This is a genomic window from Vibrio makurazakiensis, from assembly GCF_050337375.1.
Taxonomy (GTDB): domain Bacteria; phylum Pseudomonadota; class Gammaproteobacteria; order Enterobacterales; family Vibrionaceae; genus Vibrio; species Vibrio makurazakiensis.
This window is the reverse complement of the sequence record NZ_JAKJSW010000025.1, coordinates 1-50223: the sequence shown is the minus strand read 5'-3', so window position 1 is coordinate 50223 and position 50223 is coordinate 1. Positions and strand designations below refer to the sequence as shown.

At 43.6% G+C, this 50223-nt stretch carries 43 protein-coding genes; 25 read left to right on the top strand and 18 right to left on the bottom strand.

Annotated features, from left to right (window positions below; all coding sequences use genetic code 11):
• Positions 1–30 precede the first annotated feature (30 nt).
• The 4 genes from L4C33_RS04250 to L4C33_RS04235 all read right to left on the bottom strand — a co-directional run bounded on the left by L4C33_RS04250 (position 31) and on the right by L4C33_RS04235 (position 6390).
• Positions 31–1023, bottom strand: a complete 993-nt coding sequence (locus tag L4C33_RS04250; protein WP_428811209.1) for a FecCD family ABC transporter permease — start codon at positions 1021–1023, stop codon at positions 31–33.
• Positions 1024–1076: 53 nt separating this feature from the next.
• Positions 1077–2018 (bottom strand): Fe(3+) dicitrate ABC transporter substrate-binding protein, encoded by a 942-nt coding sequence (locus L4C33_RS04245; RefSeq protein WP_428811206.1) that lies wholly within the window; start codon positions 2016–2018, stop codon positions 1077–1079.
• An 87-nt stretch (positions 2019–2105) separates the two neighbouring features.
• On the bottom strand, positions 2106–4220 hold the full coding sequence (locus tag L4C33_RS04240; protein WP_428811205.1) for a TonB-dependent receptor family protein: 2115 nt from the start codon (positions 4218–4220) through the stop codon (positions 2106–2108).
• Positions 4221–4353: 133 nt separating this feature from the next.
• Positions 4354–6390 (bottom strand): TonB-dependent receptor, encoded by a 2037-nt coding sequence (locus L4C33_RS04235; RefSeq protein ID WP_428811204.1) that lies wholly within the window; start codon positions 6388–6390, stop codon positions 4354–4356.
• A 239-nt stretch (positions 6391–6629) separates the two neighbouring features.
• Between L4C33_RS04235 and L4C33_RS04230 the strand changes: the two genes are divergently transcribed.
• From L4C33_RS04230 to L4C33_RS04170, 13 genes are all read left to right on the top strand, one after another.
• Positions 6630–7841 carry an ATP-grasp domain-containing protein gene (locus L4C33_RS04230; protein WP_428811203.1) on the top strand — a complete coding sequence of 404 codons (1212 nt, stop codon included), beginning with the start codon at positions 6630–6632 and terminating at the stop codon, positions 7839–7841.
• A complete protein-coding gene (locus L4C33_RS04225) occupies positions 7838–9649 on the top strand; it encodes an IucA/IucC family protein (RefSeq protein WP_428811202.1) in 1812 nt (603 codons plus the stop codon). The genes L4C33_RS04230 and L4C33_RS04225 overlap by 4 nt, the downstream gene beginning before the upstream one ends.
• Positions 9650–9655: 6 nt before the next feature.
• On the top strand, positions 9656–10891 hold the full coding sequence (locus L4C33_RS04220) for an MFS transporter (RefSeq protein ID WP_428811201.1): 1236 nt from the start codon (positions 9656–9658) through the stop codon (positions 10889–10891).
• Positions 10863–12728 (top strand): IucA/IucC family protein, encoded by a 1866-nt coding sequence (locus tag L4C33_RS04215; protein WP_428811200.1) that lies wholly within the window; start codon positions 10863–10865, stop codon positions 12726–12728. The genes L4C33_RS04220 and L4C33_RS04215 overlap by 29 nt, the downstream gene beginning before the upstream one ends.
• The gene (locus L4C33_RS04210; protein WP_428811199.1) at positions 12721–13923 is read left to right on the top strand and encodes a type III PLP-dependent enzyme; all 1203 of its coding nucleotides are present in this window, start codon (positions 12721–12723) and stop codon (positions 13921–13923) included. The genes L4C33_RS04215 and L4C33_RS04210 overlap by 8 nt, the downstream gene beginning before the upstream one ends.
• Positions 13924–14195: 272 nt before the next feature.
• Positions 14196–15224: a helix-turn-helix domain-containing protein gene (locus tag L4C33_RS04205; protein ID WP_428811198.1), complete on the top strand. Its 1029-nt coding sequence runs from the start codon at positions 14196–14198 to the stop codon at positions 15222–15224.
• Between the two features lie 215 nt (positions 15225–15439).
• On the top strand, positions 15440–16768 hold the full coding sequence (locus L4C33_RS04200) for a metal-dependent hydrolase family protein (protein ID WP_428811197.1): 1329 nt from the start codon (positions 15440–15442) through the stop codon (positions 16766–16768).
• 88 nt (positions 16769–16856) lie between these two features.
• Positions 16857–17516, top strand: coding sequence for a DUF3299 domain-containing protein (locus L4C33_RS04195; protein ID WP_428811196.1), 660 nt, complete (start codon positions 16857–16859; stop codon positions 17514–17516).
• Positions 17517–17571: 55 nt separating this feature from the next.
• Complete coding sequence (locus tag L4C33_RS04190; RefSeq protein ID WP_428811195.1) at positions 17572–18786, top strand: carbohydrate porin; 1215 nt, start codon at positions 17572–17574, stop codon at positions 18784–18786.
• Positions 18787–18951: 165 nt separating this feature from the next.
• Positions 18952–19113 carry a hypothetical protein gene (locus L4C33_RS04185; protein WP_428811194.1) on the top strand — a complete coding sequence of 54 codons (162 nt, stop codon included), beginning with the start codon at positions 18952–18954 and terminating at the stop codon, positions 19111–19113.
• 55 nt (positions 19114–19168) lie between these two features.
• Complete coding sequence (locus L4C33_RS04180) at positions 19169–20023, top strand: transporter family protein (RefSeq protein WP_428811193.1); 855 nt, start codon at positions 19169–19171, stop codon at positions 20021–20023.
• A 155-nt stretch (positions 20024–20178) separates the two neighbouring features.
• Positions 20179–21099: a LysR family transcriptional regulator gene (locus tag L4C33_RS04175; protein ID WP_428811192.1), complete on the top strand. Its 921-nt coding sequence runs from the start codon at positions 20179–20181 to the stop codon at positions 21097–21099.
• Positions 21100–21270: 171 nt separating this feature from the next.
• Positions 21271–22587, top strand: a complete 1317-nt coding sequence (locus L4C33_RS04170; RefSeq protein WP_428811191.1) for an amidohydrolase — start codon at positions 21271–21273, stop codon at positions 22585–22587.
• Positions 22588–22689: 102 nt separating this feature from the next.
• On the opposite strand, the gene L4C33_RS04165 is transcribed toward L4C33_RS04170, so the two are convergent.
• The 3 genes from L4C33_RS04165 to L4C33_RS04155 form a co-directional block, all read right to left on the bottom strand.
• Positions 22690–23922: a carbohydrate porin gene (locus L4C33_RS04165; protein ID WP_428811208.1), complete on the bottom strand. Its 1233-nt coding sequence runs from the start codon at positions 23920–23922 to the stop codon at positions 22690–22692.
• Positions 23923–24231: 309 nt separating this feature from the next.
• On the bottom strand, positions 24232–25404 hold the full coding sequence (locus tag L4C33_RS04160; protein ID WP_428811190.1) for a dipeptidase: 1173 nt from the start codon (positions 25402–25404) through the stop codon (positions 24232–24234).
• 12 nt (positions 25405–25416) lie between these two features.
• Entirely contained in the window at positions 25417–26058 is a 642-nt protein-coding gene (locus L4C33_RS04155; protein ID WP_428811189.1) for a DUF3299 domain-containing protein, read from the bottom strand.
• Positions 26059–26289: 231 nt separating this feature from the next.
• Between L4C33_RS04155 and L4C33_RS04150 the strand changes: the two genes are divergently transcribed.
• A complete protein-coding gene (locus L4C33_RS04150; protein WP_428811188.1) occupies positions 26290–27255 on the top strand; it encodes a helix-turn-helix domain-containing protein in 966 nt (321 codons plus the stop codon).
• A 27-nt stretch (positions 27256–27282) separates the two neighbouring features.
• Here L4C33_RS04150 and L4C33_RS04145 read toward each other — a convergent pair whose 3' ends face one another.
• From L4C33_RS04145 to L4C33_RS04135, 3 genes are all read right to left on the bottom strand, one after another.
• Positions 27283–28269, bottom strand: coding sequence for an efflux RND transporter periplasmic adaptor subunit (locus tag L4C33_RS04145; RefSeq protein ID WP_428811187.1), 987 nt, complete (start codon positions 28267–28269; stop codon positions 27283–27285).
• Positions 28269–28706 (bottom strand): hypothetical protein, encoded by a 438-nt coding sequence (locus L4C33_RS04140; RefSeq protein ID WP_428811186.1) that lies wholly within the window; start codon positions 28704–28706, stop codon positions 28269–28271. Before L4C33_RS04140 ends, L4C33_RS04145 begins: the two co-directional genes overlap by 1 nt.
• A 171-nt stretch (positions 28707–28877) precedes the next feature.
• Positions 28878–30113: a dipeptidase gene (locus L4C33_RS04135; protein ID WP_428811185.1), complete on the bottom strand. Its 1236-nt coding sequence runs from the start codon at positions 30111–30113 to the stop codon at positions 28878–28880.
• A 394-nt stretch (positions 30114–30507) separates the two neighbouring features.
• On the opposite strand from L4C33_RS04135, the gene L4C33_RS04130 reads away from it, so the two are divergent.
• Positions 30508–31497 (top strand): zinc-dependent alcohol dehydrogenase family protein, encoded by a 990-nt coding sequence (locus tag L4C33_RS04130; RefSeq protein WP_428811184.1) that lies wholly within the window; start codon positions 30508–30510, stop codon positions 31495–31497.
• 48 nt (positions 31498–31545) lie between these two features.
• On the opposite strand, the gene L4C33_RS04125 is transcribed toward L4C33_RS04130, so the two are convergent.
• From L4C33_RS04125 to L4C33_RS04105, 5 genes are read right to left on the bottom strand one after another with little or no spacing between them, the layout of a single operon-like run.
• Positions 31546–32013: a hypothetical protein gene (locus tag L4C33_RS04125; protein ID WP_428811183.1), complete on the bottom strand. Its 468-nt coding sequence runs from the start codon at positions 32011–32013 to the stop codon at positions 31546–31548.
• Positions 32013–32426 carry a hypothetical protein gene (locus L4C33_RS04120; protein WP_428811182.1) on the bottom strand — a complete coding sequence of 138 codons (414 nt, stop codon included), beginning with the start codon at positions 32424–32426 and terminating at the stop codon, positions 32013–32015. The genes L4C33_RS04125 and L4C33_RS04120 overlap by 1 nt, the downstream gene beginning before the upstream one ends.
• A gap of 42 nt (positions 32427–32468) precedes the next feature.
• Complete coding sequence (locus tag L4C33_RS04115) at positions 32469–32966, bottom strand: hypothetical protein (protein ID WP_428811181.1); 498 nt, start codon at positions 32964–32966, stop codon at positions 32469–32471.
• A gap of 2 nt (positions 32967–32968) precedes the next feature.
• The gene (locus L4C33_RS04110) at positions 32969–33409 is read right to left on the bottom strand and encodes a hypothetical protein (RefSeq protein ID WP_428811180.1); all 441 of its coding nucleotides are present in this window, start codon (positions 33407–33409) and stop codon (positions 32969–32971) included.
• Between the two features lie 2 nt (positions 33410–33411).
• Positions 33412–33759, bottom strand: coding sequence for a hypothetical protein (locus L4C33_RS04105; RefSeq protein WP_428811179.1), 348 nt, complete (start codon positions 33757–33759; stop codon positions 33412–33414).
• 328 nt (positions 33760–34087) lie between these two features.
• On the opposite strand from L4C33_RS04105, the gene L4C33_RS04100 reads away from it, so the two are divergent.
• From L4C33_RS04100 to L4C33_RS04090, 3 genes are all read left to right on the top strand, one after another.
• Positions 34088–34876, top strand: a complete 789-nt coding sequence (locus L4C33_RS04100) for a phytanoyl-CoA dioxygenase family protein (protein ID WP_428811178.1) — start codon at positions 34088–34090, stop codon at positions 34874–34876.
• 492 nt (positions 34877–35368) lie between these two features.
• Positions 35369–36571 carry an ABC transporter substrate-binding protein gene (locus L4C33_RS04095; protein WP_428811177.1) on the top strand — a complete coding sequence of 401 codons (1203 nt, stop codon included), beginning with the start codon at positions 35369–35371 and terminating at the stop codon, positions 36569–36571.
• Positions 36572–36585: 14 nt separating this feature from the next.
• A complete protein-coding gene (locus L4C33_RS04090; RefSeq protein ID WP_428811176.1) occupies positions 36586–39042 on the top strand; it encodes a PAS domain-containing hybrid sensor histidine kinase/response regulator in 2457 nt (818 codons plus the stop codon).
• A gap of 132 nt (positions 39043–39174) precedes the next feature.
• Here the strand turns inward: L4C33_RS04090 and L4C33_RS04085 are convergent, their stop codons facing one another.
• A complete protein-coding gene (locus L4C33_RS04085; protein ID WP_428811175.1) occupies positions 39175–39912 on the bottom strand; it encodes an SDR family NAD(P)-dependent oxidoreductase in 738 nt (245 codons plus the stop codon).
• A 100-nt stretch (positions 39913–40012) separates the two neighbouring features.
• Positions 40013–40564 carry an NAD(P)H-dependent oxidoreductase gene (locus L4C33_RS04080; protein WP_428811174.1) on the bottom strand — a complete coding sequence of 184 codons (552 nt, stop codon included), beginning with the start codon at positions 40562–40564 and terminating at the stop codon, positions 40013–40015.
• Between the two features lie 115 nt (positions 40565–40679).
• Between L4C33_RS04080 and L4C33_RS04075 the strand changes: the two genes are divergently transcribed.
• The 7 genes from L4C33_RS04075 (at position 40680) to L4C33_RS04045 (ending at position 49849) form a co-directional block, all read left to right on the top strand.
• Positions 40680–41582, top strand: coding sequence for a LysR family transcriptional regulator (locus L4C33_RS04075; protein WP_428811173.1), 903 nt, complete (start codon positions 40680–40682; stop codon positions 41580–41582).
• Positions 41583–41757: 175 nt separating this feature from the next.
• Positions 41758–43713 (top strand): alkyl/aryl-sulfatase, encoded by a 1956-nt coding sequence (locus L4C33_RS04070; RefSeq protein ID WP_428811172.1) that lies wholly within the window; start codon positions 41758–41760, stop codon positions 43711–43713.
• A gap of 39 nt (positions 43714–43752) precedes the next feature.
• Positions 43753–44223 (top strand): hypothetical protein, encoded by a 471-nt coding sequence (locus L4C33_RS04065; RefSeq protein WP_428811171.1) that lies wholly within the window; start codon positions 43753–43755, stop codon positions 44221–44223.
• Between the two features lie 279 nt (positions 44224–44502).
• Positions 44503–45942, top strand: coding sequence for an ATP-binding protein (locus L4C33_RS04060; RefSeq protein ID WP_428811170.1), 1440 nt, complete (start codon positions 44503–44505; stop codon positions 45940–45942).
• Positions 45939–46589: a response regulator transcription factor gene (locus L4C33_RS04055; RefSeq protein WP_428811169.1), complete on the top strand. Its 651-nt coding sequence runs from the start codon at positions 45939–45941 to the stop codon at positions 46587–46589. Before L4C33_RS04060 ends, L4C33_RS04055 begins: the two co-directional genes overlap by 4 nt.
• On the top strand, positions 46586–47455 hold the full coding sequence (locus L4C33_RS04050; RefSeq protein ID WP_428811168.1) for a DUF2861 family protein: 870 nt from the start codon (positions 46586–46588) through the stop codon (positions 47453–47455). The genes L4C33_RS04055 and L4C33_RS04050 overlap by 4 nt, the downstream gene beginning before the upstream one ends.
• A 138-nt stretch (positions 47456–47593) precedes the next feature.
• The gene (locus tag L4C33_RS04045; protein ID WP_428811207.1) at positions 47594–49849 is read left to right on the top strand and encodes a glycoside hydrolase; all 2256 of its coding nucleotides are present in this window, start codon (positions 47594–47596) and stop codon (positions 49847–49849) included.
• Between the two features lie 115 nt (positions 49850–49964).
• Here the strand turns inward: L4C33_RS04045 and L4C33_RS04040 are convergent.
• Positions 49965–50223: LysR substrate-binding domain-containing protein (locus L4C33_RS04040; protein ID WP_428811167.1), on the bottom strand; the 259-nt coding region annotated here is incomplete at its 5' end.

Below are 50223 nucleotides of genomic sequence, written 5' to 3'. Positions count from 1 at the left end.
GTAGTAAGAACATCTTAGTATGATGGTGCATCATGACCTCCTCGCGGCAATCAAAATAAAACAAGGCGTCCCAAGCAAAGCTGTAATTACACCGACTGGCGTTTCAGTTGGGAAAGCAATAGCTCGTGATAATGCATCTGACCATGCTACCAAAGCCGCGCCAGCCAATGCTGAAATTGGAATAAGTAAATGGTAGTTGTGACCAACCATAGGCCTAACTAAATGCGGAACCAGCAATCCAACAAAGCCAATAGGTCCAGCGACGGCAACACTTGCTCCTGCAAGTAGCACAATGGTCAATCCACTAACAACACGAGTAAGCCAAATATTCCCCCCTAGCCCAACAGCGACCTCTTCTCCCAGCGCTAACAAATTGAGATTACGAGCAAGGCTGATTGCCAAGATCAAGCCGATCAATACTGGCGGCCACAGCTGTTGCCATTGCTCATGATCCACACTAGACAAAGACCCCGTCAACCAATGCAACACGCTATAGGCCATATCATCGGCTAGGATCAACGCAGCTCGAGTTAAACCAACAAGTAATGCGCTAATCGCAATACCAGCCAGAATCAAACGTAACGGATGAGCACGAACCGAGAAAAAACCACCAAGAAGCATCACTGCTAGGCCGCTTAACAGCGCGCCACAAACAGCATTTAGGATCGGATTAACTTCACTCACCAAAGGCACGCCTATCGCGGCTAACGCCATAAAACAAGCAGCGCCAGCATTGATACCGAGAATCGAAGGTGACGCGAGCGGATTACGTGTTAACCCCTGCATCAGTACGCCAGAAACAGCCAAACCCGCGCCAATCAATAATCCAGCGTAAGCTCTTGGTGCTCTTAATGTGGCCAATATTTGATGAGTCATATTAGTCTCGTCAAACGTCAGCCAATAATTAATCAAGTCACTAAACGTGAGCGAGAAGTTAGACCATCCCAGCATGGAAGCCATATAACCAGAGACAGCCAAACTCGACACTAACAGCGTAAACAACGTTACTCGCCACGGAAACATCAACAAACGTTGCTTCTTAATATCGAGCTTGTTATCAGCGAACGACCCAACACTCATGACGGGTTCAAGATCTTCTCAAGATTTCGAGCCATCTGCTCAGCGGCTAACATGCCTCTATTCAGCGACCAAAGTTCAGGTGACACATCAACAATCTGCTCATTTTTCGCCGACGTTAGGATCTTAAACAACGAATTTTTCTGCCAATTATCAACAACATTCGGGGTAGAGTACGCGCCAAGAAGCAGCCAGTCCGGATTCGTTTTCAATAACAATTCAAAACTGGTTGGTAAATACGCTTTCTCTGTTGATTCCGCGATTGGGCTAGCAATACCCAGTGTTGTGAGTACGCCTCCGGCATAAGAAGCTGGGCCGTGTAGCCACATGCCTTTGTCCGTCACAACAGCAAATTGGATGGTTTGTTTGGTAGAGAAATGACTTTTGAATTCCGTCATCGCCTGTTGATGTTGTTGAATTCGTTGTTCCATTTCTGATTGTTTATCAAGAGCAATACCAATCTTAAGTGCTGAACCTAAGTTTTCTTGATAAGTCTCACCACGGCTTTTTAGTAGCAAAGTTGGTGCTATTCGCTGCAGATCTTGATAAACAGTGCGATGACGCTCTGCATCAGCAATGATCAAATCCGGCTTTAATACCGCAATAGCCTCTAAGCTCGGCTGGGAACGCATACCAACCGACTCCCATGGTTGAACCAACTCTCGTACCGCAGGGATCACTCGCGACGAATCATTGTCATCGGCAACACCAACTGGAGAAACTCCCACAGCCGCTAGTGCATCCACAAATGAAAACTCTAACACCACAATGCGTTTCGGCGTTGTGGTGATTTCAAACTGACCCTGTTCATCTTGTATGATCCGCGCTGTTGCTGAACTCGAAAATGAGAGCAAGCCCAAAATCACGAAGGTAAAGGTAACGACCAATTTGTTTATTGACATCAATCCATTCAATGACAAAAGTCGAGAGTTGTTTTTCATATTTAATTATCCTTTAACGCAAAAATCATCAAAGTCGCCAAGAGTATTAGCGACTTTGATTCGTAATTAATTTCAACAAATTACGTATTAAAATTGGTAATTCAGATCCAAGGTGTAAGATCGACCGGGAGCAGGGTAACGACCCACTGGACTGGTATCAATACCACGGAAGTAATAATTCTCATTAAACAAATTATTCACCGCTATATTCATGCGTAACTTACTATTTTCATCCTTGTAAAAGTCCGAGCCAAGATTGAAGTTCCACACCATGTAAGCAGGAACTTTACCTTCTGCGCCCGTTGAATCTTCAGCACTAGTGTTGGCATTGTCAGAATAAGCATCACTGAAGTAATAACCAGATAACGTAGTATCTACCGCAGTGAAGGCATAAGTAGCATCCCAACTCAGTTGGTGCGCAGAAGTGTATGGAAGTTGATTCCCTTTATTTGCTCCCTCTTCTTCAATCGTTGCGTCCAAATAGTTATAGCCAGCACCTAAGCTCAGAGCTTGGAGCGACTGAGGAACATAACGACCAGAGAGTTCAATACCTTGGTGAAGTGTTTTTCCAATGTTATCGAAAGTTTGTGTCGCACTTTGCCACTGCAACTGGTCTTTAAAATCAATACGATAAAGTGCTGCGCTAAAGCTAGTGGAACCTTGGTTATAACGAGCACCTAGCTCGTAGTTCCATGCCAATTCACTACCTTCTTCACCTAAACCACGGATGTAAGCAATCTGTGGCGCGCGCAAAGATTTCTGAGCATTAGTATAACCAACCCACTGTTCAGTAAGGTGGTACGCCACTGTTAAGCCCGGTAACCATTCTGTCACCTTATTATCCGTGCTTTGCGTTTTACCCAGATCATCAAACGTCATATCAATTGATTCGTAACGAATGCCCGGCGTTACCTTTAACACATCATTAAATAATCCGATTTCGTTACTGACATAACCCGCGAATGCATCGGTATCAAGATGCCAATCACGAGCCACACTTGTCGTTCCACCAGCGACTGGAGTTTGAGTCAGTTTGTAATCAATATCTTCGTTAACGTAGCGCGCCCCCACAATCCAGTTTTGCGTCACTGATTTCCCTTCACCAAAGTACATCGCGATCTTAGGCTCTACGCCATAAACGGCGAACTCACGTGGCGAAGTCCGAATATCTGTGGATGACAATGCAGGGTCTGCCCAGTGACCATCTGCGCTGTTAAAGCCCCATTGGAAGAAACGCTCAGAGTTATGACCAAATGTCAGTACTTCTAATTCTGCGCCGTCCGCAATATCCAAATCTTGCAGATACTTCACGCTCCAACGCGTTGATGTACCTTGGTATTCGTCATATGGTCGTTTCGATTGAGTTCGATCTTTCTCGTAATCTTCTGGTGACAAAGCACCTGGCATTTCGGTGTCGGCATCATAGCGCTGAACGAATGCCTGCAGCTCTTGAGTATCACTCAATAACCACTGTGCCTTAGCTTGGAAGTTTTTCACGTCAGTGTCAGAGTGTTCGCGGAAGCTCTCACCTTTTAAGAAGTTACCTTCTAGTTGTAGGGCAAACGTATCGGTTAACCAGCCACCTGTACGCAAGTAAAAATCGTTAAGTGGTGCATTGCCATCTTCAAATACTGTGAGACGATTACTGATTTCCGTTTGCCAAGTGTTTGGTATCGGCTTAGTCACCAAGTTGATCACACCACCCACGTTGTTCGGCCCGTACTGTACGGCAGCACCACCACGTACAATGTCTATTCGGTCAAGCATCGACAGTGTCGCAGGGAAAATAGACTGTCCGGTATGTCCATAAGGAGCAAGCGTGAGGGGGACACCATCCATCAAGAATTGAGCGTGACCACTGCGACTTGCTTTCAAACCGCGCACCGAGATGTTAGGCAGTACACCAGTGCCCGTTTCATCTTGAACTTTAATTCCGGGTACGCTTTGAAAGGCCGAATCAATAGAAAGTGCAGCGGTCTTTTTAATCTGCTCGTTAGTGAGGACAGTACGAGCACCAGGGTACTCTTTCACATCTTCCACTTCTGAGTTGCCTATCAAACTGGCGGTCACAACAACCGTTTCCATGGTCGTCGTTTGAGGCTCAGATGTGGCGAATGCACTCATGGAAGTCACTGAAGCGATGGCTGTCGCAAGTACACTTAAGCGCAATTGGGGTTTACCATCCAAATTCTGGTAAAACATGAAAATCTCCTATGTAGGCAGGTTAGGGTCAAAGGCTGTTTTTGCAGTTATATCTGCGCTTTGACCCTATGGGCTAAACGTCCTCAAAATGAGGAAAATAGTTCGGCAATAACGACGAACAAATCAATAGTTCTTACAACTGGTATCCATAACTGATCATGAATTCTGCAGGTGCACCGTAACCAATTTGGTTCAGGCCAGACGTCCCGTTGGTTGCACCAAGAATGTATTCCTCGTTGAACACGTTGTAAGCGTTCGCTTGAATTTTGTGGCGACCAGTGGTGTATGCAGCCATCAGGTCTACAGTGGTGTAATCGCCTAGCGCTACCGCTTCATCATTGCCCGCATAACGGTCGCCTACGTATTTCACACCACCGCCCAAACGCCAGTTGTTATCTAGCTGATAAGTGCTCCAAAGTGAGAACAGATGATCAGACACATCATTCGGCTTTTTGCCTGTTTCTTTGTCTTCCGCATCTAGGTAGCTGTATCCCACAGAAATATCCCACTGCTCTGTAAACTGACCGCGCGCTTCCAGTTCAATACCTTGGTGGCGAGCTTCAATCTTGTCGATAACATCGCCGTCTGTATTGGTTTGTGGCTGCTCTTGATCAATTTGGAATATCGCTGCATTAAGCATTAATGCGTTGTCCAACAAGTACGCTTTTGCGCCGACTTCTTTTAAGTCTGTCTGGAAGAACTCTGCTAATTTCGGATTGATGTAAATCCCGGAGTAAGGTAACTGCCATGAACGAGCTAAATTTGCATACACAGACATATCGTTGTTAAGACGGTAAACCAAACCAGTTCGGTAACTCACTTTGTTGTCATCTAGATACTCTTTCTCTGCCCCTGCTTTCTGCTGTTCAAGATCCATTGAGTCGTAACGCACATTACCTATCAGAGAAAGGTCGCCGAAGGTATAAACATCCTGAATATAAACACCTGTGGTAGTGGTTGTGTTATCACGGAAGGGTTCGAAACCAGGGTCAGGTGTAGGCCCTGCAACAGGATCATAGATATTTTGCGGTGGTAAAGTTTTGTCGCTTGCAAGCGTTAGATCAATATTGATCTGGTTATAGTCGGCACCGATCATCATTTGGTTAGATTCGGTTTCCCAAACTAATTCAGATTGCAGTGTGGTCGTGGTACGAGGGTCGTAGCCGAAGTTATTCACGGTTTGAGATACTTCATCCCCCGTCACCGTACCTTGACGTGTACCCTTTTGCTCAAGCTCGATGTGGTTGTAAGCTGCACGGTTTGTCCATGCCCAAGCATCATTCAAACGCCACTCATAGTTAACGCCAACACGAATGCTATCTGACTCTTGATAATCGTTAGTGCCACCATAAAAAGTGCTCTCATCGACATCGACAGGTTTTCCATTTTTGGAAGGAACACCACGATACGGCACTAATTCTTGATGTGCGTATTCAGCATCAAAATCAATAGTATGGCCATCTGCTGGCATTACACGGATCGTCGGAGCGATGAAGAAGTCATTAGAATCGATATGATCAACATAAGAATCAGCTTGTCGATGTTCCACGTTGATACGGCCATTGACCTTGTCAGTAAACGCCATCGAGCTGTCAACCTGACCAACAAATTGACTGTTACTACCTACGCTGCCATTTACGTGAGTGAAATTATCGCCATTAGCACGCTTAGTGACTAGGTTAATAACCCCTCCCGCAGAACCTCGACCGTATAGTGCTCCCGCAGGGCCTTTTACCACTTCGACGCGCTCGATATTAGCCAAACTACGATAAGACTGCAGTGTCCCATCATCACGCATTCCATCACGATACATATCGTTAAGGGCATCAAAGCCACGGATAACAAATTGGTCTCGGCTTCCTTCACCTAAAGTGTTATTAACCCCAGCAACACCATCAAGTGCATCCACTAAACGCACGGCACCACGGTCTTGCATTTCCGTCTTCGTAACCACCGATACTGCTTGTGGTACGTCTAACCATTCCACGTCTGTTTTCGTACCTGACTGAGGCATATGCTCCGCATAACCTTCGTACTGATGACCAATAACTTGCAGCGTTTCATCCACGGCAACATCTTCTGCTGCCATTACATTTGACACAGCTGCCACTGCTGTCAATACGCCTCCAATAGCTAAAGCGAGAGGGGACAAAGTCAATCTCATATTCATTTTCTAATTCCAATTTAGTTTACAAACCCATGACTGACGCGAATGAAAACAAATATCATTTGTATTTGCAATATAAATTTTATGATCTATATTGGCGTGGCCTATGCAACAAAGCTAGTGACAAAATAATCAATAAAAACAAAGCTATAAGAAAAACTCTTCTTGAAAATGTAGAAAGAGAGCGCTTGGAAGTCATTTGTGAGCAGGCAATAACAACGTTAGAAAATTAGGAAAGCCCCATGAAATCTACGATTATTATCGTGAGTCATGTCGTGAATGACGCTGTCACTCACGGCTTCGTACCTACTGCAAAAGCGATGGGTCTTCATGTCATTTTGATCACGGACCATAAGCTCAATCACTTAAAGTTGGCCAGTGAAGACAGTCGCTTTAACCCAGATACGATTCTGGAATGCGATGTATTCAACCCTCTTGAACTCATTGAAACCATCACAGAGCAGGGTTTAAAACCCGACGCGGTTTTCAGTAACAGCGATCACCTGCAAACTTCCACCGCAATCTGTGCGCAATTCTTTGGTGTACCTGCGAAAGATTGGACTGTCACGTTAAAAGCAAAAAACAAACACTTAACTCGCCAAGTTCTTAGCGAAAAATCACTTCCCAATACCCAAAGCGTGCTGCTACATCGAGATGCCGCTCCCACATTCGATTTTCTGTTCCCAGTGGTAGCCAAACCTAAAGAAGGAGTCGCAAGCCTGGACGTTCAGCGTTGTAATACTGAAACTGAGCTTGATAGTTATTGCGATACGTTTTGGCAAAAACACCCAGCAACGCCAATTTTGGTTGAAGCGTTTTTGCAAGGTCCACTTATTACGGTTGAAACCCTTGGAGACGGGGAGAATTTAACTGCGCTTGGTGGGTTCGATGTTGAGCTCTCAGCCCCCCCTTACTTCATCGAAACAGCTGCCAGTTGGAATGGCACCAACAGCGTTCATTACCGTGACGAGTGCGTGCGTCAACTCCAAGCTTTTGGTGTGGGTTTTGGTGTTTGTCACAGTGAATTTATCATCACAGAGACTGGACCTGTATTAGTCGAAATCAACTATCGCAGCATTGGTGATGGCCGTGAGTTTTTGCTCGATAACCTCAGTGGAGGATGTTGGTTCACCACTATCTTAAGCCTGCATCTTGGTAGCAAGCTTGATGAAGCACTTCACATTGATGGCAGTGCCCATGTGCACTATGTAGTAGCGGAACAAAATGGAACAATTGAAGGGACATCCACCTCTTTCATTCACCAAGAGGGCGATATCGTCACTCAGCAGCAAGTGCTCAAACAAGCAGGTGATGTTTTTCAGAAGAGTTTCTCCAACAAGGATTACTTAGCAAGAATTTCTATCGTCTCCCCCTCTGGCCAGCCTTTAGAGCCAGCCATCCAACAAGCAATTACTCGCTTTAATCTCACAGCAGTCAACGAGGTGACAGCATGAACACCAACGCTTTATATCTCACTCAACGCTTAATCGACACTTGCTTGCGCGAAGACCTGTTTGGGTTAGTTTCTCGAAATCGATTTGAAACTGAGCTTCCAAGTAAACTCAACACCTCTTCTTATCCTCGTGAACAAATGTGGCTTAACGTTTCCGGCGCAGACTTTACGCTCTATTTACCTGTCACACCGAGTTATTACATGCAACGTTGGGTATACAGACAGCCTAACGGTTCTGAATGTCATGGTTGGCTGATCGAAGAAAATGGCCAAGTTAAACCTCAACATCACTATCGTGATTGGATTGCATTACTGAAAGCGAATGCTCACGAAAGCTCTCACTCGTTGCTAGATAATTACTTACAGGAACTTGAATGTGCAGAGAAACACAAAGGCCTATGTGACGATGCCTTCAGTCAACAATCCGAATCACTCATGGAGCCGATCTCCCAGTTAGAACGTTGGGAACAAAAACTCTTACGTGCGGACCAAATCGCATCCTACCTCGACCACCCGTACTACCCAACAGCCCGAGCTAAGTTCGGTTTAAGCGACCAAGACCTCGCGCAATATGCGCCAGAATTTGCACAAAGCTTTACGCTTCGTTGGCTTGCGATTGAAAAGTCACTCGTTACCTTGACGAGTAAGCAGCCTGAATGCTGGCCGACAATGAAACAAGTGGGCATGCCAGAAGATTTTGCGCTAAGCCATGATTTATTCCCTGCGCATCCATTAACGTTTCAAAGCCTGGAGTCTCTGCCTGATGGCGTGATTGAAACACCTTTAGCCTACCTAGATGTTACTCCAACTCTATCTGTGCGAACCGTAGTCGTGAATAAAGCACCGCATATTCACATAAAAGTACCGCTGATCATGCGCTCGTTGGGTACTAAAAACATTCGCTTAATCAAGCCATCAACGCTCTATGATGGGCACTGGTTTGAGCGTTTATTAGCGCACTTAGAGCAAACGGATAAAGACCTTAACGGCACGTTTTTCCATTGCAATGAAAAGCATGGCGGCCATGTTGGAGAGGACAAAACCTTCGCTTACATTGTGCGTGAATATCCACAGAGCCAATTCCAAGACAAAGCGCTGGTACCCGTTGCCGCCCTTGCCAGTCCAATGCCTGATGGTCGCTTGTTCTTAGATCACCTTGCTGAGCAGTACTATAAGCACGACACCTTGGCTTGGTTTAAGAATTACGTTGATCTGTTGTGTAAGGTACACCTCACGTTATGGATTCGTTACGGTATCGCTCTGGAATCGAATCAACAAAACGCCATCATCGCCTTTAATGAACAAGGCAAAATGACCCTAGCCATGAAAGATAATGACGCCGCACGTATATGGCCAGATCGTTTCCAAGAGTTTGAAGCGTCTTCGCCAGTTAAATGCGAACAACTGCTAGACCAGCGTATCAAAGTAGCCGACGAACTCGCTCTTGGTCAGATGTTTACCACGATTACTTTGCAGTTAGATATTGCGGCGATTGTGGAGGCGATGGCTACAAGCGGGATTGCGACTTCGCCTTCTTTATACACTACGGTCGCAAACAGCCTGTCACAACAGCTTAGTCAGTTAAGCCAAGAAGGACACGACACCGAGCTCGCTCACGACATGTTGTTTGATTCACCCAACCTATACGCCAAGTATTTATTGAGCTCCGGTAGCTTGTTATCAAAAGAAGCGTCTGGCGCAAGCGATATCAACAAGTTCTATGGGCTGTCCGCTCCGAACTTCTTATTGCTTACCACTGAAGAGGCACAACGAACTTACCTCGAAACCATCAAGAAAAGCGTGAGTTAATCCATCATGACCAAACTCATCTATTGCGTGCTGCTGTGCCACTTTATCGCGGCATTTGCAGCATTAGGAATGCCTCTATTTTTACCTTTGGTATTGCCAACACTGGACGCGCAAATTGATACCGATTGGGCGGGGATATTATTTATTCTGCCCACCTTTTGCACCGCGGTGGCGGCACGGTTTTGGGGGCAATTTGCCGATAAATATGGCAGACGACGCTCATTGTTGCGTGCCCAACTCGGGCTTGCAGCAGGCTTCGCGCTGTGTGGTTTGGCAGATAACCTAACGATGTTTGTGTTTGGTCTTATCGTTCAAGGAACCTTTGGCGGCACTATGGCCGCCTCTAATAGCTATTTATCCAGCCAAATTGAAGATGCGAAAACACTCGGTAAATCGCTTAATAAAACCCAGATTTCTGCCCGTTTGGCGTTAATCATAGCGCCAATAGGGCTAGGTTGGAGCTTGTCAGATACTAACCCATTAAACGCGTACCTCTGGCTGTCCGCTTTACCTTTGTTAGCGCTGGCTATCACCTTAACACTGCCTAACGATGCTCAGGATAAACCAGGTAATCGGGTGAAATCGGGCAAATTCGCTAAACAAAAAGCAAAAATAGGACAACTATCCTCAGAAGGTCAAAACATTCAAAGTAAGCCGTTAAGTGCCCTTTATTGGGTGTTCGGTGCACAGTTTTGCTTTGCTTTCGCCATGGTCGTCACTTTCCCCTATTTCTCACCTTATGTGCAGCAATATGGTGTGACTAACCAAGCGTGGATCGGCTTTTTATACGCCATGCCACATGGCGTCTACTTGCTCTTTGCCGGGAAAGTTCCCTTGTTCTCAGAATGGGTTAACCGCCATCACCCGCACCGTATTTTGTGGTTAGGCTTTAGCTTGCTTTCACTCAGCGCAGCGATGCATTTAATGTCTTTCCAAACGACACTGATTGTTGCTCGTGTTGTCTTTGGCTTTGGCATGGTCTGCTGCTATCAAGGCTTACACCAAGCTTTAGCAAACCAAGTTGATAGACGACAAAGCGGAAAAGTCTTCTCACGCTTTGATGCCATGTCGAAATGGGGCGGAGTTGCAGCAGGGTTAAGTGCGTCTTTTATATCAAGCTTAGGCTGGCTTGAGGTTCCTTTCTTACTTTCTATGTTGATCAGTGCTGGTACTGCTATTGCGTTGATCATCCATTCAAAATTTGGACACCAACATGTTACACACTCAATTATCTCCGACTGATCATTCAGCCGAAAATACAGATCGTCTAAACCATAAAAAAGCACTTCTTAATGGTGAAAAAGCCCAACTCAATACCATTATGGGCGTGCTGAACTGCTATCTGCGTGAATACGCGATACCAAACGAGCAAGTTGACTGGTGCTTTAATTCACCTTCTATGCCACAGACATTAAAGAGAAATTATACCTCTCAGCAATGCGTTGCAATTAACCTGCGTCACCAGAATTCACCTCAGAAAAACGGCCTGCTAGTTTTGCCCATTGAGTACGCCAGTAAATTAGGGAAAATAAAACTCAGCGATAGACCTTGGGCAAAAATGCCCGGCGTAGGTTGGTGCAAACTGGACGCCACGCAAACTCTGACACTTTTGCTCAGCYACCTAAAACAAGTACTAGAGATCCCATTCAATAACGAGTTGGTCGAACAAATGGAAAACAGTTTGTTGATCACAGAGCAGTTCCTCAACTCAGATAATACACCTCAGCATCACAACGCGTTTATCGCCTCGGAGCAATCATTATTGTGGGGGCATACTTTTCATCCAACGCCAAAGAGTCGCTCTGGTGTCAGTATTGATGACCTACTAGCTTGCTCACCAGAGGTTGGCGCGAAGGTGCCTCTATATTGGTTTGAAGTCGATACCACGCTGCTCGATGTATTGAGTTCAGAAAATAAAATGGCACCGCAAGCGATGCTCAAACAACTCGCACCGGAACAGAATAAATCGGTAACCACCACGCTTTACCCTTGCCACCCTTGGGAGAGCTACACTATTTTGCAAAACCCAGTAGTCAAACAGGCTATCGAACAAGGGAGAATCACGCCGCTAGGTTTAGGCGGTGAAAAGCTATTGCCCACGTCATCAGTGCGTACTCTTTATCACCCAGACATGGACTGGTTCGCTAAATTCTCTATTAATGTACGTTTGACTAACTGTGTACGAAAAAATGCATGGTATGAGCTCGATAGCGCAGTTCAGTTGACTTCTATTCTGCATCCAATCAAAGAAAGTGAACAACTACGTAACCCTGTATTCAAAGTGATGACAGAACCTTACGCCACCACACTAAATCTGGAGTCCGTCGCCGAGCAGCAACAGGCTGATATCTTAAAAGCCCGTGAGTCGTTTGGTATTTTGTATCGAGAAAATTTCACATTAAGTGAAACCGATATATTGCAACCGACTTTAGCAGGCGCACTCTTTGCCTACGACCGTGACGGGAATAGTTGCATCGCTACTCAACTCAAACATAAAGCCAAAACCACACACAGTCAGTATGAACATGTGGCAACGCTGTGGTTCGAGCGCTACTTACATTGCTTAATTCCAGGTGTATTTAACTACTACTTCAAACACGGGGTCGCATTTGAACCCCACTTACAAAATACACTCATTGGTTTTGAAAATGACATGCCATGCTGCGTATGGATTCGTGACTTAGAAGGCACCAAACTACTGCCTGAGTTTTGGCCACCAGAGACACTAAACCTATTATCTGAGCGCGCTCGTCAATCCGTATACTACACCCGTGAGCAGGGATGGAATCGTATCGGTTATTGCACCTTCATCAATAACATCAGTGAAGCCATTTTCTTTATCGCTGAAGGAAATTCAAAGCTTGAACAAGCTTTATGGGGTGCTTTAGAGAACGCCATCGGTCGCTGGCAGTCTATCAATGGCAAGCAGCCTGAACTGGTTACATTGCTCAACGGTGGCAGTTTCCCAAGTAAAAACAACTTCACAACTCGTTTGATGCAAAGTGCCGATAAAGAATCGAGCTACACCCAAGTTACAGCGCCTTGGCCAACTAAAAATACGGGAGGTCGCCATGCCTAGTTCCCTTCAACTTTCTACACATATCGAACACGAAGTACAGCGACTAGCAGAGCAACAATCACAGCCACTATGCGCGTATCTTTATGACCTCAATGCGCTAGAGCTGCACATTAAACAGATGCGCCATGTATTACCGACAAACGTTGAATTGTTTTATGCAGCAAAAGCGAACCCTTCAACACCGATATTACGCACACTGGCGCCTTATGTTGATGGTTTTGAAGCGGCATCAGGCGGAGAGCTTACTCACCTCCACCAGCAACAACTCAACAAACCACTAATCTTCGGTGGTCCAGGGAAAATGCCAAGTGAATTAGAACAGGCTGTCCAGCTCGATGTCGATGCTATTCATGTCGAAAGTCTCATTGAATTACAACGCATCGGCGCACTGACCAAGAAATTGAACCGTACTGCTTCCATCTTCCTGCGCATGAACATCGACATTGGCGACATCACGCTCAGCAAGTTAGCCATGGGGGGTAAACCTACCCCGTTTGGTTTGGATGAAAGTGAGCTAAGCAACGCGTTAATGTATCTACGTGATTTCCCGTTAGTGAAGCTAAAAGGCTTCCACTTCCATTTAATGTCACACCAACTTGACGTCGAACGGCACCTCGCCTTGATGCAGCGTTATTTCCAAGTAGTCAAAGAGTGGAAAAAGGCATTTTCACTTGATGAACTGACTATCAACCTCGGTGGAGGTATGGGCATCAATTATCAAAACTCTGAGCAACATTTCCCATGGATAGAGTTTTGCGACAAGTTAGAGTTCCTGATTGCCAAGGAACAACTACAAGATTGGAAACTGCGCTTTGAATGTGGTCGCTACATCTCTGCTCCTTGCGGTTATTACGTAATGGAAGTCTTGGATATAAAGCAAAACCTTGGCGAAAACTTTGTGATTGCTCGTGGCGGTACGCACCATTTCCGTACACCGGCAGCACAAAGTCATGACCACCCTTTTGCTATCGTGAAAAGTAAGCAGCAGCCCGCATTGTCACATCCTATAAACCATTCGACAGCTACCTTAGTTGGCCAGTTATGTACTCCAAAAGATGTACTTGCTAGAAATCAAACTATCGAGCATATCGATATCGGTGACTATGTTGTGTTCACTTTAGCAGGCGCTTACGCTTGGAATATCTCGCATCAAAATTTCTTAATGCATGAGCCTCCGGTGTTCCATTTTTTCTGACTTGCGTTTAATTTTGGGCTGAACATCGCCAGTTTCTTGTAAGCACTTGACTGTTTACAGGAGTCTATAAGAAGTAACTCAACAAGGGTGGTTCATTGTTTGAACCACCCTTCTCTTCCTAACTACTTATCTAAGCAAAATCCATCAACAAGAGCTTGTGATAGCAATGGTGATTAACAAGCCAGCAAGTAACCATAACTAAGCTTTACAAACATATAAGCCTCAAGATATTTTAAACGTCACAAAGTCGTTCTAATTATGGGATCCTTTATATGACCAACACTCCACATTCAAAGAGCCAAGCGATCCCTTTGGTTAAGCGCGAAGACGTTAAATATTTTGTCGGTTTACTTGGTGAATACCACGAAGATTTCTACTCTCTTCTTAGGCAGGCGCAAATCCCAAATGATTTATTTAACCCAAACAGTCAGTATGAATACCTGCCGGAAACAACGCTCAAAAACCTAATACAAATACTCGGAAGTCGGATGAAAATCGATGATTTTGCCCGCTTAATATCCGACAGTTGTCGTCTAATCTATGTACCCAAGTTTGTTAGTCTGCTCACCACAGATGAATCATTACAAGCTACGCTCAACGAGTTCTCTCAACTACTAAAAAGTACATCATCTAATGCACTTGTTTACACGCAAGAAGCAGGGGAAAAAGTATGGTTAGTAAGGGACAAAGAAGAAGCTGATGAAATTTGGTTTAAGTACGGTGAGATGTTCGCCGTTACCTTTCTTTGTGAGTTACTCACTACCTTAACTCAAGGTGCTTGGTTACCAGAGGAAATTGGAGTAAGAACAGAAAGTGCCTATGAGTTTTCGCGTTTACCAGGACTGGAAAGCACTCAGTTTTACTGCAGTAGGCCAACCACAGCGATTCATATCCCAGATGATATTCTCAGCCAACCCGTGTTTTTAAAGCAAACCTCAAATGAATCAACAATTCCGTATGAGATACTTCCGGGTAACTTTTTAGACACCTTCAAGCTTGCCATTCAACCGTACGTTTCTATGGGTAAACTGCCTATAAAGATCGCCTCGGAAATATTAAATATCAACGTTAGAACCATTCAAAGAAGACTCAAAGAACACAACGTAATATACAGCCAAGTCATTGAAGAAATGGTATTTAATCAGATAATCCAATTATTAAAATGTGACCAACTACCAATAACTGAAGTCGCGAGTAAAATGGGCTATTCGGACTCTGCCCACTTCACACGCGCTTTCAAACGCTTGATGCATATGACTCCAAGAGAATACCGTTCCAAATTCAAAAATAGGATTCGCTAACCTCTCACAAACACCTTTCCTCTCTGTCACCTAATGGCAATTATTCCGTATTGAAAAATGCGAATATCCCTACTAAGTTATTGAATGTTAATTGTTCATTACTGCCTTGTTCATTTTGGCGGTGTGATAGCGTTAACTTCGTAACACAATTTTTTGTATGGAATGTTACGCGATGTAGTTTAGCTACACGCATGGATAACCCTAAAGGTGCTTCAATGAAACATAAAATTCTTAAGCTCTCAGCAGTTGCTGTGTCTTGTACTCTAGCGTTCTCTGTAAACGCTGCGTCAACCCTAATTACCAACGTCGATATCTTTAATGGTACAGAAGATAAACTATACGAAGACCACCACGTTCTTGTTGTCGATAACAAAATTGAAAAGATTTCAAAAACAGCCATTGATGCTGGTGATGCAACGGTTGTCGACGGTCAAGGTAAAACCATGATCCCAGGCTTAATCGACATGCACTCTCACTTATGCCTTCAAGAAGGTATGTTAGTGGGTAAAGCGGGTTACGACCAAATGGCGATGGGTGCTCGTACTTATGTTTCAATGCAGCAGTACTTAGACCAAGGCTTCACAACAGCACGTGATGCAGGTTGTAACCTTCTTGGTGTAGCAAAAGCGGTAAACAACGGACTTATTGATGGCCCAAGAATCTACCCATCGGGTGGTTTCTTAAGTCAAACAGGTGGTCACGCAGACACTGGTAACTTTAACGACCGTCCTGGTGATGTAGATGATCTTGAACGCCATGGCTTTGGTTACATCGTAGATGGCAAAACTGAAGTTCGTCGCGCGGCACGTCAAAACTTACGAGCAGGTGCTACCCAAATTAAAGTCATGGCGGGTGGCGGTGTTGCGAGTGAATTTGACCCTATCCACACCACTCAAATGTCAGTAGAAGAACTAGAGACAGCTGTAGAAGTAGCTAAAGATTACGGTACTTATGTCACCGTGCATGCGTACCACGATCGCTCAGTGAATCGCGCTATCGATGCTGGCGTACGTACTATTGAACACAACTTCTTAGTATCTGAAGATACGATTAAGCGAATGAAAAAAGAAGGCGTTGCTCTATCTGCACAGGCCGTAATGTCACTTAAAGCATTCGCAGATCCTGAATCCATCACCTTCTTCAGCGCTGATCAAAAGACAAAAGCAGCAAGCGTGTATGAAGGCGCATTGCAAATGTTTAAATGGGCTAAGAAACACGAAATTCTAGTTGTAACAGGCGGTGATATGTTCGGCCCTGCTTACAATATGGCTCAAGCTGAAAACATGACTTACATGCAAAAAGCTGGCTTCACACCATTCGATATCATGAAAATGGGTACTTCTAATGCCGCTGAAGTGTTGAGCTGGAGTGGTGGTATGAACCCTTATAAATATGGTTCTTTAGGTAAGATTGAAGCAGGCGCTTACGCTGACCTTATCTTAATCGATGGTAATCCACTTGAAGATATTGAAGTGCTTAATCAATACCAAGAGAAGTTCCAGTACATCATGAAAGACGGGAAAGTTTACAAAAACACCCTATAGCCAAAAACGAGAGTAGGCTCTTGCCTACTCTCGCCTCTTGCACATTCGTTACCTTTCATTTTCTATGGTTGTTTTGAACATGATTTCTATGAGTCGACAGTTTTTCTTAAGCATTATTCTATGTGCCTTTTCAATGGCATCTCATTCTAGCGAGGTGTCTTACACCTATTGGGACGAACTGCGCCCAAACATGCAAACTATTGAAGACCCATTTGAACTTCTAAACGTCAACCAACTTGATGATTTGTCATACATAGTCAAGTACATGGAAGTAGAGGGTGACCCTAACAAATCACCATCAAACGAGCTTTTAAATGAATACACTCAATCGAAAACTCGATTGGAAAAAGCGGGTGTAGATATTGAGTATTTATTATCAGTTAGAGAACAAATCACAGTTCAAAGAAAGACACTCGCGACAGAAGCAAACCCTAAGGTTCTTGACGAAACTCATCGAGTTCCTGGCTTTATCACGCCAATCGACTTCGACGGCACAAAGGTCACCAAGTTCTTATTTGTTCCAACGGCTGGTGCTTGTATTCATACCCCACCTCCACCAGCCAACCAAATGATCTTGGTGAACTACCCACAAGGTGTGGAAGTAGAGTCCCTGTCAACTCCAATGTGGATAGAAGGGAAGCTAACAGCTCAAGACTCAACCTTGGACATTAGCTATGTCGATGGCGATTCAGAGGTTTCAACCATTTACGCTATGGATGCAACAAACGTTAATTTATATACGCAATAACCAAAGCTCGTAGAAGCCAATATCAGATAACACGATTGAATAGAAGTGGTGCCAAATGCTAAACACTAAACATGTAATTTATTCTTTTCTTTTCCCATTAGTCAGTTTTAACGCTGTAGCTGGCGCAAATTTTGAGAGTCCAGATTCTGTAGAAAATACCATTGCAGAAAATACTCGCCAGAAGCAAAGTTGGAGAGAGGGCTTAGCCAATGACGGCATTACATTTGGTGCAGACTATTTTGCGCTCGGTGTTAGCTCTCCTGACGGAAAAAACGGTAAAGAGGTCAATAGCTCTTCTGGTATAGCTCGCTTCTATGGCTCTTGGGACCTAATAGGAAAAGAGACTGGCAACACAGGCGGTATTGTTTGGAAAGTAGAACATCGTCATGCCTATACCGATTCAGCCCCAAAATCATTCGGTTTCATTGATCCAAACGATCAGATTGGATACGTCGGTATGATTGCGCCAGCCTATAGCGACCAACATTTCCGAGTGACTAACCTTCACTGGAAACAAAAATTCAACGGCGGTAAAACATCATTGATTGTCGGTTGGCAAGATGTCACGGATTATGTCGATACCTATGCCCTAGCAAGCCCGTGGTCTGGGTTCACAAACCTTGCATTCTCTACTGGTGCAGGAGCGATGGGATTACCGGATGACGGAATTCTAGCTATCTCGGCAGGTCACATGTTTACGGATAACTTCTATGCTGTAGCAGGGGTAGCCGACGCGAATGGACAATCAGATGATATTTTCGATGGCTTTAATACAGTTAAAGATGAAAGTGAATTTTTTACCACTTTAGAACTGGGCTGGACCGCATCTCAAGAACAAATCTACACCGATAATTTCCATATTACGTTGTGGGATTTTGGTGAAGATACACAACACAGCAATAAGACTGGCGAAGGTGGCCGTGGTGTGAACTTCTCTGCAAGTTGGTTCGCTACCCCTCAAATAATGCCGTTCATACGTGGCGGTGTTTCAGAAGGCGATGTTGCTCTTTATGACAAATCACTTAGTGCAGGTATTGGCTACTTTGGTCTAGGTGCTCCTAAAAATAACCTAGGTGTTGCTATTAACTGGTCTGAAACGAATGAAGTCGCATTCGGTGGGGATGACCAATCTGCCTTTGAAATCTACTACAACATGCAGCTGACTGATTACTTACAAATCACTCCAGATATTCAATATATCAAAGACCCGGCCCTATCTTCAGAAAGCAGTGCTTGGGTATTTGGTGTTAGAGCAAGAGTGTTTATCTAATCGCTTAAGCAAAGGTTACTTGTCACTTAAAGCCAGCCCTGAGCAATACTCGGGGCTTTTTTATAGGGGTTATGGATTGTTACTTATTGCGATGGCGCAACATGGCAATTATCTATTGGTGAGTATTTTAAAATACTCTCATTAACCATGACTACGGAAACAACTATGACCATTAACGAATTTAAACACTCAGATATATATCAATGCCTTGCTGTCGCTGGCGAACTTTCTCTTTCCATTGGGAAGTTTGCTTTTAGCGTATCTAAGGTAATCGTCAAATCTATATATTGGGTCATCGTAAAAGCTTATCAATACGTCGCTAAATAACATTGACTGAATTCCTTTTCCTCCAATCTGATTCTACTCCTTGAGCACCCTAACTATGCCTAACAAAACACTCTCTTTGAAACTCGCGTGCATCGCCCTCTCAGCTGGGTTACTTACCTTCCCAAGCTTATCTGTGGCTCAAGACTTAGAAAATAAAAGTGATAAAGATATCGCAGCAGAAGCTGCCAAGGAGCTTGCTAACCCGAACACAGCTCTTGCTGCATTGAACTTCAAGTTTCAATATAACTCTGGCTATGAACAAGGTGGCGACAGCTTTACAACGCTTTTTCAGCCAGCACTTCCTTTTCCATTAGAGAATGGTGATAAGGTTATATTTCGCCCAGCAATACCATTTATTTCAAATAACTTGGAAGGTGGCTCAGGTAACGCTACTCATTCTGGAGTTGGTGATATTGCCTTTGATTTGGCTTACGCACCAAAACTGGATAACGGAAATATTGCTGCGTTCGGTGTGTTCGCTCAACTTCCAACAGGAAGCGAAGAGTTTAGTGCAGATCAATTTGCAATAGGCCCTGAAATAATGCTTGGTAAAGCGACTCAAGAACATGTCTTTGGCGCATTCCCAAGTCATCTATGGGGTGTAACCAATGGTATTGAAGGTAGCGAAGACATCAATAAAACATCTCTGCAACTATTTTACGTGAAGATTATTGGTGGTGGTTGGACGCTAGGATCTTCGCCTATGATGTCCTATGACTGGAACAACGATCAGGCAGAGATCCCTATTAACGTTAACGTAAGTAAAACCGTTGTTATGGGAGGCAAACCTTGGAAGCTTGGATTCGAAGCTAACTACTATGTCGAAAAAGATGAGAAAACCCGACCTGACTTCATGATTGGTTTCAACGTATCACCCGTGGTAAATAATGCGCTAGCTGATTTGTTCTAGATACAGTATAAAATTGATATCCAGTTGTGATCGTTAGTCAAAACAGCAATGTTAAGTGTTTAACCTGAGCGCGCTATTTCGAACGGTTCAGGTTTCTAACGACCGAAGCCATTCACAACACATCAAACGAACTTGGTATTAATAGAGTACAACTTATGAACTTTAGCATTGAACAGCTACTCGCTTTTGTCACCGTTTATGAAGAACGCTCTTTCAGTAAAGCTGCCGCTAAGCTCAATAAACATCGCACGACAACAGGCCAAGTTATTACCAACCTAGAAGATGTGTTAGCAGTTATGCTTTTCGAGCGTATTGGCCGAACTGTTGAACCGACAGAAGAAGGGAAGCTTCTTTACCATTATGCTAAATCGACCATCGAACAATCTCGAATCTTCGACAATATCGCACTAAGTCTTTCCTACGGCGGATTAGAAAGCATCAACTTTGCGTATCCGAGTATGACGCCACACCAACTCCTTTCTTCAATCAGAGCGCAGCTTGCGAAAGACTTCCCAAATATGAAGGTGAACTTTCTGGTGAGAACAAAAGATCAAATTGAGGAAGGGGTTTCCACTGGCGACATTCATTTTGGTTTAGTCATGATTGATAAAGGGAAAGGAATGTACAGCAAAGATTCCACTTTCCTCGGTCATGTCGATTTCTTACCTTTCGTTAAAAAAGGGGGAGAGTTATCACAACTCCCCCCTACAGAAGCTTTAAATGCACTACGCACAACGAGACAATTCATATTACGGGCGTTTACCGATGAAGGATTAAAAGAAAAGCTTCTAGTTTCCGCCATTCATGAAGAAGTCGATCAATTAGCTCTGGTGATCAAATTAATACAAGACGACCTTGGGTGGGCCTGGTTACCCAGAGTTCTCTCCGAGTCACAGTACATAACAGAAAGCCTTCAACCTATTGAGGTCGACGAGCTAAAAGCAGGCTTGAAGTTCTCTTTTGCGTTGTGGAACCCACACTCTAAGCAAATTATGGAAGTCAAAAAATCGGTCATGATTACTATCGAATCCTACGTTAAACGATTTACCTCCCTGCAATATCCAGAAAGTAACTAATTCACCGCCTGGATGGTTTAGTTCCTACTTCATAATTAAAAGTGAGGATTCCGTCCGTCATAATGGAGTTAGTAGGTTTGGCTTTACCCCGTATATTGATCGTAACTAGAGCGAAGAAGCCAAATTCAAAAGGTGTCTCTGCTGAAAGTATCGTCTCATTAAGGGGTTACCATGAAAAAATCATTGCTTACTTTAATCATTACGACAGGCCTTTGGAGTGGAGCTAGCTTCGCTTCTGAAACGTCTATTTTGGAATCTGTCGAAGCGGATACACCTCGGTTAGTAGAGATCTTTGAACACATTCATGCCAACCCTGAGATCGGTTTCATGGAGTTCAAAACCGCGGAATTGGTCGCGACAGAATTAAAAGAACTAGGCTTTGAAGTTCACGAAGGCATTGCACGCACAGGTGTAGCCGGAGTATTGAAAAATGGCGAAGGCCCTATCGTTATGTTTCGTGCTGATATGGACGCTCTGCCAATTAGAGAAGAAACCGACCTTCCCTACCGCTCTCAAAAAATGAGTCTTGACCGCTTTGGCAACGACATCCATGCCATGCACGCATGTGGACATGACGCCCACACTACCTGGCTTATTGGTATGGCGAAGCAATTAGTCGAAAGGAAAGACCAATGGCAAGGGACGGTCATTTTGGTTGCTCAACCAGCAGAAGAGATGATCATGGGAGCAACCGCTATGGTTAAAGATGGCCTTTATGACAAAGTACCTGTCCCGGATATTTTAATAGCCGGTCATACTCACCCAGTACTCCCTGAAGGCGCTGTGGCTATAAGCGACGGCCGAAGAATGGCAGGAACCGATCAAATTGATGTCACTATCCAAGGTGTTGGAGGTCATGGCTCAACTCCTCATGCCGCTAAAGATCCTGTAGTAATGGCTGCAATGTCCGTTATTGGTTACCAGACCGTTGTCTCTCGCATGACAGACCAAGGTGAACCGGCAGTTCTAACAATTGGCGCTATTGATGTAGGTACAGAGAACAATATCATTCCAGACAGCGCGACGTTAAAGCTAAACTTGCGGTGGTTCCGAACTCAAGAAAGAGATGCGATGCTTAAAGGCATCAAAGACGTTACCGACAACGTCGCTCGCATGTACGGAATGCCTGAAGACAAGATGCCAAACTACGAAATGAAAGGTTACTCTACCCCGGTAATTAACCCCGTAGCTGAAAGTAAAATCGCGGCTAATGCAATGAAAGAAGCTCTAGGTAAAGAGAGTGTTTACGCGGGTTTCCCGCCAGTGATGGGCTCTGAAGATTTCCATATGCTGTCTCACCCTTACCCTGAAGTACCTATTGTTTATGTTGAGGTTGGCGCAGCAAAGCAATCTACTTGGGACGGGTTTATCAATGAAAATAAGATGCCAGCAGTGATCAACCACAACCCTAGGTTCATCGTTGAACAAGGCGCAGTACCAACAGGGACTGTAGCGCTGACATCTGTTGTTATGGAGTTCTTAGATTAGATTCACGCGTTCATTTTATTTATAGAGATATACGGTGACCCCGCCACAAATAGCGGGGTCACCGTCTGCAGAGCAGAACTAAAATCAATAGGCGTCAGATTTCTAAATGATGATTCTTGCTCTTATACCTGCCACCCATGTATTGCTTTCATTTGAGAAAGCCGGGTCTTTAATATATTGAAGATTTGGAGTTAATTCGACGAACTCACCTAAAGCCATCTTGTAATACAGTTCACTGGTTAGTTGAGAATGATTCGAATCAGTCACTGAATTAATACCTTTCATTACATTAGAAAAGCCTTCATTCACTTCACTCCAGTTCAGTGCAAATCCGAGGTTGTTTTTCGCGCCACTCAGTCCGAAATACCCAACACCAGCAGTAATAGACTTGTCGTACAGAGCCACGTCCCCTTCAGAGAAACCACCACGTAGGAATGGCATAATTTGTGGCGTCGCCATAAAGCTTGCAGAGAAATTGACCCCTTGACCGCTTTCACCGTTGACTAGACTATGCTGAGTCCCAGCATCTAAATGCCAAAAAGTCATATGTATATTATCGGTATAGATTTGTTCTTTTGAAGCAGTCCAGCCCAACTCGAACGTAGTAAACAGTTTGTGGTCATTAAACARAGTATCAAAACCATCAGACGGCTTATCCGACTGACCTTTACMATCGGCTACGCCTGCAATGGTGTAAAAGTTATCGGTTAACATATGCCCTACAGCTAGTCCCAGAATACCATCATCAGGTAACCCTATGGCTCCTGCTCCTGTACTAAATGCAAGGTTAGTAAAGCCGTTCCAAGGACTTGCCAATGCGTACACATCAACGTAATCAGTAGTGTCTAAGTAACCCATCATAAACGACGTATCACCGCCATTGAACTTTTGCTTCCAATACAAGTTGGTCAAACGAGTACCTTGGTCACTGAATGCCGGAGCAATCATCCCACCATAGCCAATACCATTGCCCGCACCAGTAAAGTTACCTTGAAATGCAAATTCTTTAGGCGTCATATCGCCATAGGCATGCCGGTGTTCCACTTTCCATACAATGCCACCTGTATTGTCGGAATCCACTCCAATTAGGTTCCACGAACCGTAAAAACGAGCCACCCCAGAAGAGGCTTGGTCTACACCCCCTTGAACAGGATCTGACGCGCTAAGTCCTAGAGCTTGGTAGTCTAAACCAAACGTTAAGTTATGGTTTTTCTCCAGGTTTTCTCGCCAGCTTTTTTTATCTCGATTATTTTCGGAAAGTGTATTGTCGACTGAATCTGGGCTTCCGAAATTTGCACTAGCGAAAGCCACTGCCGGAACAATAGATAGAGCAATAGAAGCAGCGAGAGCACTAAATTTTAGAGCCTGATTGAAATTATATTGATGCTGATTTGATGGGTGCATATCATTTTTAAGATTCATAAAACATTCCGAAGGTGTTTGAGCCTTGGTCATTATTGCTAAATCACACCTCATAAACAGGCACTTTACGCCAACACCACCATGAAATAGAAAAACGGTGTTGGAACAAAAGAAAGTTACTTGTCGCTTGATTTAGCGAGGAAAAGGCTGAAAACAGCATGTTTAACGCAAGAAAATGCCACTGTAGATAAACAGTGGCATTAAGCTAACTTCTGTTGCAGATTACCAAGTTTGTTCCCAAACTCGCATTAAGTTACCCGCATAGATCTTCTGAATATCTTCATTTGAATAACCGCGTTTCCACAGCTCGTCGGTCAATGCTGGTAGGTACTTCGCTAATTCTGCACCGCTGTCTGCACCGCGATCGAACGCATCAAGCATGTAACCAAAGTCGTTATAGCTTTGTGGGCTGTTTTTAGCAAATGTCTTAACCAAGGCTGTACTAAACATATCATCCGTTGCGATACCAACATGATCAATACCCACCAGTTTCACGTAGTAATCTAGCATATCTGCGCCTTGCGCTGGCGTAATGTCATCAGGGAACACACCATCCAACATCCACTCCGTAAAGGTAGGGCTCACCACGCCGCCCATCTTAGCAACGCGTAACGCTTGCTCATCCGTAATTAAGCGATAACAAGGTGCCAATGCATCCTTTCTTGTTTTTTCTGTTGGGCTACAGTCATACAAACCAGCAGGTCCTGAATGTGAAAACACCGCAGGTACACCAGGGTGCTTCTCTTCCATGTAGCTCATGATATCCATAGTAGTTTGATAAGATGTATGGCTCATATCTACCAAGATACCGTGCTCAACCATTTCATCAATCAGTGAACGTCCCCAGTCCGATAAACCGATATCATCGTAATGCAATGATTCAATCACACCTAAGCCTGTACGATAGCGACCGTTGTATACCAATTGCATGGTGTTGATCCCCATAGCCTTTACTGTTGCAACTTTGTTGAGGTCACCATTCAAAATGGTTGGAGTTTGAGATTCCCATACAAAAACATACTTACCTTCTTCGTACGCTTTTTTGATGTCATCGACCGAATAGCCGATCACCATTTCTTCAGGGTGCTTATTGATAACACTACGCCATTTCCCCAACTCTGCTTCAAATTGTTCAAAGGTGTAGTAAGTCGCGGCGATAGTCGCACTTGAACCTGTGATGCCAGTATCCATAGCTCGGAAAATGTACTCTTCCATTTGCTTATCTTCCGTCCACCCCGCTCCATATGGTGATGCGTACATATCCATGACTAATGACTCTTTAACAAAGTTTTTAGCCTTATCTGATGACTCCCAAGTTTTGCTTTCTTGGCTGGCATAAGCCGAACTAGTCATTATGGCTAATGAGATGAGTGACGCTGATAATTTTTTAAGCATATCCTTTTACCTTTAATTATAAAGCTCTACTGAAGTTGCTAGCATGGTGTATACGGTATCGACCTCTGCGATACCATCTGATAACTGGACATCTGATTGACTGCTGTCCGATTTTAATTCCCCTTCAATCCATACAGGGGTGTATAAGCTGAGTAGCTCAATGCCTTCTTTAGGCGTAACTAAGACGATTTGATTGGCCGGTGGCGGTGGTGTATGTATACAAGCTCCCGCCGTAGGGACGAGCAAAAATTGAGTAACCAACACGCCATCCATTTCTAACGGTACGATGTAACCGGGTAAACGCCCCTTTTTCCCAATCAATTCAGGGTTTATCGTACTTTGCGCTAACTTTCGTTGTTTAGCGATTTCTGAACGCTGCTCTATTAGTTCTAGAATATCAATATTGAAATCGCTAAACCGTTGAATCGCAATGTCATATTTTGTTTTCAATTCGGGATCATTATCACTTTCTAAATAAGCCATAACATTCAACAAATCGTACTTTTGCATGGCAGAAAAACGAGCAAACGGGTCGATAAAAGATTTGGATTCCTCAGACACTAAATCCCCCCACCCCCACACTTGAGCAGAGTAGGTGTTTGAGCTCAACAATATAGAGAAGACCAAAAATAAAGTACGGCATTTTAATACCATAAAGCACTCCCTCGCGTTTCTTCAACCTGAACACTTGTAGTCAGGTTGTTAACATAATCAATCTAACACACTGAATTTGAATGATATAGAACAAGACTCATAAAATCACACTATCAATAAAAATCGATATTTTGGCGCACCAGCTGGTCTACATTGTGAGATTGTGTGGCATATGTAAAACAACTAAGATACGAATTGGATACCAGAGAAAGTAATTAGGTAAGAAGCTATATGGATAAGAATATTCCGCTAATTCATAAATCCGCGGCCATGATTCAAATCGACAAACTGAAGCCTTTTGTTCAGAATATTTGGCCAATGGTAAATCAAGCCAACTTACCTATTTATTTGGACTCTACTTCCGCTCAATCCATCCCATTCACTGTTTTCTCACGATTATTACACAGCGCATTTGAGCAACTCCCCCACCATGACTTTATCGCTTTCATTCAACAGGGGGCTGATACTTACGTGAAGCAATTTGAGAATCTTGGATCACCCAAAACACTAAACCACCTCTCAGCTCTGCTCCCTATTCAGCGAGCTCAGCTTAAGCTTCCAGAATTAAAGGGGAGTGGAATAACAACATGCTTAGAGCTGACACTTGAAGGCATTGAGCCGTTTAGTTTTGTTGAGGAGCTTTACGCCATTTGCGTCGCACACCATGTCATGACCCAAGAATACGGCGGCCTCTTACTCCCATCTAAGTACCACCTATTATCTCAAACTAGAGAAGGGCTAGATAAACTCAATATCTCCACCGATACGCCACAGTTTATGGGGCAAGCGAATACCGCTATTTTTTATGATCTAAAAGATAGGTCATGCGAAATGGGGTTAGAGCAAAGGTGGGAAAATCAAGCGCAACCTTTCACGACACAAGTCTCATCAGCACTTGAAAGTTATATTGGCCGACAGGATTTGAGTTTAGTCGAGTTCAGTGAAGTGGTTGAAATACCACCGCGAACGATTCAACGATATCTAGGCAAAGAAGCGAGCAGTTACAGAAAAATAAAAGAGTCGTTAAATATGAAATTTGCAAAGCGTGTCATGAGTGAGAGGAATGCATCAATCTCTGATATTTCTGAACACTTAGGCTACGCTGACACATCGCAATTTATACGTGCATTCAAAAAATCTGAAAACATCACACCATTGCAGTGGCGTAAAAAAACCTGCGAAACTCATCTTAAGTAACGCAGGTTAAATCTAAAGGTGGTAATGTTAGAACGCCCCTAGGAAACTCTTCATTGCTTTTAGCCTTAAGGTTGCAGCACCCAACATATCGATAGGACCAAGTAAGGCAAATGGCTTCTCCGTAGCAATCCAAGCTGAGCCTCTCGCTCCAATAGGAATCTCGATCCCCTCAGGGTCGGTAAACTCAATAAGCACAGTACGACCTAAATTATTCGAGTTATTCATCAATTGCTGCGCAACGCCAGGCTCTTGGCTTAAATGGCTGCCTCGCGCTTCGCCTGTTGCCAATGTGGTTGAGTGGACTCGCCCTCTAAAAATATGTCCGGGATAAGCATCAACATAGAACTCTGCAAATTGACCAGGCTTAACACGATTCCATAGCTGATCAGGAATACGCATTTCCAATATCTTGTTTTCGGTACTCCAAATTTGTAGGTTACCGACACGGGAACCTTCTGCAGTATCTAGCCTTGTAATTGCGCCATCAAATGGTGCTCTGATTTCTAATAAACTCAACTCATACTCGGCTTGAGCAAGCTTGGCTTCCAGTGATGCTATATCGAAACCAAAGCCTTCGATTTCACTTTTCAGAGTATCAATATCTCGCTCAGCAACGCTGTTTTTTAGTTTCTCTAATCTTTCCAAATCCGTTTTGCTTTGCTCAAATTTAGCTTTCTTGCTACCAATATCCGCTTCAAGCTGATCAATGGTATTTTCTTGCTCATCACTCACAAGGGTATAAAGTAATTGGCCTTCTTTTACTCTCTCGTTATGGTCAACATAGTACTTATCAATGGATTCCGTTACTGGGCTTAAAATCGCTGACTGCGCGCGCACAACCGATGAGTCAGTAAGGTCTACCGGAGAATAAAAACGATGCCCAAAAAACACCGCCACATTCATAACGATACCGATAATGGCCATTGTGGTTAAGCTGGTCGCTGTTTTCTTCACAATGCCTGTCTTAAGTAATAACCAGCAAATAAAAATATAAGGATACAGTAGCTCTTTCATTAGTGACTTAGCCTCTTGATAGCGTTCGACAATTTTTCCCAGTCAATAACAACAATGATGATGGCCGCTATCCATAACCAACCATAAAAGAAACCTAGCATGCATAGCCAAAATACTAACTTTGGCTGACCTGTATGTGCAGAATGCTTTTTAGGTAATGAATGAAGTTTCCAGTATCCCCACAATACGAGTGCAATGGTGGTCACCGTCATCATGGTTAAAGCACCAATGAATACTGGAGTGTCGAGTAATTTGGGCTTTAGTACCGATGTGGTAGTCCAGTAAGAGTCTGGTATATCAGTATGATGAATCACAAAGGCAGAGCTTAAACCTACAGCCCCTAGTGCAATAATGGCTAACGTTAACAGCACCATAAATTTCACTTTATGCCTTGCTAGAAACGATGGTTTAGGTAGAACCGGAACTTCAACTGTCATAGTGCCTCTCAACTCATTCACTTTATCACTGCCTGTTTGTCGCTATGATAGAGTGAGTGAAAATTCAAACTTGTCATTTCCCGCCATTCTTATTTTCAATAGAACACCCTTTAGGAAGTGACCTTAGAAAAATGCCCACTCTGATGTGGGCAATGTTAATGGATGAAGCAATTAAGATTTTGGCGTCCAAGTCTGCTCATAAACTCGCATTAGGTTACCGCCAAATAGCTTGGCTAAATCTTCATTTGAATAGCCCATTTTCCATAGCGCATCGACAACACCCGCTATGTGCTTTGATAGCTCAGCACAGCCTGTCGCACCTTTGTTAAACGCATCAACCATGTATCCGTTATCTGCATATTTGTCTGAGTTAGCTACGGCAAAAGGCACTACTTTTGCTGTTGTCATCATGTCATCAGTTGCAATACCCACATGGTCAATACCCGCCACTTTAACTGCGCCATCGATCATCTCAGCAAATTGTTTTGGTGAAATATCTTCAGGCCAAATACCATCCATCATAAATTCTGTTGCGGTAACCGCGACCACGCCGCCCATTTCTGCAACCGTCTCCGCTTGTTCATCTGAAATAAGTCGGTAACACGCTGACAGTCGGTAGTCTGGGTGATCTTTCTGAAGCTTTTTCTCTGCCATTCTTTGTTTGGTTTCACTTAACGTTTCGTKCGGTTCACAACCATAAGTAGAAGCAACAGGTGAATGTGAATAGATAACTGGCACACCTTTGTGGTGCGTTTGCATGTAATCAGTAATACCGGTCGTGGTGTAGTGTGACGTATGGGATAAATCGACGGTGATACCGTGCTTAACCATTTCATCAATCACCTCTTTACCAAACGCAGTTAGCCCTGACTTATCACCATTGATCATCGAGATAACACCAGAACCTGTAAGCTCGGTTTCGTTATATGTCAGCTGCATGGTCTTGATACCGTGCTCTGCCATTACCGCGACATTTGACGCATCCCCTTCTATTGGCATCGATGTTTGACTCGCCCACATCACCGCATATTCGCCATTCTCATGAGCTAATTGGAAGTCTTCAACACTCTCTACATAACGAATCGGTGTTTTGGCCGAAGCTGACGCTTTTGTCCACTTGGCGTGCTCAGACTTAAAAGCCAACATGTTTGGGGTATGGGGAGCGGCAATAGTAACCGATGCTCCTGTCACTCCACGCTCATGAGCAAGGTCAATATACTGAGCGACCTCAGAATCTTCAGTGAAGCCAACTGCGCTAGGTGAGGCGTAAAAATCTAATACTATAGTTTCTTTCGCAAACTGCTGTGCTTCTGGTGAAGCCAGGTTGTGCCAATCTTTTGTTTCAATGGATGCTGAAGCAGCAGCTGATAGTGATGCAATAGTGACGGCAAGTAATAATTTTTTCATGTTGATACCTCTACATTTTAAGCGAGTTAAGTACGCTGTTGATGTAGAAGATAATAAGTGAGAAGAGGATTAATAATGTGCATATTACGCCATGGTAAGTTTTACATCTGACAGCCTAAATAACTGGGCGGGACTGATTACAGAAAAGGTATTCCCATTAACATCGTTCAAAAAGTACCAAGCTTTAGTCGCTCTACTTGCAATAAGAATGTGAAAAGGAAAGGTTCACGCTTAAACATTACAAAAAACTTGCTGTAGTTCGTATACAGGTTCAAAATTGGCGCAAGACGACCGGCTCGGTGGTTGTCCACCAATCCAAATGATTACCTCTAATGTATGACCAAGCTAACTAACGCACTGCCGCCATACTCGTAAATTTATTTAAGTGACCCAAATGACTGACATTAAACAAAACACTCGAATTAACCAGTTCCGTTTCGGTCAACCGCAAGAGTCACTGAAAGTAGAAAATGTACCTTTAGAGGAGCTAGCTGCAGATAAAATTCGAGTTCGAGTTGAAGCAACCAATATCAACCCTAGTGATTTGTTATCCATTCATGGCGTAGGTCAGTATAAGCATAGTCATCAACCTCCCCGAGTCCCTGGATTTGAAGCGGTAGGAACGGTGATCGAATCTAAACATGCCGAATTCCCCTTAAATCAGCGAGTTCTGGTCGCGACAAGTGGAACATGGCAGAAATATGTCGATGTATCGCCAGATAACCTCTTCTATATCCCTCAAGGCCTAGAAAATGGCTACGCATGCCAATTATATATAAATGCGTTGACCGCTTGGGTTATCACCACGGAAATTGCTCAGCTGACCAAAGAGGATGTGGTGATCATCAATGCAGGCAGTTCAGCAATAGGTAAGATTTTTTTCCAACTATCATCTTCACTGGGGTTCAAACTCATCGTCGTCACTTCACAGCCAGAAAAATATCCATATGCTTCAAGCTATGTGTTGGATGCAAAAGGTGACTTAACCTCCGCAATTCAGAGCCTTGGTTTGCCCGAACCAAACGTCGCCTTTGATGCAATAGGTGGAAAAGCAGGAACTAAGCTCATCTGCACGCTCGGCAATAAAGGGCGCTTTATTAACTACGGAACTCTTTCGCTAGAGTGTTATGAGCCACGCTTTTTCGAATATGCGAAAAATCACGATATCGATTTCAGTACATTCTTTTTACGTTACTGGGAAAATTCGGTTGGTAAAGCTTGCCGACGTGAAAAGTTTACAATGATGTTGGAGCACTTCATCACACATAAAATACAACTTGATGTTGATCGCTGCATTCCGTTAGGTGAAGTTCAGTCGGCAATTGATCTTATTGAGTCTAAAACAGCGCCTTTGAATGGGAAGATTATATTGCTCCCATCATAGGCTAAAAAATTTTTTCCTCTTGATAGGGCGTTTATATAGAGATGCTTACTATAAGCATTCCATTCCCCACTCCATGTTTATATAGATATTACCTGCAGGGATTCTATGTTCCGGTACGTTAATTCTAGCGCTGATAGTTACTTCTGAGGCGTCCCTTAGTAGGCTTGAATGAATCTCAACACCTTGACGCCAAAAGTCCACATTGCCTTCATGACGAATAGGAGATTCAAGAAGAAAACTAACTTGGCTCTCTTCTACGTCTCCAAATAAATTTCCAAGATCAAAGTGAGCTAATTTGAACAGCAAGCGACCATTTTTCTTATTTGAAGTCAGTTTGAAACGAATGGTTTGCCCATCATAGCGATGCCCTAAACTGAGCTCTCCTGCACTTTCTAGTACTTCAATTCCGCATCGCTCTTGAACATGCTTTCTAAACTGAATAGTCGTTCGATCGTTGGCGGAAAATGCCGAAGTCGAAGTCAATACACACATCAATACGAGCCATCGAATAAGCATCAGTTAACAATCACTCTAACTATGAAATCTTGAACAGCTTGTGCGGTAACATCCGTTTGACTGATCGTTTCGTTTTCTTCCAACGACACTCGATATGTTGAATTTAACGAGATCACTTTGTCGTTATAGCGATAGTCAATCATCAAATCGCAAGCAACTTGCTGGTCTTGAAGCGTGCTATTTACTGAGTCGGTATAATCAAATCGACTGTTTATTTCTACGAGTTCTACCTTGGTCCAATCAATAAATTTTGAATCCGATAGCGCATCAAAAATACGCCTTTCATGAAGTTTCGCTCCAGTTCCACATTCTGCTTCATATTGCTGATTTTCATGCACACCCAAACCACTCGCAAACGAGACAATAGATAGAGGGGCAGCAATGCAAAGCGTTAAAATCGATAAATACTTCATAGGCTCAATGTCGAATAAAACCCTCCGAAGAGGGTTTATAGGTTAGTCATCACACTCAATAATCCAGTTAGTCACTAATGCATAATCATCAGCGTCTAGGTTACTTTCATCGATATTGATTCGAGCGGATAGGTTGACGTAATTGTTTGACTTCAAATCATCACGAGAGAACTCAATACCCTCTTCCCACTCGCGCGCGTTCATATCATCAGATACTGATCCATCAGCTTTGAAATATACGTTTTGTTTCGTTACTTGATCGCCTAAATCCTCTGTATCAATAGGTTCAAGCCTAAACTCAATCGTGCCATCTTTCTCATTGTTGATAAGCTTCACTTGAGCGGTACTTCCGTTGTAAGTATCGCCAAATGCTAATTCAGCAGTCGCAGTTGTGACATCAATACCGCACTGCTCTTCAATCGTTGCATTAAAGGTGACATCACCACTGGTTGCTTGATCGTCATCATCACTAGCGTGAGCTATAGGTGCCGTCAAAAGGCACGCCATTGAAAGCGCTAATAAGGTTTTTCCTCTGTTCATTATTACTCCGAAAAGGTGGTGTTCATTTGTTTCATTTTGAGAAGACGATACTTCTCAGCCTCTATTTGTAATAATCTAAGCTCATGCTCTGCTTGGGCGACTTCTTCCTCTCGCTCTCGCTCACGAAGCTCAAATTCATACAAACGTGAACAGTCAACCCTGTCCTCCCCTCCAAATTGAAGTGTTACTGCGGCATAGACACCGGCTTCATCCTGATTTTGTTGGTAGTAATTATTGTAATAGTTATCGCTGTTTTCGTTCCCCTTGGCGCCATAGGTTCCAACTTGAAACGTTTTACCCGTCGATATCGCTTGCTCACAAGACGCCCCTTCAGACGTGCGAACTCGGTCTGTACCCGAGGGGTTAGAAATACTAGGAATGGGGTTAGCGTGAATAGAGAAAGAGATGACCCCTCCGAGGAAAACACAAAGTACTCTAGGCATTGTTAATACCTCTTGAACTTAATATTCGTACACACTTCATAGCTATTGGGAGAATCAGTCACCATTCGTGTACAAATCTTTTTCTTGGTCTTTTTCCCGGCAGGCGTCTTCACATTGATGTTTAGCTCAATCTCTTGATTTGGCCCAAGAACCAACTTATTTGGGAAAGACTTATCATCAATTCGCAAATAGTAATCGGCTTGTTGGTCGTATTTATTAATGAGCATGAATCGGACTTCAGTTTTGTCCGAATAGGCCTGAAAGTCCTTGTTATTCCACACATGAACATTGGCATATGCTGGCAAACTAAACCCGACAATTGCTGCTAAAATAATTACGATACTTTTCATCACGAACTCCAAAACCTAGATTTCGTGATTCTAATCAGACTCTCAAACACTAACTTACCATTTTGCGCCACGGTCCCTATTCTCAGATAAAATTCACCGTACCATTACAAAGTGGCGATATATCATGGAGGTAAGAACAGCGCTCTTTCGGAAGTTACATAACTAACCCTTTTCTAATTCTGGACTCCACTCGTTTGATAAGCTTTTCTTAGTACTACTTCCCTCAAGTATTCCCACAGTAATTACTTGGATGAGTAGCATCTGTCTGGCATCATGCGCCCCAGAACGCCGTGGTCAGTAAACGGTACAGAGAATGTGAAGGTAGTCAGTGGTAGAAAACAGCCAACAGTTAAGTAACAGTTACGACGAACATGGTTACTTCGTTATCAGAAATTATTTCAGTGAAGAGCAGATTTCATCGCTTCGAAAAGTGGTATTAAAATTCCATGAATCATGGAAAGCAGACAACGAAGAGTTCTATCATGAGGAAGCGTTTAACTCCTCTCTAATTACGGGAAGTGAATATTTACCAGCCGCTGATAGAGCAGTACTTTTTGACTTCATCAGCTCCCAAAAAGTCATGGATGTGGTCGATACTGTGATACCAGAARATCCAGCATTCATGAATACACAGCTGTTTTTCAACCCTGTGAACCCGCAACAAAAAGACTTCTGGCACCGTGACTGTCAATATGACTATGACGTTGAAGATCAAATGAAGGTCATCTTAGAAACGCAAGTTTTACACCTTCGCGTGCCTTTGTTTGATGAACTAGGCATGGAGATCATACCGGGAACTCACAAGCGTTGGGACAATGAAGAAGAGTACAACGTTCGCCAAGAAGTGAATGGCAAAGTGAGTAGTGATAGCATCTCCGGCGGTAAAAAAATCGCGTTAGCTGCGGGTGATTTGTTGGTGTTTTCAGCGGATATGATCCACCGAGGTCTATACGGGTTAGATCGTTTAGCATTGGATATTTTGATTTTTGATTCAGCGGCTGATTATGTCGACTACGTCGATGACGATTGCTTACCCACTCAATCAATCCTAGATAATATTGCTGACCCTAGGCTGTTTATGAATACGCTCCACCTTAAATCAATGATGTGCTCCTAAGAGTTGAAACCATTGCACCGACTCAAGCGGTTGTGACCACGCCACTGCTCTTAGGGACGAATGACTAGAGCTTATCTTTAAGAGACACTGTAAAAGTAGCGCGCAACATACTATATTGTTCAATCGTTACACCATTGGATATGAATAAGGTTCACTTCCAACTAGGCAGACGCTTCAATTGAATATATTTCGCRATATGTAAAGCAATACTCATAAAGGTGGGCTAAGCTTTTTATCGACAACTCATAGTAAAAACAAGGATTTGATGGAAGTTTTTGGATAGCTATAGGGTTGGTTCTTGTGTAGTAAAAATGTACTACCCTCATGGAACCGAGGGAATTTTGACTACAAAATACAAGCAARAATAATGGTAAATTCGCCTAAGCTTATTTGCCTTCTTACATTATCGTTTATAAGCAAAATAAGCGGCCGAACTCAAGCTCGATAATCCGGTTGAAATAAGCATATAACGTCTACATACAAGGATTGTAAATGTACGCTAAATTCATTTGTTTGTTGTGGTTTACTACATTCTTATCCCATGCGTCTCCAGAGAAACTAACCATTTACTTTGATTCAGACCGAACCTCACATTATGAGTCTGCTCGTTCGATAGAAATGGGGGTAAAGACTGCGTTTGACGAAGTGGATAACATGTTAAACAATATCCCAGTCCAGTTTATCGAACTTGACCATCGCGGTAACGTGGTACGTAGTAAACGCAATATGGGAATCTATGGAAAAGACCCATCAGCAGTGGCTTTATTTGCTGGGCTACACTCACCCCCACTCATCAAATACAGAGAATATATAAACAAAGAAAGTTTATTGATTCTTAACCCTTGGGCGGCAGGTGCTCCCATCACCCGATACCCATCACCAGACAATTTTATCTTTAGGCTCTCAGTCGATGATAAAAAAGTCGGAAGTAAACTGGTCGATTATGCTCTTAATGATGGCTGCACCAAGCTAGATTTATTACTAGAGTCAACACCATGGGGGCAGTCCAATTCCGTTAACATGTCGAACGCGATCGAGCAGCACACTGAAGTCGAATCAGAAACCCATTGGTTTAACTGGGGAATTAACGATGCAAACGCCAGAATCATCGCCTCTGATTTAGAAAAAACAAAATCTGAATGTGTTCTCTTCGTCGGTAACTCCATTGAGGGATCGAAACTTATCGATGCACTTTCTCAGCTAGAGTCCCCACCAAAGGTATATAGCCACTGGGGAATTACTGGAGGGAATTTCCCTAAGATCGTTCGCTTAGACGCTCAAGAAAAGGTGACACTTCGCTTTATCCAGTCTTGCTTTAACTTTTACAGCTCACCGCCAAGCAACATCAGCCGTAATGTATTTGAAAGAGCACAACGTCTCTTCCCTGACGATATCACTTCGGCACATATTGCTGCGCCAGCAGGTTTTGTTCATGGCTACGATTTAGCTCTGCTATTCATTAATGCAGCTAAAAACGTTGAGTTAACAGACGACGCTCAAACTAACCGCGTTCTGCTTAAAGAAGCATTAGAGAATATGCAAAAGCCAGTGAATGGATTGCTCAAAGAATACAGTGCACCCTACTCACAATTCAGCGATAGCAACCAAGACGCTCACGAAGCATTAAATAAAGACGATTTATGCATGGCTCAATATGCTTCTTCAGGTGCAATCAAAATATTGCCCAATGAATGAGTGAATAATTAAATATGTATAAACTGCTCAATCTGAAGCAATTAAATGGAATGCAGCTTTTTGGCCTATTTTTGATCTGTGCTATGGGTGTCTTCTTCGTTGTAAGTTTTATGACGATACGCTTTCAAGTGACGGGGTCGCTTGAAGCGTTGGAAGAGGATAACACTCAGGTCAAAATGGCCGCTGCCGAGCGATACCTTGTTCAATATTTAAAAAATGCTGAAGAGACTGCATTTCTAACCGCCGGGCACAATGTCGTTGCTTCGACGTTATTGGGAGGAAGTGCAAGTGCAAGTGAAATACGAGATAGACTTAACGTAATTAAGCCCGTCAATGGAGAACATTTTTTTGTCCTCATAGACATTGCGGGTCAACCCATATACCAAGATATCCCACTGCAAGAAGCTCACCTAAAGCAATTAAGTCAGTTAGCTGATCATTCAGACGTCAGTTCAACATTCATGCTTTTTGAATACCGTACAACTTACATGCTGCTTGTTGCCGTACCGGTTATCTACAATGAATTCCAAGAAGGCTTGCTCGTCTATATGACGCCTTTTGATGCCGAGCAATTCTTTAGCCCGCTACGAATAAAAGACAGTTACTGGTTTGGTGTTCAAGGCAAAGAAGTGGGTATGCGACCTCCCCCGAACTGGCAGGTTCTCACTCATCAAATTGATAAATATGACATGGCGCTAATGTACGCCGTCAACCCGGAATTATTTTCGAGTAAGCAAGCCAGTTTTGCTCAGGGCTTGCTTATTGGTATTGCTATTTCAGTCGTCATTTCCTATTTCTTTGTTTATTTTTTAGGGCGTACACTCTTAATTTCCCCATACAAGAAATTAGAACGTTCAGAGAATCTTCTTGAGAAAAAAACACGCGACTTGATCATTAAAGAAAGCCAAGCAAACCGCCTAGCCCGAGTGGCTCGCCACACTCTTGATGCCATAGTAATAACCGATGTTAATTCTAGAATCACCTGGGTAAATCAAGCTTTTGAAGCATTGTCTGGGTTCAATTTCGAAGAAATTGAGGGGCTAAAGCCATCAGAGTTTTTACAAGGGCCTCGAACAGATCGCGAAGTCACTAAACAGATTCGTACCGCACTCGACAACCAATCCCCTCTTGAAGTGCAACTGATCAATTACAGTAAAAGCGGTGACCATTATTGGGTTGAAATYACACTGGTTCCGCTATATCACGAAGGAACCGACCAGCTTGAAGGCTTCATGGCTGTAGAAAGGAACATAACCAAGCAGAAGCAACTTGAAGAAACCCTAAAACAAACCGTTGTTGAGGCGCAATCAGCCAATATCGCCAAGTCTCAATTTTTAGCAGCAATGAGTCACGAACTTAGAACGCCTATGAATGGTGTGATGGGAAGTGCCCAACTACTTTTTGATACTCAATTGGAATCCACACAGCGATCTCTACTTGAGAATCTGCTCGACTCTAGTAAGCACATGCTCCATTTGCTTAATGAAATTCTCGACTTTTCCAAGATTGAAGCTGGCAAACTCACACTTCACCTCACGCCAACCAACCTGTACGAATTGACAGATAAAACACACCGTAGCTACTCGGGAATGTGTGAAGAGAAAGGGTTAGAGTTTACCGCCCACTGTAACTTCTCCCCAAAACATCACTATTTGGTCGATGAGGTGCGCCTTACTCAAATAATGATGAACTTGCTTAATAATGCTTGGAAATTCACGTCTGAAGGCAAAATTCAATTAACCATGAAGCACTTAACCAAGCAAGGTAGAGACTTTATTGAGTTAGAGGTGAGCGACTCTGGGATAGGGATCCCGCAAGACAGACAAGCTCATATATTTGAACCGTTCACCCAAGCTGATGGTAATACCACCCGTAAATATGGCGGCACAGGACTAGGCTTAAGCATTATTGCAAAGCTGGTCGAAGCAATGAAAGGTGAAATAACGCTTGAGAGCCAAGAGACGCAAGGCAGTTGTTTCCGACTCACCATCCCGGCAGAAAAAGTAGAAGTCGATAAGAAAGAAGATCTTCGTGAAGTTACCATATTTGATGGCTCAGGACTCAGAGCATTGGTTGTGGAAGACAGCAGGTTAAATTACATCGTACTTCAGCAATATCTAAATAAGCGAGGATTCGAGAGCGATATTGCAGTTAATGGGCAGGAAGGTGTAGAAAAAGCTATATCAACAGAATACGACCTGATTCTAATGGATAACCACATGCCGATCTTAGACGGCACAGATGCAACGATTCAAATACGACAACATCAATTTAAAACCATAGAGCCCATTATTTTGGCCTGTACAGCCGATGCCTATCAGGAAAACCAACAAAGAATGCTCGACGCAGGGTGTAATGACCTTTTGACTAAACCAGTCAATACAAAGGAACTTGATCGCGCTTTACATCAATGGCTACGGTCGAAAAACACAAGCGAAAACGTTACCTTGCTCGATGACGAAACATCGTAAATGAGTACGTAGCATAAATAGAAAGACTGGTTTGCCTTGATGTTTATGCTACGTAGGCTTCCCTGCCTTTTGCGATTTCAGTTTTAGATACTCATCTAGGTTCTAGGGTAACTAAAACATATCTTGTGGTCGTTACAGTAAGTAACCACCACTAGCTTGAACACACTGCCCAGTAACCCAGCCCGCGCGACTTTCAGCCAGTAAAATGACTGCATTCGCGACATCTTCTGGGTTACCTAAACGTCCCATCGGAGTTTGCGCAATGATCATTCCTAGCATTTGTTCGTTTGCTTTAACTTCTTCGGTTATATCTGTGTCTGTAAGACCAGGCGCGACAGCGTTAACTCTAATACCCATTGGGCCAAGCTCTACTGCGAGCAACCGAGTAGCATGTTCCAGCGCTGCTTTTGAAGAAGCATAAGCAGCAACACCTGGCATCATTGCGCTTGCTGTAACAGAAGTAATATTGACCACCGTACCTTTACTTTCAGCAAGGTGAATTGTGGCCTCACGGATGAGTGCCAAAGGCGCAATCACATTAGTACGATAGATACTTTCAATTTCGTCATCAGTCGTGTGTGATAATGGCCCCATACTGCCCGTACCTGCATTGTTAACGAGCACGTCTAGTCGCCCAAACTTACGAATAACTTCTTCAGTCATTCGGCTAGGCTCGCCACTTTTACTGATATCACCAGCAATGAAATGACATTTCGCTCCTAATTCTTGTGCGGTTTTTTCAAGCACTTCTTGTCTACGACCAGTAATGATTACCGTCGCGTCTTGAGCAATAAAGGCAGATGCCGTGGCCTTACCTATACCCGTACCGCCACCTGTGATTAAGACGACTTTCGATTCAAAATTTTCCATTATATTCTCCAAAATTTAAATGACTGACTGCTCCCTACGACAACATGCAATAGGTGCAATAGATAAGGTCAGTGGTGAGTATGCTCTGTTTTACGGGCTGCTATAAAATATCTACATGAGACTTAATGTGAGGGTTAGTGACATAAGCGATGAGCTTGGCTGTACTCGCATTGAGTTTGGTTTTGTCGCGACTCATTGCACTGTGGAGCACGAACGGAGGCAAATAGTCCATGCCGACCATTTTTGCTGTTTGTTCAAATGGAGTGAGAAATTCATTCATGCTGAAGCGATTAAATGAACCTGACTGAAAACTTTCTACTGGGCCTCCCGTCGTGATAGCAAGGATTAACTCTTTGCCTTGCAACTTGTCACCACCCTGACCGTAGGCAAAACCAAAAAGTAATACCTGATCAATCCAAGCCTTGAGTACAGGCGGTGAAGAATACCAATAGAACGGAAACTGCATCACAATGCGGTCAGCCTGTTCAAGCAATGCTTGCTCGGTAGTTGGGTTAAAACGCATATCTGCGCCGCCCACGGTGGTCAAATCACGAGTAACGACACCTTCAATACCAGACAAAGCTTCAAACCACGTTCGGTTCGCCGTTGAAGTAGAAAGATCAGGGTGAGCGGTAAGCACAAGTGTGTTCATTTATCTGGCCTCTGTTAATCATCAATATTTCGTTTTGTTGTTGCTAACTTTAATTAACGCCAATAAGATTAACAATACACCGAAATATCAACTCACTAGTGAATGAAATCGAACAATGCGCCTACCGTTAGCCACGCTGGAAATATTCAATGCCATTGCCAACCACAAAAGCTTACGTGGTGCAGCCCAAGACCTTGGGGTTAAACCCTCAACAGTCAGTCACCAGCTAAAAAAGCTAGAGGAACAACTTGGCACAGCGCTATTTATTAGAACTACCCGTTCAATCAGCCTAACCGAGGCCGGGCGAGCACTAGCTAAACGAACAGGCCCAGCTTTTGAACAACTTGATGAAGGTTTATACAGCGCGAAAACAGCAGGACATACAGAGCGAGGCGCAATAAAACTGGCAATACCTGAGTTTGCGTATTCCTTACTAGTACGTAACAAACTGGCCGGTTTCCAAAAGAAGTATCCAGAGATCGAGGTAGAGCTATCCATAACTGATACTTTGACCGATATCCTTGATGAAGGCTTACATGCAGGTTTTCGATTAGGAGGGTTGATTTCAGAAGATATGGTCGCGATAAGCCTGAGTGCCCCATTGGAAACAACAGTGGTTGCCAGCCCAGAATACCTTGACGAATATAGCATCCCCCAAGAGCCTAGTGAGCTACTCAATCACAATTGCTTGCGTTATCGCTTTCCAAGCTCAGGACAATTAGCCCCTTGGATTTTTAAAGGTGATGATGGCGCTTACCCCGTGAACGTACAGGGGAATTTAATTGCCAATTCCTCCACTGCGACCATAGACCAAGCACTTCAAGGGGCTGGGCTAACATTTACATTTCGGGATTACTGTAGTGACGCTTTAGCAAGCGGGGCTTTGGCTGAAGTGTTATCGGAGCACTTAAGTACATTACCAAGCATGAATATCTACTTTCCTAAGGAGTATAAATCCATGCTGCCGCTTCGACTGCTTATCGAGTACTTAAAGAATGACGAGCCAGAACTCAAATGATCTAAACCCAATACAGGCTAAAACATTTCCGTTAATGACAATCCAACTAATAACCTGTCATATCATTGTGAGCGACAGCGAAGAAAGGTGAAAATCTTCAATAGTTGTCTGAAAATTAATAAGTTATACCCTACCCTTTAATTATGCATTAATAATCATAATTAAAGGACGAACTATGAAACGATTCACCATTTCGCTATTAGCGATGGTCATATCAACGGGGAGCGTTGCTACTGAGTCTAAGCCTGCCACTCAGTCTACGATTGACACCAACCAGGCCCTGTATAAAACCCTTCCATTTAAAGATACCAAGGACTTTGACCGCGCTCAGAAAGGCTTTATCGCTAAGCAAGACGTCGTCACAATCACTAATGACAACGGCGACGTTGTTTGGGATCTCGAAGAATACAAAAAGTTCATCACACTAGATGCCAAAGCTCCTGATAGCGTTAACCCCAGCTTATGGCGTAACGCACAGTTAAACGTTATTAACGGGTTGTTCAAGGTAACGGATGGGATCTATCAAGTTCGAGGCTATGACTTAACGAACATTACCTTCGTTGAAGGTGAAAATGGTTGGATTGTTTTTGACCCACTAATCTCACAAGAAACCGCTAAAGCCGCTCTTGAATTTATCAACTCAGAACTTGGTGAACGTCCAGTCACCGCCGTGATTTACAGTCACAGCCACATTGACCACTTTGGTGGTGTACGCGGCATTGTTGACGAAGCAGACGTTCAAGCCGGAAAAGTGCAGATTATCGCCTCTCATGGATTCACTGAACATGCTGTATCTGAAAATGTCATCGCTGGTAATGCAATGGGACGACGCGCTATTTACATGTATGGAGCGCTACTTCCGAGAAATGCTCAAGGTGGTGTCAACGGTGGCTTAGGACAAACAACATCCACTGGCCTCGCAACCTTAATTCGCCCAACACTCATTATTGAAAAGACAGGTGAAGAACATATTGTCGACGGTGTAAAAATGGTGTTTCAGTACACTCCAGGGTCAGAAGCTCCTACCGAAATCAACACATGGCTCCCTGAGAAGAAAGCACTGTGGATGGCAGAAAACAGTACCAACACCATGCACAACATTTTAACCCTTCGAGGCGCACAAGTTCGTGACGCTTTAAAATGGTCTTCATATCTAAATGAAACCATCGAAATGTGGGGCGATGAAGTTGACGTTAAGTTCCAAAGTCACCACTGGCCTATGTGGGGACAAGAAGAGATTGTTGACTACTTTAAACTGCAACGTGACATGTACAAATACACCCACGACCAAACCGTTCGTTTAATGAATCAAGGCTACATTGGTTCAGAAATTTCAGAGATCATTCAGTTCCCGAATGAGATTGAGAATAACTGGAGTACGCGAGGTTACTACGGCACCCTTCGTCACAATAGCCGCGCGGTTTACCAACGTTACATGGGTTGGTATAGCGGAAACCCATCAGATCTTAACAATTTACCACCTACCAATGCGGCGGTTAAATATGTTGAATACATGGGTGGCGAAAGAGCTGTCATAGAAAAAGCGAGACAAGACTTTGATAATGGTAAGTACCGTTGGGTAGCCGAAGTTCTTAAACATGTCGTCTTTGCCAACCCGCAAAGTAAAAAAGGTAAAGCCCTACTCGCTGACACCTATGAACAGCTAGGCTATCAAGCCGAATCTGGTCCATGGCGTTCAGTTTACTTGCAAGGTGCATACGAACTTAGAAACGGCACACCTTCAGCAGGGGGAACCAACACCGCCTCTCCTGATATCATCAAAAACATGCCGCCAGAAATGTTGTTTGATTACTTAGCCGTTCGATTGCTACCAGAAAAAGCAGCGGGCAAAGATTACACCATCAACATCGACTTCACTGACCTTGATGAGCAATATACTTTGTACGTCGAAAACTCGGTACTGAACCACACAACGAAACTCAATGATGACCCAGATGTTTCACTCACTTTAACCAAAGCTGCATTAGATGATGTACAGCTTGGAGTCACGACTCTTGAAAAAGCCATCTCTGATGGTGATATCAAGTTGAAAGGTGACACCAAAGTATTTAAAGACTTTGTCGGTATGCTTGATACCTTCAATTTCTGGTTCAATATCGTGACGCCATAGGAAGCAACTACATAGGAAGCAACTACATAGGAAGATAGCATGAAGCCAAAACACTCATTGATGTTATTGAGTTTGGCTACTGTGATAGGAACAAGCTTGCCTGTTCAAGCTTGTTCTTATGACGGGCAGTTCAATAACCCTTTTACCGAGAGCTTTCCCGGCTCTCTTGATGTGGCTATTGCCACCCAAAGTGCCCTTGAAGGTAATCAGCTTAACCAGATAGAAAAGCTTGATGGAAATAAAGGGCTACGAAGAGCGAGTTGGTGGCTTAAGCTAATGGTAGAGCAGCATGCTGATGAGTTTGAGTCGGTATCTTATATCTACCTAGTCGACAGCCACCTTTGGTCCAAAGTTAATCAGGGGAACCAAATAGAGATACACTCAACACCTCCGAAACCTAACAACCAATCCACAGTGATGTTGCTCAGTGAAGCTGCCCTATATGCGTTAGTCAACGATAAAACTGACTTTGAAAACGCAGCTCGACTCGGCATCGTTCATCATTATTAAACCTATAATCAGCGGTTTAATATGAAAGTATGGTTGTATTTGAATGCTTTAATATCTGTGAGTCAGTAACCTGTAAAAGGTTACTAACTCACTCTGAGTGGCTGAGACCTTAAGTGAATAAAGTAGATAGGGAGCTATTTCTCTTACCGGTGACTGGTGACATTTAGGTGACAAATGGGTAGCTGAAGCGTCTATAATCTCCGCATATAACCAGTAAGCCAACCAAAGAGATGCTCCAAGTTCATGACTCATCACCTGTTTTATCTTAGAGCAATTAGGTTGCTAATTAGTGCATTGATCTTGTGCTCTTCTGTTCTTGCTCAAGCCGCTGATGACACCTCGAACTTACAAACTCGCTGGCAGCTATTTTTCCAACAAGCTTCCAACTTACCTCATGAAACCAAAATCACGCTTGAACAACTCAATCGTTATCCAACGCAACTGCTGTTAAGTGACAATCAATACCCTGACTTCGGGCACCATTCCTGGGACGATATTCAAACACTGTGGCAGCTGCACAAGACTTGTCGGCTACCAGCGAAATTCACCGATTTAGATAGCCAACAACACCCTAAACTAGCTCGTGCGATTGAGTTTGAGGAAGCTATTTGTAGTAATACGGTGTTAGATGATGGCTGGTATCGCCAAGGGGAGAAACTCCACCCAGCAGGGGGCAGTTATGCAGATCGCTATCTGGCATCTTTGGACTCTGATAAACAAGCCGGATTTATTGAAACTCATGCTCGCGAGCTGACACTATCAAATCCAAGTCACCCACTACACGATCTATTCGCTCCCCTTTCAGCTAAAGGCAGTGATGTGTTGTTATCAGGGTATCGAGCCTACCTTACGCRGAATGACCAACTCTGGCTCAACGGGGAGTTCGGGTTAGTGGCGATTTCGGGGGAAAAATGGCGCCAGCTATTAGCACCCTTAAGCATCAATATTAAGGTCAAAAATAGCGCTGATCAGGTATGTGCCATGAGCTACAGCAATTTGTGCATTCAGCTACCACCACCAGACAATAATGCTGTTAAATGGCTCATTGCGATGCTCGCTTTACTTGCCGTAGGTTTCTTTTTTGTTGGCCTAATTAACCATAGGAAAGAAGCCAAAGAACGACGATTCATATTGCAATTGCTCACTCATGAGCTGCGAACTCCAATCACTAGTTTAGGCTTTACGGTTGAGCAATTTCGTAGCCACTTTGATCGACTTGATGAAAACGCTCAACGAAGTTTTGGACGCTTACTGGCTGACCACCAGCGTTTGTCTCAACTAGCAGAAACCAGCAAGGGCTTTTTAAGTGTCGACCCTCACGCTCAGTTCCAAAAGCAAACGGCTTACCTCTCAGATTGGCTCGATCACTGTTTGGAAAAATATCAGCTGGATTATAAACTCGACAATGATCAGGAGTTAACTTTACCCTATTATTGGCTTGGGATTTGCCTAGATAACTTACTGAGAAATGCCCAGCTGCATGGTAAAGGTGAAGTCTCGATAAGCGTTTCAACCAATCAATTTCTACGAATTGAAGTCAGCGACCAGGGACGTTTCCCAAATAAATACCATCTACTGGTTAAACGATTAAAACCCAACATTAACCATGACAACATGGGGATGGGGCTAACCATTGTGAGCCGCTTAATGAGGAAAATGGGAGGCCGACTTATCTGCTATCGAAACCCAACTCGCTGTATTTTGGAGTTACCACTATGACACGAATCCTGCTTATTGAAGACGACCTGTTACTAGGTGAAGGGTTTAGCCAGTATCTCACCGAAGAAGGGTTCGAATGCCAGTGGCTCAGTGACAGTAAGAAAGTCAAAAATCACTGGATGCAAGCCGACTTAGTCATTTTAGACAGGCAATTACCAGAAGGCGACAGCTTAACTTGGCTACCTCAATGGTTAATGATGAAAGCGATTCCTGTCATTGTGCTAACAGCCAAAATCGAAGTGGAACAACGCATCGAAGGCTTGATGGCGGGAGCAAAAGACTATGTGGTTAAGCCTTTCTCACACCAGGAGTTGCTGGCGCGTATTAATGCTCAGCTGCGACCATTAGGTGAAAGCAAACTTTGCTATCAAAATCTGCAAATCGACCTATCTAAACGAGTAGTAAGTAGTGACGGTAAAGAGCTAAGTTTGAAACCTAAAGAGTTTCAACTCCTCCTGCTATTGGTTCAAAATCAAGGACGAGTATTTCATCGTGATGAGCTACTCAATAAAGTATGGGGCTTTCAAGCATTTCCATCGACTCGAACAGTCGACAATCATATTCTCCATTTGAGACAGAAACTGCCTGCGCTGCATATCGAGACACTACGTGGCGTTGGGTATCGACTCATTGAGGGATCGCTATGAAAGCAATAAGGCTCATTCTTGGGTTGGTGAGTGCCTCGCTCACTTTCAGCCATCAAGCCATTGCTGATGACTGGTTTATGCCAACACCGCTCGCATCAACTTATTCAGCCTTGGCTGCGGGTAATACTCAACTTGCTTGGCAAGAAATGCTACTGGCCTTAAGTCAGAAACCGATTGATGAACGTCACTGGGCTAAAGCCAAGAAGACCCTGATCAGCCAATCTCAGTGTGGTAAGCAACTGATTAGTGATGCACCAATGAGTCAGGAGCAGCATATTAGGTTAACGATTCAGAAAAAGACCAATTTAGTTCAGCAAGGCTATCAGCTTAAGGTATCCCTTGATGGCGTAGAGCAGAGCGCTGCTATCTCTTTGCGCGATCAACAAGGTCGAGTGTGGTTCTCTGGCAAAACATCGGAACCAGAGCAAAACTATGTTGAATTAGAAAGTGATGATCTTGTCTATGCTCCCACTTCTGGCTTCTACCAGTTGACCATTGATCAGGCAGTTTACCCTATCATCTTATCTTCTAATTATGAGCAGCCTTGGATCAAAGTAAATCGCAACAATGCAGTGTCATCAATGAGTATTCGACAGCCAAAAACACTCCCCAGTTGCCAAATAGCAAACATGCGTTGGCAATGGTTTGATGACCAATTCTCTATGCTTGGGTATTCACAGCCAATCCAGCTCAATAGTTCCAATGTAGAAACAGAAGGTTTTGAAAGTGCCCGTTTGCCAGAGTCTTTCCCAAGCAATGCAAAGTGGTTAAGTGCCGTGGTATCACAATGGGAGTATCAAGGGGTGGTAAAAGTGGAATACGCTCAGAGAGTCACCCTTCCTAATTATTTGAAGGTAAGTAATTGAAGACAAATAGGTGACAAAAGGTAAGTCACGTTGGTTTGTAATAAGCCCATCTTTACATCAACGAACTTACCTTTTGTCATGAATAAACCTATTTCAATTTCACTTATCTTTACTAGTATAACTCTGCCGTTTTTTGCGATGGGTGCAAATACGCGAAGCGAACTGTCGAGCATTATCACATTGAAAAATGGCGATCAGTCTATCGCTATTGAGCCTAACTCTTTACAAATCGATTGGAACACGCAAACCGCCAACATCCCGATCACTGAACCTGCCCTTTTAGTTAAAGGAACTCGCCAACAAGCATCACAGGTTATACAAGTCTCAAATACCTCAGCCTCTTGGTTATTAGAACCTAGCAACATGATGGTGAGTGCCACTTTTGATAAAGGACTAAAAGTGTCTTTTGAGGTTGTGCCTGAAACCACAATTGCTCGTGGTAAGCCATTAACACTGAAATGGTTCGATTTGCCGAGCAAACAAGCCAACACTTTGCTTATTCCATTCAATGAAGGAATGCGTATTCCAACGAACAACGAAACTTGGATGAAATATATGACGAGTGAGTACTCGAACTCGAATACGACCCAAGATTTGAAAATGCCATTTTGGAGTGTTGAGGTAGCAAGTGAAGCAAACCATTATGTAAGCTACCAATTACTCAATCCGACCAATAATCAACTCGACTTCTCTATTTCAAACCAGAAGCTAGATATGCAGGCAGAGCACCAATTCACTATGCTCAATCGCCATGAGCCATTCGAAGTATTGATCACTTTAGGCAATGACCAACTTGATGGTGCCAAACACTATCGCGACTGGCGCAAGCAACAAGGCCTTGCAACACCATTATCAGAAAAGCTTGCTAAACAACCACAACTAAAACGTTTGATAGGCGCAAGTCATGTGTACTTATTTGGTCAGGACATTCTTGCAGCAGAAGATGTGAAAGACTGGTGGGGATTGAAAAATTGGTATTTTACTCAATCGACATTAACGTCACCCAAAGAGGCAAAGAAAGAGCTTCTTAAGCTTAAAAAGGGAAAGCATTGGCTGAATAAATACCAAAAGGGTTTGCTGGTGGAGAGTATCAATTTATCTTTAACACAGCGAATTCCCGTAGTACAAGCAGTCCCGAATGAGAACGGCATAAAACAACAGTTCGAAGCAGCCCAAAAAAGAAAGGCGTGGCTAGTCGCAAATACAAATGCCTATCTAATCAATGCTGACTCCTGGGGACAGGCATTGTCGAAAGACATGATCAACAACTTAGTTACCGCAGGACTAAGCAAGCTTTGGTTAGGGTTAGATAACTGGATGCCAGCCTTTTACCAACCTCAAGTCGTGGATCAAGCCAAACAAGCAGGGTACTTAATTGGTACCTACGATTCTTACAACACAGCGATTGCCAAAGGCATAAACGATTCTTGGCTTACGGCTCAATTGCCTGACACTATGCGTGAGCAGTGCGCCATCGAACAGGCCAACGGACAGAAGAAAAAAGGATTTCGTGGTAATGGCTTCTATTTAAACCCCACCTGTGAGCGCGAGTACGTAGAACAACGCATTAAAGATATAGTCTACTATGGTCGTTTTAATAGCCTATTTCTGGATGTGGATGCCACTGCAATGGCAAGGGAAGATTACTCTCAATCTAGTGGGATGAACGAGGCACAAATGCTTGATGCCTTTAACCAGCGCATGGAATGGATAACATCTAATCAAGATGTGGTATTAGGCTCTGAAGATGGTAATTCACTCACCACACAAGGCATTGCCTTCGCGCATGGTATGGAAACGGTTGGTTTTGGCTGGACAGACAAAGACATGAAGAGCAATCGCAAGTCGCCTTATTTTTTGGGGGCTTGGTACCCTAATCATAAGCCAGATTTTTTCTTCAAATCTGCTCAGGTGAAACAACCATACAAAGAGCTGTTTTTCTCCCCCCAATACAAAGTGCCGCTGTATCAAACGGTATTTCATGATGAACTGATCAACAGCCACCATTGGCACAGCGACAGCTTAAAGTTTTCAGATGTGCAAGTTGAGCGTGACCTAACGTCTATGCTCTACAACACACCAGCAATGGTGCATTTGACCCGCGATGAAGCAGAACGCTCAGATGCCCCACGGATCAAAGCGTTACAGCACTATCAACAAGGTTTCTTACCGATTCATCAAATGCTGTGGGACAAAGCCATGACGGATTTTAAGTGGCTGGATAAACAAGGATTATTGCAAAAAACAACCTTTAGCGATGGAAGTGTCATCTATGCTAACTTTTCCCAAACAGATAAACGCTTAGTAGATAATAGGCTCATTCCATCCACCTCTATTGTTGCTATCTTGAGTGATGATACCGTGATCGAATGGACGCCAATACAGCGAAATTGATTGTAAACAGTGAAGCTTTCCGACACATCTAATCATCAATATATTGTGCTTAGATGTGCCGGACTGAGGGTTTCGTTGGATGCTGATAGTTCAGACTGTCATAGCGGATCCGTAACTAATCGCCCAGTTTATTACGAATAAAATCGAGCAGTAGCCTCGTACGTTTCGCCATATGTAGCCGAGCAGGATAAATTAACGACAACTGCAATTTCTGCGCGTACCAATCTGGTAATACTGGAATCAACTGCTTTTTCTTAACGAACTCCCTTGCGGAAACCTCCGCTAAAAGCCCAATGCCAAAGCCTTGCTCCAACAACGGTATATAACTCGCAATATTATTGGCTTTATGTTGGTGCTTTGATATCACTTGAACC

Bases quoted from the DNA above. Each gene is read 5' to 3' on its own strand.
- L4C33_RS04225 (WP_428811202.1), top strand. From the start codon at position 7,838: ATGAACACCAACGCTTTATATCTCACTCAACGCTTAATCGACACTTGC.
- L4C33_RS04200 (WP_428811197.1), top strand. From the start codon at position 15,440: ATGAAACATAAAATTCTTAAGCTCTCAGCAGTTGCTGTGTCTTGTACT.
- L4C33_RS04140 (WP_428811186.1), bottom strand. From the start codon at position 28,706: ATGACAGTTGAAGTTCCGGTTCTACCTAAACCATCGTTTCTAGCAAGG.
- L4C33_RS04175 (WP_428811192.1), top strand. From the start codon at position 20,179: ATGAACTTTAGCATTGAACAGCTACTCGCTTTTGTCACCGTTTATGAA.
- L4C33_RS04110 (WP_428811180.1), bottom strand. From the start codon at position 33,409: ATGCCTAGAGTACTTTGTGTTTTCCTCGGAGGGGTCATCTCTTTCTCT.
- L4C33_RS04185 (WP_428811194.1), top strand. From the start codon at position 18,952: ATGACCATTAACGAATTTAAACACTCAGATATATATCAATGCCTTGCT.
- L4C33_RS04080 (WP_428811174.1), bottom strand. From the start codon at position 40,564: ATGAACACACTTGTGCTTACCGCTCACCCTGATCTTTCTACTTCAACG.
- L4C33_RS04170 (WP_428811191.1), top strand. From the start codon at position 21,271: ATGAAAAAATCATTGCTTACTTTAATCATTACGACAGGCCTTTGGAGT.
- L4C33_RS04055 (WP_428811169.1), top strand. From the start codon at position 45,939: ATGACACGAATCCTGCTTATTGAAGACGACCTGTTACTAGGTGAAGGG.
- L4C33_RS04190 (WP_428811195.1), top strand. From the start codon at position 17,572: ATGCTAAACACTAAACATGTAATTTATTCTTTTCTTTTCCCATTAGTC.
- L4C33_RS04120 (WP_428811182.1), bottom strand. From the start codon at position 32,426: ATGAAGTATTTATCGATTTTAACGCTTTGCATTGCTGCCCCTCTATCT.
- L4C33_RS04095 (WP_428811177.1), top strand. From the start codon at position 35,369: ATGTACGCTAAATTCATTTGTTTGTTGTGGTTTACTACATTCTTATCC.
- L4C33_RS04160 (WP_428811190.1), bottom strand. From the start codon at position 25,404: ATGCTTAAAAAATTATCAGCGTCACTCATCTCATTAGCCATAATGACT.
- L4C33_RS04230 (WP_428811203.1), top strand. From the start codon at position 6,630: ATGAAATCTACGATTATTATCGTGAGTCATGTCGTGAATGACGCTGTC.
- L4C33_RS04240 (WP_428811205.1), bottom strand. From the start codon at position 4,220: ATGTTTTACCAGAATTTGGATGGTAAACCCCAATTGCGCTTAAGTGTA.
- L4C33_RS04180 (WP_428811193.1), top strand. From the start codon at position 19,169: ATGCCTAACAAAACACTCTCTTTGAAACTCGCGTGCATCGCCCTCTCA.
- L4C33_RS04150 (WP_428811188.1), top strand. From the start codon at position 26,290: ATGGATAAGAATATTCCGCTAATTCATAAATCCGCGGCCATGATTCAA.
- L4C33_RS04045 (WP_428811207.1), top strand. From the start codon at position 47,594: ATGGGTGCAAATACGCGAAGCGAACTGTCGAGCATTATCACATTGAAA.
- L4C33_RS04070 (WP_428811172.1), top strand. From the start codon at position 41,758: ATGAAACGATTCACCATTTCGCTATTAGCGATGGTCATATCAACGGGG.
- L4C33_RS04085 (WP_428811175.1), bottom strand. From the start codon at position 39,912: ATGGAAAATTTTGAATCGAAAGTCGTCTTAATCACAGGTGGCGGTACG.
- L4C33_RS04205 (WP_428811198.1), top strand. From the start codon at position 14,196: ATGACCAACACTCCACATTCAAAGAGCCAAGCGATCCCTTTGGTTAAG.
- L4C33_RS04065 (WP_428811171.1), top strand. From the start codon at position 43,753: ATGAAGCCAAAACACTCATTGATGTTATTGAGTTTGGCTACTGTGATA.
- L4C33_RS04245 (WP_428811206.1), bottom strand. From the start codon at position 2,018: ATGAAAAACAACTCTCGACTTTTGTCATTGAATGGATTGATGTCAATA.
- L4C33_RS04125 (WP_428811183.1), bottom strand. From the start codon at position 32,013: ATGCTTATTCGATGGCTCGTATTGATGTGTGTATTGACTTCGACTTCG.
- L4C33_RS04155 (WP_428811189.1), bottom strand. From the start codon at position 26,058: ATGGTATTAAAATGCCGTACTTTATTTTTGGTCTTCTCTATATTGTTG.
- L4C33_RS04235 (WP_428811204.1), bottom strand. From the start codon at position 6,390: ATGAATATGAGATTGACTTTGTCCCCTCTCGCTTTAGCTATTGGAGGC.
- L4C33_RS04220 (WP_428811201.1), top strand. From the start codon at position 9,656: ATGACCAAACTCATCTATTGCGTGCTGCTGTGCCACTTTATCGCGGCA.
- L4C33_RS04115 (WP_428811181.1), bottom strand. From the start codon at position 32,966: ATGAACAGAGGAAAAACCTTATTAGCGCTTTCAATGGCGTGCCTTTTG.
- L4C33_RS04075 (WP_428811173.1), top strand. From the start codon at position 40,680: ATGCGCCTACCGTTAGCCACGCTGGAAATATTCAATGCCATTGCCAAC.
- L4C33_RS04050 (WP_428811168.1), top strand. From the start codon at position 46,586: ATGAAAGCAATAAGGCTCATTCTTGGGTTGGTGAGTGCCTCGCTCACT.
- L4C33_RS04130 (WP_428811184.1), top strand. From the start codon at position 30,508: ATGACTGACATTAAACAAAACACTCGAATTAACCAGTTCCGTTTCGGT.
- L4C33_RS04250 (WP_428811209.1), bottom strand. From the start codon at position 1,023: ATGTTTCCGTGGCGAGTAACGTTGTTTACGCTGTTAGTGTCGAGTTTG.
- L4C33_RS04105 (WP_428811179.1), bottom strand. From the start codon at position 33,759: ATGAAAAGTATCGTAATTATTTTAGCAGCAATTGTCGGGTTTAGTTTG.
- L4C33_RS04210 (WP_428811199.1), top strand. From the start codon at position 12,721: ATGCCTAGTTCCCTTCAACTTTCTACACATATCGAACACGAAGTACAG.
- L4C33_RS04145 (WP_428811187.1), bottom strand. From the start codon at position 28,269: ATGAAAGAGCTACTGTATCCTTATATTTTTATTTGCTGGTTATTACTT.
- L4C33_RS04195 (WP_428811196.1), top strand. From the start codon at position 16,857: ATGAGTCGACAGTTTTTCTTAAGCATTATTCTATGTGCCTTTTCAATG.